Here is a 55,969-nt window from a genome sequence, read left to right as displayed (position 1 = left end):
GGCGGCGTCGCCCTGGCGGGGCGAGCGCCTCGCCGCCCTACGGCGGGACGCTCGGTGGCCACGGTGAGCCTCAGCCCTCCACCCGCTTCTTGGCGCGCCGAGTGCTCCCGGCCTGCTTCGACCTGCGGGCGGCGGGGTCCGGCCCGAGGAGTTGCGACACTCGCTGGAAGGACACCCCCATGACCCGGCCGGCGTCCCGCTGGCTCAGATCCCGGGTGAGGACCTCCGCCGCTCGGCGCATGGCACGGCGCTCCGCCTCCGCGGCCTCCGAGGTGGCCCGCTTCGCGCGCTCCGCCTGCTCCAGGGCCTGCCGCGCCTCCTCCGGCAGTTCCGTTTCGACGGAGACCCCGATGTCCCCGGGATCGGTGCCGAGCATGACGGCGATCGCCTCGCGCGCGGCCTCCTCCGCCTTGTCGAGCCGCTTGGTCTGGCTGAAGACGCCTGGCAGAGCGGGCACTTCCAGCGCCCACCAGTTACCCGCCCGGCGTGCCGTCACACGATAGATCTTCATCGCCACCACCTCTCTCCGAGTTCCGATTCCAGCGCCTTGCAGATGCCCTCTGCCGTGATCTCGTTGATCTCCTTGTGCTTCGGGATGACCACTGCCGGCGCAACTCGAAGGGAATGTCCTTGGCCTTGGCTGCTTTCCTGATCCTGCCGACCAGGGTCTTGTACTTCACGAGTGTATGTCTAGTGACGATAGAACGCTCAAGTCTAGCCCTGCTGGACTATGCACTCGGAAGAGTGGGCGGGGCCCGATGCGGTGGGTGGGGCGAACGCTCGCGACCCGGGCGTCCGGCGTTCCGTCCGGCAGTGGTTCCGGGCGGGTCGCCGCAGAGCGCACTGCCGGGGGGTCTTGGAGAATCGTGCTGTGTGCCAGGGGGTTCCCATGATGTCCGGGCGAACGGGAGGCGGCGTGACCGGCAAGCGGGACGTACGGGTGCGGCGGGTGTACGAGGAGGCGGGGCCGGGCGACGGGGCGCGGGTGCTGGTGGACCGGCTCTGGCCGCGCGGGCTCGCCAAGGAGGCGGCGGAACTGGACGAGTGGTGCAAGGAGGCCGCCCCGTCGAGCGAGCTGCGCCGCTGGTACGGCCACGACCCGGAGCGCTTCGAGGAGTTCGCGGAACGCTACCGGGCGGAGCTCGGCGGGCCGGAGGGGCGGGAGGCCCTGGACCGGCTGCGCGGACTGGCGCGCGGCGACGGCGGGCTGACCTTGCTGACCGCCACGAAGGACGTCGAGCGGAGTGCCGCGCGCGTGCTGGAGCGGGTGCTGGCGGACGGCCGCTGACGGCCCGGCCGGAACCTGCCCCGGCCCGGGCCCGGGTGCCGCTCGGGGTCGCGCCCGGATGCGGGCCGGGTGTCGCCCGGAGGCCCCCGGACGCCGCTCGGACGCCGCCCGGATGCCTCCGAATGCCGTTCAGCCCACGGCCCGCGAAGGGCCCGCCGCGCTATCCCCCCGGAGCGCGTTGACGAAACATACGGTCCAGTGCATACTTATGCCTGTCAGCGCATGCATCGTAAGGAGAATCCCGTGACCGAGCGCGTCGTACTCGCCTACTCGGGCGGCCTTGACACCTCCGTCGCCATCGGCTGGATCGCCGAGGAGACGGGCGCCGAGGTCATCGCCGTCGCCGTGGACGTCGGCCAGGGCGGTGAGGACCTGGACGTCATCCGCAAGCGTGCGCTGGCGTGCGGCGCCGTCGAGGCGGAGGTCGCGGACGCCAAGGAGGAGTTCGCCGACGAGTACTGCCTCCCGGCGATCAAGGCCAACGCCCTCTACATGGACCGCTACCCGCTGGTCTCCGCCCTCTCCCGGCCCACCATCGTCAAGCACCTGGTCGCCGCCGCGAAGAAGCACGGCGCCGGCATCGTCGCCCACGGCTGCACCGGCAAGGGCAACGACCAGGTCCGCTTCGAGGCCGGCATCTCCTCCCTCGCCCCGGAGCTCACCTGCATCGCCCCGGTCCGGGACTACGCCATGACCCGCGACAAGGCCATCGCCTTCTGCGAGGAGAAGAACCTCCCGATCGCGACCACCAAGAAGTCGCCGTACTCCATCGACCAGAACGTCTTCGGGCGCGCCGTGGAGACCGGCTTCCTGGAGGACATCTGGAACGCGCCGATCGAGGACGTCTACGAGTACACCTCCAACCCGGCCGGCCCGCGTGAGGCCGACGAGGTGATCATCACCTTCAAGCAGGGCGTCCCGGTCGCCATCGACGGCAAGCCCGTCACCGTCCTCCAGGCGATCCAGCAGCTCAACGAGCGCGCCGGGGCCCAGGGCGTCGGCCGGATCGACATGGTCGAGGACCGGCTCGTGGGCATCAAGTCCCGGGAGATCTACGAGGCCCCCGGCGCCATCGCGCTGATCACGGCCCACCAGGAGCTGGAGAACGTCACCGTCGAGCGCGAACTGGCCCGCTACAAGCGGCAGGTCGAGCAGCGCTGGAGCGAGCTGGTCTACGACGGCCTGTGGTTCTCCCCGCTCAAGCGCGCGCTGGACGGCTTCATCAACGAGGCCAACGAGCACGTCTCCGGCGACATCCGGATGACCCTGCACGGCGGCCGGGCCGTCGTCACCGGCCGGCGCTCGGAGTCCTCGCTCTACGACTTCAACCTCGCCACCTACGACACCGGCGACACCTTCGACCAGTCGCTCTCCAAGGGCTTCATCGAGCTCTTCGGCATGAGCTCCAAGATCGCCGCCAAGCGGGACCTCGCCCAGTAACCGGCGCACCCCGACGGCCCGTACGGTCCCGTACCGTACGGGCGGGGGCCCGGCCGCGCGGCAGCGCGCGGCGGCACCACAGCAGGACACCACCGCCTCCGCGCCCCGCCCCGGGTCGCGGAGGCGGCCCGTATCACCGGTATGACGGGCACCGCCGCCATGACCGGCACCGAACCGGCGACGACCGGCACATCAGTCTCAGCGCGCACGAGGAGCACCGATGACCAACGGCCAGCAGCAGCCGACCCCGGACGGCGGCGGCGTCCGGCTGTGGGGCGGCCGCTTCGCCTCCGGGCCGGCGGAGGCCCTGGCCCAGCTGTCGGCATCCGTCCACTTCGACTGGCGGCTCGCCCCGTACGACATCGCGGGCTCCCGCGCCCACGCCCGCGTGCTGCGCTCGGCCGGGCTGCTCACCGACGACGAGCTGGCCCGGATGCTGGAAGGGCTGGACCGGCTGGAGGCGGACGTCGCCGACGGCTCGTTCACCGGCACCGTCGCCGACGAGGACGTGCACACCGCCCTGGAGCGCGGCCTGCTGGAGCGGCTCGGCCCCGAGCTGGGCGGCAAGCTGCGGGCCGGCCGGTCCCGCAACGACCAGATCGCGACGCTCTTCCGGATGTACCTGCGGGACCACGCCCGCATCATCGGCGGACTGCTCGCCGAACTCCAGGAGGCCCTCGTCGGGCTGGCCGAGGCGCACCCGGACGTGGCCATGCCCGGCCGCACCCACCTCCAGCACGCCCAGCCCGTCCTCTTCGCGCACCACGTCCTCGCCCACGTCCAGGCGCTCTCGCGGGACGCCGAGCGGCTGCGGCAGTGGGACGACCGCACGGCCGTCTCGCCGTACGGATCGGGCGCGCTGGCCGGCTCCTCGCTCGGCCTGGACCCGGAGGCGGTGGCCGCCGACCTGGGGTTCGAGCACGGCTCCTCGGCCAACTCCATCGACGGCACGGCCTCCCGCGACTTCGTCGCCGAGTTCGCCTTCATCACGGCGATGATCGGCGTCGACCTCTCGCGGATCGCGGAGGAGATCATCATCTGGAACACGAAGGAGTTCTCCTTCGTGACCCTCCACGACGCCTTCTCCACCGGCTCGTCGATCATGCCGCAGAAGAAGAACCCGGATATCGCCGAGCTGGCGCGCGGCAAGTCCGGCCGGCTGATCGGTAACCTCACCGGGCTGCTCGCCACCCTGAAGGCGCTGCCGCTCGCGTACAACCGGGACCTGCAGGAGGACAAGGAGCCCGTCTTCGACTCCTGCGACACCCTGGAGGTCCTGCTCCCTGCCTTCACCGGCATGATGGCGACCCTCACCGTCAACCGGGAGCGGATGGAGGAGCTGGCCCCGGCCGGTTTCTCGCTCGCCACCGACATCGCCGAATGGCTCGTCAAGCGGGGTGTGCCGTTCCGGGTGGCGCACGAGGTGGCGGGCGAGTGCGTCCAGGAGTGCGAGCGGAACGGCATCGAGCTGGACCAGCTCACGGACGAGCAGTTCGCCAAGATCTCCCCGCACCTCGCCCCCGAGGTGCGGAGTGTGCTCAATGTGCCGGGCGCCCTGGCGGCCCGCAACGGCCGCGGCGGTACGGCGCCGGAGGCGGTGGCCGTGCAGCTCGCCGGGGTGAAGGCCGACCTGGCCGTGCAGCAGCAGTGGGCCACGGCGAAGGCGACGGCGGAGGCCATGGCCGAGGCGAGCTCCCCGGAGGGCTGATCCGGGCCGCAGATCCGGGCCGGCCGGTGCCGGCGCTGCCGGAGCGTCCAGCGGCCCGCCGCCCCGCGTTCCCCGGAGTGCCCCGCGTGTCCGCGCGGGGCACTCCGCTCTGTCCGGCGGAGGCACCGGCCGGCCGGTGATGTCGCGTCGCCTCAGCCGGTCCGGTCGGCCTGCCGGGAGCAGAGCAGGAGCGTGTCCGCGAAGGGCACCCGGAAACCGCCGGGCCGAGCGGCCCGCCCCGTGCCGCCGGCGCCCGCCCCCTGTCCCGTACCGGTCCGCGACCCGGCGTCCGGGGCTCCGCTCTCGGCGAGTGCCTGGACGACCCAGCCGGGCACGTCCCGGTCCGCCGTGCAGTCGGTGAACCGCTCGGACCAGGAAGAGGGTTCGGGGGTGTGCTCCACGAAGCCGTCCAGCACCTGCCGCCCGTCCCGCCACACGGCGACCCGGCCCTGGGTCTCACCGCGCTCCTCGAAGACGTGCTCGACGGTGCCGGTGAGGCGGCCCGCCGCGTCGTAGTGGACGGCGATGCCGCTGGGCGGGACGGCCGTCCCCGTGTAGGCGACGCGCGCGACGCGCGAGCCGTCGTCGTGGGCCCGCCAGACCGTCATCGGCGGGACCTCGGGGATGTGCGCGCCGCGCGGGAGGTGCGTGGCGATCAGCCCGCTCTCGATGGCTCGCAGGGTGCGGGCGGCGAGCCGGCGGGCGGCCGGGGAGTGATCCTCGCGGTAGCGCTCCCGGAAGGAGTCGTCGGACTCCAGCAGCCACCGGACGGTCCGCGGGAGGACGGCCGCGGGGGCCGCCGTGCGCGCCGGTGCCGGCGCCCGGTGCCGCGCCTGCGGTGAGGCACCGGCCAGGTGGCGGGTCCGCTGCTCCTCCGCGGCGGCCGGGTGCGCTGCGGGGAGGCCGGTCGCCGTGACGGCGGCCAGCGTGACGACGAGGGCGGCGAGGCGCATCGGGACATCCTCTCGGCCGGGCCGGGGGTGCCGGGCCTGTGGTGGGAGGACCGGCGGAGCGGACCGGCGTATGGGACAGGACGCTAGTCACGCACCGGCCCCGGCGCTCTCCCGGCTGCTCCGATCCGGCGACGTCCCGCTGCTCCGATCGGCGGCGCCCGGCCCGGCCGCCCCGGCGCACCCCGGCGCACCCAGGTGTGTCCGCTGTCGGGCCCGTGCCCCCGGAGCCGCTCCCCGGTCGGGTGATTTTCCGGCGAACCGCCCTGCGTGTCCCTGTACGGGGCTCACAGTCGTGACGGCCGCAACCCGGCGCAACCCGACACAAGGGAGTCATGTCATGCGAAAGCCGCTCATCGCGCTGGCCGCGCTCGCGCTGCTCGCGGTGCCCGTGCACGGCACCGCCTCGGCCGCTCCGGCCGCTCCGGCCGCTTCGTCCGCCCCGGCAGCCGAGAACGCCCCCTGCTACAACTGGTCCGTCAAGTCCCGCGAGGGCTACGCCAACGGGCGGCGCTGCGGATCGAAGGTCCACGGCACGGTCAAGGACACCCGCGCCGACGGCCGCTGCCCGTATGTGCGGGTGAAGACGCAGAAGGGCTGGTACTTCGACGGTCCCTGGGTCGGACCCAAGGGCAAGAGCAAGCACTTCACCATCGACACCCGGGGCGACTTCGCCACCCACTACTACCTGCGGTACATCCACTGCTGACAGCCGGCGGACCGGAGCCCGAGCGCGCATGCGCACGGGAACGGGCGAACGATGGACGGCGGCCCCCGGCGGGCACTTCCGCCGGGGGCCGCCGTCCATCGCGCTGGGCCGGGGTGGTCAGGCCGCCTTCGCCTTGGTGGCGTACATGTCCACGTACTCCTGGCCGGAGAGCCGCATGACCTCGCTCATCACCTCGTCGGTCACCGCCCGCAGCACATAGCGGTCACGGTCCATCCCCTCGTAGCGGGAGAAGTCCAGCGGCGCGCCGAAGCGGACGGTCACCGGCGCGATCCGGGGCATGCCCTTGCCGCCGGGCTGGACCTTGTCGGTGCCGATCATCGCGAACGGGACCACGGGCGCGCCCGTCATCAGCGTGAGCCGGGAGACGCCGGTGCGGCCCCGGTACAGCCGGCCGTCGGGGGAGCGGGTGCCCTCCGGGTAGATCCCGAACGCCTTGCCCTCCTCCAGCAGCCGGCGGCCGGTCATCAGCGCGGCGACGCCGCCGTGTCCGCCGTCGCGGTCCACGGGGATCATGCCGGACGTCCCGAAGAACCAGGCCATCAGCCGGCCCTTGATCCCCTTGCCGGTGACGTACTCGTCCTTGCCGATGAAGAAGACCTGGCGCTTCATGACCAGGGCGAGGAACAGCGAGTCGATGAACGTGACGTGGTTCCCGGCGAGGATGACCGGTCCGGTCGCGGGGACGTTCTCCACCCCCTCGACACGGGGGCGGAACAGGACGCGCACGAGCAATCCGAGAAGCGCTTTGAGCGCAATACGGGACAACGGGCCCTCCGGTCTGGTCCTGGTCGTCGGCCGAGACAGCGCGCGGGAAGTTTCCGCATCGCGGGAGTCTGCAGGTGAGTACGGTACTCGCGAGGCCGCCGGAGACGCACATCGGTCCGGCTCGCGGACGCGGCGCGTCCGAGTGTGTTCGCCCCGTGTTCGGCTTGCGGCCTCCCGTGGGACAGGTATAGCCGCCTACGATCACCCCCGGTTGTCGGGCAGGTTCACAACAAGAAACAGGGGGCCTCATGGAGCAGTCGCCGTCGCAGTCGCGTTCGCAGGCGCGGAGACAGGAGCAGTCGCCGGAGCACGGGCCGGGCCGCCGCGCACTCCTGGGGGCCGCGGCCCTCGGTGCGGGCGCGGCCGTCCTGGGCGCGGCGGGCACGGCGGCCGCGGCGGACACGGCCGGCACGGCGCCGGCCGCCGCCGGCAAGGGCGGCCGGGGCCCGGGCCGGGGCCTGCCGGTGCCCGCCGTCGTCGCGCACCGCGGCGCCAGCGGCTACCGGCCCGAACACACTCTCGGCGCCTATCAGTTCGCCCTCGACATGGGCGCGGACGTCATCGAGCAGGATCTCGTGCCCACCCGTGACGGCCATCTGGTCTGCCGCCACGAGAACGACATCACCGGCACCACCGATGTCGCCGAGCATCCCGAGTTCGCCGCCCGGAAGACCACCAAGACCGTCGACGGCACGGAGCTCACCGGCTGGTTCACCGAGGACTTCACCCTGGCCGAGCTGAAGACCCTGCGCGCGACGGAGCGCATCCCGGCGGTCCGCCCGCACAACACCCTCTACGACGGCCGCTGGGAGGTCCCCTCCTTCGAGGAGGTGCTCCAGTGGGCCGACCGCGAGGGCCGCCGCCGGGGCCGCCCGGTCTGGCTGCACGTCGAGACCAAGCACCCCAGTTACTTCCGGGGGATCGGCCTCGGCCTGGAGGAGCGGCTGGCGAAGCTTCTGCGCCGGTACGGGCGGCACCGGGAGAACGCGCCTCTCTTCCTGCAGTCCTTCGAGCCGACCAGCATGGAGCGGATGAGCCGGCTGGTCTCCACGCCGCGGGTCGTGCTGCTGTGGACCGCCGACGACCGCCCCTGGGACTTCCGGGAGGCCGGTGACCCGCGGACCGTGGCCGATCTCGTCACCCCCGAGGGGCTGGCGTGGATCGCCGGCTTCGCGCAGGGCATCGGCCCGCTCCTCGACCTGGTGATCCCCAAGGGCGCCGACGGAAAGCTGGGCGCCCCCACCGCGCTCGTCGAGGACGCGCACCGCGCCGGGCTCGTCCTGCACCCGTACACGATGCGGAACGAGAACACCTTCCTGCCCGCCGACTTCCGACGCGGGACCGACCCGGCCGCGTACGGGGACGCCTTCGGCGCCTACCGCGCCTACTTCGCGACCGGCATCGACGGGATCTTCACCGACAACCCCGACACCGCCCTCCTCGCGCGCGAGGACTTCCTGCGGGACTGATTCCGGCGGGGCCCGGCTCGCGGCCGGGCCCCGCGTCGGCGGCTCGCGTCAAGCGGCGGCGTCAGGGGCGGCGGCTCCGGCGACACGGACGGGTGAGTTCGGGGGACAGGCGAAACCATCCTGCATCCCCCGGGTGTCCCGGACGGCATGACACTCAGTGACCTGCTTCTCCGGCTGCGTCCGCTGCTCGCCGCCGAGGCGGCGGCCGAGGCCCACGGCACCGCCGTGGAGGCCGCCGACCTCGAACAGGGCGTCTGGCTGCGGCTGCTGGAGCAGTGCAGGGAGGACGGTGCGCCGCCGCGGCCGGAGCCGGAGCCGGCGGTGGCGGTGGCGGAGTGGCTGCGGGACGCCGTCCGCAGCGAGGGGCACGGGGCCCGGCTCCGGGCCCGCCGGGAGGTGCCGTACGCGACGGTGGACGGCGGGGAGCCGGGCGCCGCCGGCCGGGTCCGCGCGGCCGGACCGTCCGGTGTGGAGGAGCGGGTGCTGGCGGCCGAGGAGCGCCGCGAACTGTGGAGCGCGGTGCGCCGGCTGCCCGGCCGGTGCCCCGGGCTGCTGGCCGCGATGCTGTCCCCGTACGACCCGACGTACCGGGAAATCGCAGGCGCGTTGGGTATCTCACAAGGAAGTCTCGGGCCGATTCGTTCCCGGTGCCTGGGATGTCTGCGCAGAATGCTCACGGCGGAGGTTGCGGCTCCCGGACTTCGGGGAAGGGAGCGTTAGCCGACCGGAGCCATGGACGCGGCGAATCCGTTTGCCGTTCCGGTCAGGGCATCCGGCCCGGGCGCCCCACCCTCAGCTCGCGCCCGGGCGATTCGAAAGGGGAGGCGTGCGCGTATGGGCATGAGCGTGACCATCTCTGCGGCGACCGATGAGGACGCCGAGCAGATCCTCAAACTCCAGTACCTCTGCTACCAGCGCGAGGCGGAGCTGTACGGCGACTACGGCATCCAGCCGCTGACCCAGACCCTGGACGACCTCCGTGCCGAACTGGGCCGGAGCGTGGTGCTCGTGGCCCGGCTCGGCACGGAGGTCGTCGGGTCCGTCCGCGGGATGGTGGACGCCGACGGCACCGCGGGCATCGCCAAACTCATCGTCCATCCGCGGATGCAGCGGCACGGCCTCGGCGGGCGGCTGCTCGCCGCGATCGAGACACGGCTGGCCGAGGAGTCGGAGGCCAAGCGTTACCGCCTCCTCACCGGACACCGCAGCGAGGGCAATCTGCGGCTCTACCGGCGCTGCGGCTACGCGCCGGTCGGCACCGAGCAGATCTCGCGCGGGCTGAGCCTGGTGACCCTGGAGAAGGGCGCCGAGGTCGGCAGCCTGGTCGCCAGCGCCTGATCCGGGGCGGCCCTCCGGGGCGGCTCCGCGGGACGGGGCCGGCCGGCACGGTGCACGCCGTGACGGCCGGCCCCGCCGCATGTCCGGGCGTCCGTACCTCATGCTCTCCGTGCAGGGCCCTCTGGTGCGTCCGGCCGTACGCGGTCAGGCGCGGCGCGCGGCGCGCAGCCAGAACAGGGCCGCCACGGGCATCACCAGCGGCAGGAAGAGGTACCCCATGCCGTAGTCGGACCAGACGGTGGCGTCGGGGAAGGCCGAGGGGTCCACCAGGGTCCAGGTGCCGACGGCCAGTACGCCCGTCAGTTCGAGTCCGCAGCAGATCTGCCCGATCCGCCGGGCGCGCTCGCCGCCCCGTACGAGGGAGAAGAGGATGACGGCGTAGACGCAGGCGGCGGCCGCGGAGAGCACGTAGGCGAGCGGGGCCTCGTCGAACTTCATCAGGATCTCGGCGGCGGCGCGCGAGGCGGCGCCGACGGTGAAGACGCCGTAGAGCAGGACGAACAGCCGGCCCGGGCCGGTGCCGAGCCGGAGGCGGCCCCCGGCGGGGGCCGCCGGGGGAGCGGCGGGGCCGGGCCGGGCCGTGGTGTCCGGAGCCGCCGTGCCCGTGGTGCCGGGAGCCGCGGAGCCGGGGGCGCCGGGGACCGTGACGCCCTGCGCCGACACGTCCGAGACCGCCGTGTCCGGGGCTGCCGCGTCCGGGCTCGCCGTGTCCGGGGTCGTCTCAGGCACCGGGGCCGCCTCCCCAGATGTCGTGCAGCCGCACCTCGAGCACGGCCAGGACCAGCGCTCCGGCCGCCACCGTCACCGAGCCCCAGCGGGTCCGCTCGGCCAGGGACAGGAACCCGGCGGCGGGCACGGCCGCGCCCGCGCCCAGCAGATAGGCGAGGAAGATCCCGGTGCCGCCCTCCGGCCGGTCGCCGCCCGCCAAGCGGACGATGCCGACGGCCAGTTGGGCCAGGGCGAGCACGCTCACCACGGCCATCCCGATGAAGTGCCAGTCCTTGGTGGGCTGATCGCGATAGGCCGCGAAGCCGCACCAGGCGGCGAGCGCGAGAGCGGCCGCGGAGACCGCGAGCGTCAGAGCGGTGATCACCGGTACCGCCTCCGGCGGTGGCACGGGCCGCTCTGCGGGCGGCCGGGCGGGTGGAGAGGCATGGCACGACTGTAATGCGCCCGCCCCGGCCCCCCGCGCCCGCCCCCGGACCAGCCGTCACAGCGTGGCATCAGCCACAGCCGGAGGCGGCGCCCGGAGTGCCGGCGGGCCCGTCTGCCCAGTGGCCACGGGGGTTTCCGCTGGTACGGCCGGTCTGCCGTGATGTCCACGATCCGATCGGCGTTGTCCATCATGTGGATAGTTGTGATCGTTCGGCGTCGGTGTCTGTTTAACTGGGGCGCATGACCACGACGAGCAGCCGCATCACCGCGACCGAGGCGATCCAGACGCCCGGTGCTCGCCGCATGTGTCGAATGTGTCGCCCCTGAGGGCCCCTCTCCGCTTCTCGCGCCCCGAAGCGAGCCCCCGTGCCGCCGTGCCGTCCCGGTCCGCCGGGCGCACCGTGCCGCGACGCCCCGCGTCATGACCGCCCCGTCCGGCCGCGCCCGGACGCCCTGGCGGTGACGCGGCCGGGCCGTGCCCCCTCCGGTGGCCGCGGCCCGCCCTGTACCCGTATGTCCCGTGCCGGCGCCCCCGTGTGCCGAGCGCTCGAAAGTGACGGATTCCGCTGTGATCACCACCAAGGACCTGACGAAGGTCTACCGCTCCCGGGACGGCCGGGAGACCACCGCCCTGGACGGTGTCGGCCTGCACGTCCGCGAGGGGGAGGTGTACGGCGTCCTCGGCCGGAGCGGCGCCGGCAAGTCCACCCTCATCCGCTGCGTCAACCTGCTGGAACGGCCCACCTCCGGCACGGTCACCGTCGACGGCCGGGACCTCACCGCGCTCGCCGGGCGCGGCCCCCGCGCCGGCGCGGAACTGCGCCGGGCCCGGACCCGGATCGGCATGGTCTTCCAGCACTTCAACCTGCTCTCCTCGCGCACCGTCCGGGCCAATGTCGAACTGCCGCTGGAGATCCTCGGGCTCTCCGGCCGGGAACGCGAGCGCAAGGCCCTCGACCTGCTCGACCTGGTCGGCCTCGCCGACAAGGCGCGCTCCTACCCGGCGCAGCTCTCCGGCGGCCAGAAGCAGCGCGTCGGCATCGCCCGCGCCCTGGCCGGCGACCCGAAGGTGCTGCTCTCCGACGAGGCGACCTCCGCGCTCGACCCCGAGACCACCCGCTCCGTGCTCCAGCTGCTCCGCGACCTCAACCGGCAGCTCGGGCTGACGATCCTCCTCATCACCCACGAGATGGACGTCGTCAAGGCCGTCTGCGACTCCGCGGCCCTGATGCGCGAGGGCCGGATCACGGAGTCCGGCACCGTGCCGGAACTGCTCGCCACCCCCGGCTCCGAACTGGCCCGGGAGCTCTTCCCGGTGGCCGGCCAGGCGTCCGGCGAGAACCGGACCGTCGTGGACGTCACCTTCCACGGCGAGAGCGCCACCCAGCCGGTGATCTCCCGGCTCGCCCGGACGTACAACGTCGACGTCACCGTCCTGGGCGCCGCGATGGACACCGTCGCCGGCCGCCAGATCGGCCGGATGCGGATCGAACTGCCCGGAGCCTTCGAGGAGAACGTCGTGCCGATCGGATATCTGCGCGAACAGGGACTGGGCATCGAGATCGTGCGCGCCCCGGGCACCCCGGAGGCCGAGGGGACCAGCGGGACCGCCGCCGGGCTGCTGGTGCGCGGAGGTGCCCGGTGACCTGGTCCGAGATGCAGCCGCTGCTGTACGCCGCCACGCTCGACACCCTCTACATGGTCGGCTGGTCCACCGTCTACGCGGTCCTCGGCGGGCTGCCGCTGGGCGTGCTGCTGGTGCTCACCGGTGAGGGGGGCCTGCTGCGCAACGGTCCCGTCAACAAGGTGATCGGCGCCGTCGTCAACGTCGGCCGCTCACTGCCGTTCTTCATCCTCATGATCGCGCTGATCCCGTTCAGCACGCTGGTGGTCGGCACCTCCATCGGCCCCACGGCGGCCGTCGTCCCGCTGGCCGTCAGCGCCGTCCCGTTCTTCGCCCGGCTGGTGGAAACCGCCGTCCGCGAGGTGGACGGCGGGCTCGTCGAGGCCGTGCAGGCGATGGGCGGATCGACCTGGACCGTGGTCCGCAAGGCGCTGCTGCCGCAGGCGCTGCCGTCCCTCGTCGCCGGCCTCACCACCACGGTGATCGCCCTCATCGGCTACTCGGCCATGGCCGGCGCGGTCGGCGGCGGCGGGCTGGGCAACCTCGCCAAGACCTACGGCTACCAGCGGTTCGAGACCGACCTCATGCTCATCACCGTGGTGCTGCTCATCGTCCTGGTCAGCGCCGTGCAGCTGGCCGGCGACCTCGTGGTGCGCGGCCTGGCCCGGCGCGGCCGCTCCGGAGCCGGACCGGTCCGGACGCGGCGGCTCCGCGCGGCGCGCCGCTGACCCCCGCGCCCCGGCGCCACCCCCGGCCGCCCCGCGCGGCCCACCCGAACCCCCGGCCCGCCCCCTTCACACCGGGCGGAGCCGGACCCCGAGCCCGGACCCTTTGCCGGGCGGAACCACCCGCAAGAAAGGCACTCTTCGTGCGTACCCCGCTGAACACCACCCGTCGCAGGCCCACCACCGCCAAGCGCACCGCCGCGAAGTCCGCGACCGCGGTCGCCGCCGCGGCCCTCACCCTGGGCCTCGGCGCCTGCTCGGCCCCCTCCGACGCCGGCAGCGGCTCCGGCGGCGACTCCGCCGCGGACGCCCCGCTCGTCGTCGCCGCCACCCCCACCCCGCACGGCGACATCCTGAACCACGTCAAGGAGGAGCTGGCCGCCGACGCCGGACTCGAGCTGGAGATCAAGGAGTTCGACGACTACGTCCTCCCCAACACCGCCACCGAGAGCGGCGAGGTCGACGCCAACTTCTTCCAGCACAAGCCCTACCTCGACGACTTCAACGAGCAGAAGGGCACCCACATCGTGCCCGTCGTCAACGTCGAGATCGAGCCGCTGGGCCTCTACGCCGAGCAGCTGGACGGGATCAAGGACCTGAAGCCCGGCCACACCGTCGCCCTGCCCGACGACGCCACCAACGAGGGCCGCGCCCTCAAGCTCCTCGCCGACCACGGCGCCATCGAACTCAAGGACGGCACCGGCAGCGACGCCACCCTCGGCGACGTCACCGACGACAAGGGCCTGGAGTTCAAGGAGCTGGAGGCCGCCCAGATCCCCACCCGGCTCGGTGACGTCGACGCCGCCGTGATCAACGGCAATTACGCCATCGGCGCCGGGCTCAAGCCCGCGAAGGACGCGCTCGTCCTGGAGAAGGCCGAGGGCAACCCGTACGCCAACTTCCTCGCCGTGAAGAAGGGCAACGAGGACGACCCGCGCGTCGAGAAGCTCGCCCGGCTCCTCAACTCCGACGAGGTCAAGGCCTTCATCGAAAAGCGGTTCGAGGGCTCCGTGCTCCCCGCCTTCGGAGCCGTCACCTCCTGACCGCGGGTCCCACTCCGGACCGGCCCCCGGACCGGCCCCCGGACCGGCCCCCGGACCGGCCTCCGGGCCCGTCCCCGGGCCGCGGGCCCCGCCACCGCGCGGGGCCCGCGGCCGTCCCGTCCGCCCCCTCCGCACCACCCGGCGCTGCGCCGGACCGCGCCGATGCTGCATGCTGGGCTGTCCAGCGACCCCGGACCCGGAGCGGCCCATGACCCCCACTTTCCCGGACATCACGATCAGCACCGACCGCCTGGTGCTGCGCCCGTTCGAGGAGGGTGACGTGCCCGCCCTCGCGGACATGATGAACGACGAACTCGTCACGGCCTGGACCTCCGCCCCCCACCCGTACACCCTGGACGACGCCCGCGACTGGGCCGGCCGCGCCGCCCCCGCCGAGCGCAGCGAGGGCCGCGGCATCGTCTTCGCCGTCGCCGAGTTCCTCACCCAGCGGCTGGTCGGCTCCGTCCACCTGCGCAACACCAACTGGCGCTGCCGCTCCACCGAGATCGGCTACGTCACCGCGCCCTGGGCCCGCGGCGAGGGCTACGCCAGCGAGGCGGTGCGCGCCGTCGCCCAGTGGCTCTTCCGCCACCAGGGCTTCGAACGGCTCGAACTGCGCACCGCCGCCGACAACACCGCCTCCCAGCAGGTCGCGCAGAAGACCGGCTGCATCAGCGAGGGCGTGCTCCGCAACGCCTGGATAGCCCGCACCCGCACCGAGGACGGCGGCTGGACGGACATCCGCACCGACCTGATCGTCTGGAGCCTGCTCCCCGAGGACCTGGACGACCTCGACGAGGAGACGGCGCAGGGGGACCGGGCCGCGTACGCCGACTGGAACTGACGCGCCCGGCGCCACCCCGCCCCCGGCCGCAAGCGGCGGCCCCGGCGCGCGGTGCCCCGGGCGCACCGGGGTACCCTCACCCTGCCCGCCCACCCCCGCGGGCTCCGCGCGCGACTTTCCCAGGAGACTGACGACGATGGCCGACCGGGTCACGGTGATCGGATGGGACGGCTCACCGCTGACCGCCGCCGCCCGCTCCGCCCTCGGAGCCGCCACCCTCGTCGCCGGCGCGCCGCACCATCTGGCCCTGCCCGAAGTGCCGTCCGCCGCCGAGCGGATCAGGCTCGGCAGCCTCGATCTCGCCGCCCGCCGCATCGTCGGCCACCGCGGCACCGCCGTCGTGCTCGCCGACGGCGACCCCGGCTTCTTCGGCGTCGTCCGCACCCTCCGCGCCCCCGAACACGGCCTGGAGGTCGAGGTGGTGCCCGCCGTCTCGTCCGTCGCCGCCGCCTTCGCGCGCGCCGGCATGGCCTGGGACGACGCGCGGATCGTCACCGCGCACAGCCGGGATCTGCGCCGGGCCGTCAACGTCTGCCGCGCCCACAGCAAGGTCGCCGTGCTCACGGCGCCCGGCGCGGGCCCGGCCGAACTCGCCCTGCTGCTCGGCCCGGTGCACCGCACCTTCGTCATCTGTGAGGAGCTGGGCACCGACCGGGAGCGGGTCACCGTCCTCACCTCGGACAAGGTCGCCGACCACACCTGGCGCGACCCCAACGTCGTGCTGTCCATCGGCGGCTTCACCTCCCCGGTCACCCAGCAGGACGCCTGGCTGGCCGGCGGCGACACCGCCCTGGCCACCGGGCCCCGCGGCTGGGCGCTGCCCGCCCAGGGCTACGGCGGCGTCCTCTCCGAGGCGGAGACCCCGCAGCTCCGGGCCGCCCAACTCGCCCGGCTGGGGCCGCGCGTCGGCGACCTCGTCTGGGACATCGGCTGCGGCAGCGGCGCGGCCGCGGTCGAGGCGGCCCGGCTCGGTGCCGCCGTCATCGCCGTCGACGAGGATCCCGGGGCCCTCGTCGTCGCCGGCGACAACGCCCGCCGCTACGGCGTGCAGATCCAGACCGTGCACGGCACGGCGCCGCACATCCTGGAGGATCTGCCCGAACCGGACACCATCCGGATCGGCGGCGGGGGGGCCGCGGTCGTCGCGGCCTGCGCCGCCCGGCGGCCCGAGCGCATCGTCACGCACGCCAGGACCCGGGACGAGGCGGAGGCCGTCGGCCGCGCTCTCACCGACGGCGGATACGGCGTCGAATGCGCGTTGATCCAGACTGTGGAGTTGGACACGTCGCAGGACTCCGGATGGGCCGAACGCCAGCGTGACGTGGGCTTTTTCCTGTGCGGGCACAGGATCGGCCGGCCGCTCTGAGCTTGTCCACCCGTGCCGTGCGGGACGTCCGCGCCAGGTAGGCTGGCGGACTGTTGTGACGCAGCGACGTTCGGCACTTCGTTCGTCAATACCCGGAACGCACCATGCGTTTCGAGCGCTCGGTACGGAGCTCGGGGGACGTGTGACGTACCGACCGGCGCGGACGCTCGTTCCATCCCATGAGCGGCCTTCGCGTCGCGGTCGGGCGCGCCGGGCGGGCGGGTCGATGGAGCACTATCGATGGGCGAGGGGTACGCATGACTGACACCGGCCGGATCCCGGACGAGGGGCTGCCGGAGAACGCCGGCGGACAGCAGGGGACACCGCACCACGCGGCTCCCGGCGACTCCGCGGGCGACCCCTCGTTCCAGCCGGGTCCCGTGTACCAGTCGGAACCCTCGTACCAGTCGGACCCCTCGTACCACCAGGACTCCTCCTTCCACCAGGATGTCTCCGGCACCGGGTACGCCTACCCCGGCCCCGCGGAGCCGGCGGCCCCCGCCGGCGGCGACGACATGCTGCTCATGCCCGGCGCCCAGGGCGCCTGGAGCGAGCAGCCCGCGTACGACCCGCTGACCGATCCCCTGCCCGACCCCCTGACGGGACCGCTGCCGCAGCCGGAGACCGGACCGGCCGCCCCGTACGCGCCTGCGCCCGGGCCGTACGAGCAGCAGCAGCCCTACGAGCAGCAGCAGCCCTACGAGCAGCAGCAGCCCTACGAGCAGCAACCGCACGGAGAGCAGCCGTTCGGGCAGCTGCCGCGGGAGCAGCAGCCGCAGGAGCGCCGGCCGTACGAGCACCAGCAGCAGCCGTACATCCCGCACCCCGCCTCCGAACAGCCGTTCAGCAAGCAGCCGTTGTCCGGACCGGCCGCCGCCGCACCGCCGCAGACGCCCGTCCGGCGGCCGCTCCACCCGGGTCCCCCGGTCCCCGAGGCGGGCGGCACGACGGGCGGAGTCGTCCGCTCCCTCGCCGACCGGGGCCCCGCGGGCGCTCCCACCCGGCAGTTCCCCGGAATGGCGCCCGCCCCCGCGCGGGCCCGCGTACCGCAGCAGCAGCCACCGGTGGACATCCCGGCGTACGCGCAGCAGCCGTCCGCCACGCTCCCGGGCCCGCAGCTCGGCGAGATCCCGACGCAGCACGGGCCCCGGTCGGCGCGGCCGGCCGGCACGGACGCCCCGTCGAACCCCTCGCCCGCGGCCACCGTCCCCGGGCCGACGACGGCCGCGCCGGCCGAGGCGGGCACCGCCGATGCGGATGCCGGCACCGCTGCCGGTACTGCTGCCGTTCCCGGCGCCGGCGAGGGTGCCTCAGGTGCTGCCGCCCCGCTGCCCCCCGAGGTGGCCCAGTCCGCGGCCGCCGTCCAGCCCGCGCCGTCGGTGCCCGGGGAACCCGGCACGGACGGCGGGCAGGACCCCGCCGCGGCGGACGGAACGGAGACGGCCCCGGCCCCGGCCGCGGACATGCCGGCCGCGGACACGGTAGCCACGGCCCCGGAGACGGCCGTGACCCCGGAGACGGGCGCGGCCGGCGGCGCGGACCGACTCACGCCGCTCGCCGAGGACGCCTCCGAAACGGGGGAGACCGCCCCCGAGGCCGAGCCGGAAGCGCCCGCCGGCAGCGCCGGGCAGCCCGCTCCCGAGCCGGCCGCGGCCGAACTCACCGTCCCCGCCGGACCGGTGCCGGACGGCGGCCCCGGCGGCCCGGAGACCTCTGGGACCCCCGAGCCTCCGGAGGCGGCGGCGGAAGTACCGGGCCCCGGCGCGGGCAGCCCGGACACGGCAGCGGCCGTGTCATCCGCGCCCACCGAGTCCACCGCCTCCGCCGAGGAGGCCCCGCAGCCGGCCGCGAGCCGGGGCCGGCGCGGCCGGCGCCGTGCCGCGCCGGCTTCACCGCAGGACCCGGTGGCCGCGGACGCACCGGCCGGTGCGGAGACCGGGCCCGCCGGGCCGGTCGGTGACGGCAGTTCACCGGAGGCCGCCGAAGGGCCGGACGCCCCCGTGGCGGTCGCCGTGGCCGTCGCCGTCGCCGGGCCCGGTGCCGAAGAGACCGGGGCGGAGGAGCGGCCCGTGAAGATCGCCGCAGGAACGGGCCGGCGGCGCCGGGTGGCCCGCGCCGCCGCAGCCGAGCCCGGGCACGGACAGCCGAAGGACGGTGCCACGGAGGCGGTACAGCCTCTTCCGGAGACCGACCCGGCTCCGGAAGCCGGGGAGACCGCGCCGGCCGCCACTCCGGAAGCGGAGTCGGCCGCCGCGCCGCGGGGCCCGGAGAGCGCGGACGACGCCGCCGCCCCGGCCGACACGGCCGTCGAGTCCGCGACGCAGGCCGCCCAGCCCTCGGACGCCGCACAGGAAGCGGCAGTTGAGACCATCGCGCAGGAAGCGCAGGAAGCGCAGGAAGCGCAGGCCGCACCCGCCGACTGCGGGCCGACTCCGGGGGACACCCCCGGCGCGCAGCCGGCGGACGCCGCGTCGGCAGCCGGCGACGCCTCCGCCACGGCGCCGGCCGATGCCGGATCCGGACCGGCCGCGGGCGAGGCCGCCCTCCCGCCCGGCGGACAGCCGGAGGCCGGCGGAGCCGCCGCTTCCGGCGAGCCGGCTGCCGGACCGGGCACAGGGGCCGAGGCGGAGTCCGGCGCCGGAGCGGATGCCGCTGACGCTCAGGCGGACGGGCCCGACACGGCTCCGTCCGCGCCGGAGGCCAATACGCCCGCCCCGGCCCCGGAGAACGCCGCACCGGACGCCGCCGAGTTGAACGCCGCCCAGCCGGACGCGGCCGAGCCCGGTGCGGTCGAGCCGGATACCGCCGGGTCCGGTACCGCCGAGCCGGAGGCAGCCCAGCCCGGCACCGTCGAGCCGGACGCCGCCCAGCCGGGCGCCGCCGCGCCCGGTGCAGTCGAGCCGGATACCGCCGGGTCCGGTACCGCCGAGCCGGAGGCAGCCCAGCCCGGCACCGTCGAGCCGGACGAAGCCCAGCCCGGGACCGTCGAGTCGAACGCCGCCCAGCCGGACGCCGCCGCGCCCGGTGCCGCCCAGCTCGATGCCGCCGAGCTTGGTACCGAGCTGGACGCCGCCCAGCCCGGTGCCGCCGGGCCGGACGAAGCCCAGCCCGGTACCGCCGCACCGGACGCCGCCGAGCCCGGCACCGCCGAGCTGGACGTTGCCCAGCCCGGTACCGCCGAGCCGGACGCCGCCGAGCCCGGCACCGACGAGTCGAACGCCGCCGAGCCTGGTACCGCCCAGCCGGATGGCGTCGAGCCTCACGCCGTTCAGGCGGACACGACCGGACCGGACATGCCCGGGGCCCGGACGGAAGAACCCGGCGCTGCCGGGAGCCGGGCAGAGCTCGCCGAACCGAGTGCGGCAGAGACCGGCGCCGAGACCGCCGACCCGGCGGCTGCCGGGCCCGATGTGGCCGAACCGACCGCTGCCGATCCCGGGGCCGCCGAGCCGACAGCCGCCGAGCCGGAAGCGGTCGAGCCCGGGGCCGCCGAACAGCCGGTCACCGAACTGCCCGACTCCGAGCCGGAAGCCGCCCCGGCGGGGCCGGCCGCGGACGGCGCCGCCGAACCCGCGCCGGAGGACGGCACGCCCGCGACGGAGCCCGCCTCCGAACCGGCTGTCTCCGGACCGACGGGCGCCGGCTCCTCCGCTCCCGGCTCCTCCGAGCCCGGACCGGCCGCTGCCGCCGCGGAGATGACGACCCCCGGGCCACACCCCGCCACCGCGGAGACCGGCCTCATCACCACCCCTGCCCCCGCCACCGTCCCGTCCCCCGCCGCGACCCCCACCGGAGCCACTCCCATTTCCGACGCCGACCTCGCCCCCGACCCCGGTATCGCCCTCGCCGACCGGCTCCTCTCCGCCCGGTCCGCCCCGCGAGCCGGCGCCCCCGCGTCCGCGCCGGACGCCGACGCAGCGCCGGCGGCGAGCCCCGAGGCAGCCGCGAGCACGGAACGGCCGGACGAGTCCGCTCCGTCCGGCGAGCCGGACCGGTCCGGCGGAACCGCACAGCCCGCGCCCCTCTCCGGCCCTCCGGCCCCCGGCTTCGGCGACGCCGAGCGTGAGGCCGTCCTCCGCGTCATGCGGGAGCGCCGCGACATCCGCAATGGCTTCCGCAAGGACCCCGTGCCGCACGACGTGCTGCTGCGGGTCCTGGAGGCGGCCCACCACGCGCCCAGCGTCGGCCACTCCCAGCCCTGGGACTTCGTGGTCATCCGCTCCGCCGAGACCCGCCGGGCCATGCACGAACTCGCCGTCCGCCAGCGCGAGGCGTACGCCAAGTCGCTGCCCAAGGCACGGGCGAAGCAGTTCAAGGAACTCAAGATCGAGGCGATCCTCGACACCCCCGTCAACATCGTCGTCACGGCCGACCCCACCCGCGGCGGCCGGCACACCCTCGGCCGGCACACCCAGCCGCAGATGGCCCCGTACTCCTCGGCGCTCGCCGTCGAGAACCTCTGGCTCGCCGCGCGCGCCGAGGGCCTCGGCGTCGGCTGGGTGAGCTTCTTCGACGAGCGGGAGATGGTCCGCGTCCTCGGCCTGCCGGAGCACCTGGAGGTCGTCGCGTACCTCTGCGTCGGCTACGTCGACGAGTTCCCGGCCGAACCCGAACTGGCGCAGGCCGGCTGGTCCAAGCGGCGCCCGCTGTCCTGGGTGGTGCACGAGGAGACGTACGGCCGCCGCGCCCTGCCCGGCGAGGAGCCGCACGACCTGCTCGCCGAGACGCTGCAGGGCATCCGCCCGCTGGACGCCAAGGCGCTCGGCGAGGCGTGGGAGCGGCAGAAGCGGATGACGAAGCCGGCCGGCGCCCTCGGCATGCTGGAGATCATCTCCGCCCAGCTCAGCGGGCTCTCCCGGAAGTGCCCGCCGCCGATCCCGGAACCGGCCGTCGTGGCGATCTTCGCCGGGGACCACGGGGTCCACGCCCAGGGCGTCACCCCGTGGCCGCAGGAGGTGACGGCCCAGATGGTCGCCAACTTCCTCGGCGGGGGCGCCGTGTGCAACGCCTTCGCGCGCCAGATCGGTGCCGAGGTCTGTGTGATCGACGTCGGTGTCACCGGCGACCTGCCGGCCACGCCCGGCCTGCTCCCGCGGAAGATCCGGGCCGGCACCGGGGACTTCACCGCCGGGCCCGCCCTGGAGCGTGAGGAGGTGCTGCGCGCGATCGAGGTGGGCATCGAGACCGCCCGCGATCTGGTCGCCGCGGGCAACAAGGCCCTCCTCACCGGTGAGATGGGCATCGCCAACACCACCGTCTCCGCCGCGCTGATCTCCGTCTTCACGGAGAAGGACCCCGCCGAGGTCACCGGCCGCGGCACCGGCATCAGCGACGAGACGCACGCCCGCAAGGTCGAGGTCGTACGGCGCGGACTGGAACTGCACCGGCCGGACCCGGAGGACCCGATCGGCGTGCTCGCCGCGGTCGGCGGCCTGGAGCACGCCGCGCTGGTGGGCCTGATCCTCGGCGGCGCCTCGCTGCGCACCCCGGTCATCCTGGACGGGGTGAGCGCCGGAGCGGCCGCGCTGGCCGCCCGGGCGATCGCCCCCGAGTCGCTCGCCGCCTGTATCGCGGGGCACCGCAGCGCCGAACCCGGCCACGTCGCGGCCCTCACCAAGCTGGGACTGCGGCCGCTGATCGACCTCGATCTGCGGCTCGGCGAGGGCACGGGCGCCCTGCTGGCCCTGCCGGTGGTGCAGAGCGCGGCCCGCGCGATGCACGAAGTGGCCACGTTCGACTCGGCCGGCGTCACGGAGAAGTCCTAGCCGCCCGGCCACGGGCCCGGCTTCCGGCGAGCCCCGGGCGCGGCCGAGCGACCGGCCCGGGAACGGGGCGCGGGACTGCGACGGGCCCGCTGCCCGGTCCGCACACCGGTCCGCACACCGGTCCGCAACCGGTCCGCATCCGCGTGGGCCAGGCCCTCCGGTCGCTGTCCCGCCCGTGGCCGGAGACCGGTACGGTACGCCCGGACCGCGTCCGCTCCGGTCCGGTCAGCCGGCTCGGAGCGGACGCGATCCGGTCCGGACGGCCGGAACCGCCGGGCCGGAACCGCCGGTCCGGTCAGCCGGACCGGAGCGCCCGGTGCCGGACCGCCCGGTGCCGGACCGCCCGGTGCCGGACCGCCCGGTGCCGGACCGCCCGGTCCGGCCCCCACCGCCCGGCCCGGACCCCGAACGGCCGTCCCGCGAAACGCTGTTCGGGACCGCTCGGGACCCGGCCCCCTGGCCGGCCCGCACCCCGCCCGCGCCCACCGATTCGAGAGCCACCGGACCGGAAGGAGTTCCGACCGCCCGCATCCCACGCCCCGCGCCGCAGAACACCGAAGCGCACCCCGGGACCCGCACCGCGGACCGCACCACCCCGCCCCGTCCCATCCCATCCGGTCCGCCCGGAGTGAGCCGCGAAACAGCCCGGTAATCCGCCGCACTCTAGGCTGGACCACGGCGGACCGGCCGCCGGACGCACGGCCGGCGCCCCCGCCCCGCACCACCCCGACCGCCGCTCCAGCGCAGTAGCGGCCCGCAGCCCCCTGCCGCCCCGAGGAGCCGCACCGCCATGACCCGAAACGACGACGCCCGGCCGGAACCCGCGCACACGCCCGCGCCGGAACCCGCGCCGCGATCCGCGCCGGCACCCCTGCCGGAATCCGCGCCGGCCGCCGCCTACCCCGTCGGCCTGCGCCTCGCCGGCCGCCGCGTGGTCGTGCTCGGCGGCGGCCAGGTCGCCCAGCGCCGGCTGCCCGGCCTGGTCGCCGCCGGCGCGGACGTGCTGCTGATCTCGCCGTCCGCCACCCCCTCCGTGGAGGCCATGGCCACGGCCGGCGAGGTCCGCTGGGAGCGCCGCCGCTACCGGCAGGGCGACCTCGACGGCGCCTGGTACGCGCTGATCTCCACCGACGACGCCGGCGCCAACGCCGCCGCCTCCGCCGAGGCCGAGTCCCGCCGGGTGTGGTGCGTTCGCAGCGACGACGCCGGGGCCGCCACCGCCTGGACCCCGGCCACCGGCCGCAGCGAGGGCGTGACCGTCGCCGTGCTCACCGGCCAGGACCCGCGCCGCTCCGCCGCCGTGCGCGACGCCATCGTCGAGGGCCTGCGGGACGGCACCCTCGCCGCGCCCCGCCACCGCGCCCGCACCCCCGGCGTCGCCCTGGTCGGCGGCGGCCCCGGCGACCCGGATCTGATCACCGTCCGCGGCCGCCGGCTCCTCGCCGAGGCGGACGTCGTCATCGCCGACCGGCTCGGACCCCGCGATCTCCTCGACGAACTCCCGCCGCACGTCGAGGTGATCGACGCGGCGAAGATCCCCTACGGCCGGTTCATGGCCCAGGAGGCCATCAACAACGCGTTGATCGAGCACGCCAAGGCGGGCAAGGCGGTGGTCCGCCTCAAGGGCGGCGACCCGTACGTCTTCGGGCGTGGCATGGAGGAGGCCGAGGCACTCGCCGAAGCCGGCATCCCCTGCACCGTCGTTCCCGGCATCTCCAGCTCCATCAGCGTGCCCGCGGCCGCGGGCATCCCCGTCACCCACCGCGGCGTCGCCCATGAGTTCACCGTGGTCAGCGGGCATGTCTCCCCCGACGACCCGCGCTCGCTGGTGGACTGGGCGGCGCTGGCACGGCTGCACGGCACGCTGGTGCTGCTCATGGCCGTCGACAAGATCGGCCCGATCTCCGAGGCGCTGATCGCACACGGCCGCGCGCCCGAGACGCCGGTGGCCGTCGTCCAGGAGGGCACCACGGCCGCCCAGCGCCGGGTGGACGCGACCCTGGCCACGGTGGCGCGACGCGTCACCGACGAGGGCGTACGGCCGCCCGCGGTGATCGTCATCGGCGACGTCGTCACGGTCGGGCGGCGAACCGGGGAGGGGTGACCGCGCCGAGCCCCGAGGGCGAACCCCGCACCGCGGGAGCCGGCTCCGCACGTGACGGAGCATCCCGGCGCCGCGCTCCGGACCCCGACCGCACACCGGCGCCCCGCGCCCTCTCCCCGTACGCCGCGCCCTCCACCCGCCGCCCGCCGCCCGCCGCCCGGCGGACCGGCCTCTGGGCGAGAACACCGGACAAGGCAGTATCACCCTGTGGCTGAACTCATCACCGTCGACGACCCCGGCGACCCCCGGCTGCGCGACTACACGGACCTGACCGACGTCGAACTGCGGCGCCGCAGGGAGCCCGCGGAGGGCCTGTTCATCGCTGAGGGCGAGAAGGTGATCCGGCGGGCCCTCGCCGCCGGCTACCCGATGCGCTCCCTGCTGCTCTCCGCCAAGTGGGCCGAGGCGCTGCGCGACGTCCTCGACGCCGTGGCCGCCCCTGTGTACGTGGTCGACCCCGGCCTCGCCGAGCGCGTGACGGGGTACCACGTCCACCGCGGCGCCCTCGCCTCCCTGCACCGCAAACCCCTGCCCGCGGCGGGGGAGTTGCTGGCGGACGCCCGCCGGGTCGCCGTCGTGGAGGCCGTCAACGACCACACCAACATCGGGGCGGTCTTCCGCAGCGCGGCGGCCCTCGGCATGGACGCCGTGCTGCTCTCCCCGGACTGCGCCGATCCGCTCTACCGGCGGTCGGTGAAGGTCTCCATGGGCGCCGTCTTCTCGGTGCCCTACGCCCGGCTGGACGGCTGGCCGCGCGGGCTGGAGGCGGTGCGCGCCGCCGGATTCGAACTGCTCGCGCTGACTCCCGACGAGCGCGCCGTGACGCTCGACGAGGCGGCACCGCACCGGATGGACAGGGTCGCGCTGATGCTGGGCGCGGAGGGCACCGGACTGTCCCGGCAGGCGCTCGCGGCCGCCGGGACGTGGGTGCGCATCCCGATGGCACACGGCGTGGACTCGCTGAACGTGGGCGCCGCGGCGGCCGTGGCGTTCTACACGGTGGCGGCGGGGCGGCCCACCGGCTGACCGGCGCCACCGGCACCCGGCCCCGGACGGGGCGTCACGGACCGACCGGCCGCCGCCTTGCCGGCCTGCCGGTGATCCTCACCTCCGCGACCCTCGGGCTCGGCGGCGACCGCGACGGCGTCGCCTCGCCGCACCTGCCCCCGACAGGGCACGGCATCCGCCGAGCCCGGGACCGCCCGGCGGCCTCCCCGCCGGCTCGGCCGTTCCGGCCACCGTCCCCCCGGCTCAGTCCATCCGCTCCGGGCCGCTCACGCGGCCGCTCCCGTTCACGTGGCCGCTCGGGTGCGGCCCGCCCGCGTCCGGGCCGCGTCCGGCACCCCCGGTTCCGGCCTCTTCCGTTCCGGCACCGCCCGTTGCCCAGTCCGCGCCGAACGGTGCCGTCGGCCCCGGCAGCCCCCGGGCCGGTCCCTCGCAGCCCTGCGCCGCGGCGATCCCCAGCGCGACCAGCACCGTCACCGTCACGAACACCACCAGCCGCTGCCGCAGCAGCCGCCGGTCCGGGCCGGGCGCGGGCCGGCGCCCCGTGCCGTTCGTCCGGGACGGCGGCCGTGTGCCCGTACGGCGCCCCGTGCGGGACGGGGACGTCCGCCCACCCGGCGCACGCCTGCCCACAGGCCGCGCCCCCGAGCGGGCGCCGCCGCGGGACGGGGCCGGCGCGGACCCGCGCGTCCGCGAGGGGCCCGGCGCCGTGCCGGCCCCGTCCCGCTCCGTGCGCTGCCGCGCGTGTTCGGCCCCGGGCCGCTCACCGTGCTGCCGGCCGCCGGGGCGGTCGGCGGGGAGCCGGGACGGCGCCGGCCGCGCGTCCGGCAGCGGCCCGTGCGTCTCCCGCGCCGCGATCTCCTTCAGGCGCAGCGAGAGCTGGAGGGCCGTCGGCCGCTCCTTGGGGTCCTTGGCCAGACAGGCCCGGATCAGCGGCGCGAGCGCGTCGTGCACCCCGTGCAGCTGCGGCTCCTCGTGCACCACCCGGTAGAGCATGACCTCGGAACTGCCCTGCCCGAAGGGCGAGTCGGCGGTCGCGCAGTAGGCGAGCGTGGCCCCCAGCGCGAACACGTCGGTCGCGGGCGTGACCGCCGCGCCGCGCACCTGCTCGGGCGCCAGGAAGCCCGGGGAGCCGACCGCCGTCCCCACATGGGTCAGGGTGCTGGCGCCGGTCGCCCAGGCGATGCCGAAGTCGATGATCCGCGGGCCTTTGGGGGAGAGCAGGATGTTCGAGGGCTTCAGGTCGCGGTGCACGACGCCCGCCTCGTGGACGGCCAGCAGCCCTTCGGCGAGGGCCGCGCCGACCGCGGCGGTACGGGCCGCCGACAGCGGGCCCTCCTCGACCACCTTGTCGTGCAGCGACGGCCCCGGCACGTACTGGGTGGCGAACCACGGCCGGTCCGCCTCCAGATCGGCCGCCACCAGCCGGGCCGTGCAGCCGCCGCGGATCCGGCGGGCCGCGGACACCTCCCGCGCGAAACGGGACCGGAACTCCTGATCCTCCGCCAGGTCCGGCCGGATCACCTTGAGCGCCACCCGCTGGCCGCGCTTGTCCGAGCCCAGGTACACCACGCCCATACCGCCGGCGCCCAGCCGCCGGTGAATCCTGAACGAACCGACGACACGCGGGTCCTCGCGCCGGAGCCGCATCATCGCCATGTTCCAATCCCCGCTGCCCAGTCGGTCTGACGAGGCACAGCTTACGGATCGGCGAGCCGGAGCGCGCATAGGCCGCGCATACGCCGCCCCGGCGAATTGTCAGTGCCGGGTGGGATCCTGAAGGAGTGGGGGAAGCCGCGCGAACCGCGGTGGCCCGGCACGGATGCGCGATCTCAACGGTCCGTCGCAGAAGGGGGTTTGATCCGGTGAAGGGTGACCGCGTGGAGATAGTCGTGGACGCGGGTGACACGACACGGACGTACGAGATGACGGCCGGCCGGGCCGGCCGCAGGGTGGAGACGGCGGTGCGCCGGGGCGTGGTGGAGGTGAGTGAAGTCACCCGCAACGGCACCCCGGTGCGCACCGCCCGCTTCATGGCCAACCGGGTCCTCGCCCTGGTCGAGCACCCGGCCCCGAGGATCGACGAGTCGGAGCGGGGGGAGTGACGGGCGATGTCCCCTCGGGGAACACCCGCACGACCGGAGGCGGATGTCCACCCACAGGAGTAGCCGGAGGGCCCGGCAGTCATCCTGCGGGAGGCCGGAAGTCGATACGACGGGCTGACGCCCCGTCCCGGCCGCGCCCCTAATGTTGAAGTCAAGCGGCGGGCGGACGCACTCGTCCCCCGAGGTCAACGCCCGCCGCTTCCGGACATGACAGGAGACGGGGCGATGGCGGGCACAGTCGAGCGAACGGTCGGCCGAACGCAGGGGCGCAGGGCGCTCGGTGCGGTCGGGGTTCCGTCCCGGACGCCGTCCGCGGGCACCGCCGGCTCCGGCACCCGTCACCCGCTCGTCGCCACGGCGATGGTGCTGCCCCTGGCGGTACTCCTCACCGTGGTCTTCGGCGGCTGGGAGGCCGTCATGACACAGGCGTCGTCCGTGGCCGGACTGCTGGGGCGCTGACAGCGCACCGGACCCCGGGGAGAGCGGCCCGGGACGGGGAACTCCGGCCTGCAACACCCCGTGGGGACGGGGGTACGGCGGACGGCACGAACGCCCGGACAGCGGGGAGCTGTCCGGGCGTTGTGTTGCCCGGCCCCGGGCGGCAACGGAGCCGAAGGCCCTGCCTGCCGCCCGGGGGCACTTCGTCGGACGAACCGGTTCGGGCGGAAGGGGCCGCCGCGCCGGAGGAGGAAAGCACCGGACCCACCACCCCTCGCGGAGGGCCCGCACAGCGGGATAGGTTGCGCGCGACGGGGCGGTACGCAAGCGGCGCGACCGTGAACACGCGCGGGCTGCGCCGGTCCCGCAAGGGGGCAGGGGACAGGGCATGACCGGGTCACTCGTCGGCGAACTCGCCGGCATCGCCGCACGGGCCGGAGCCCTCTCCACGGCCGGGCCATCACCAGAGTGCGCAGAAAGCCGGGGGCCCGGAGCGTCCACGCCCCCGCACACTACGGTCCCGCGCCCGCGCCCGAGTCGTGGCAGCACCGGCAGCACCGACGGCGGCGGGAGCACCAAGGGCACAACGGACACCACGGGCAGGGGCGGTACCGAGCACACAGGCAGTACCGAGCACATGGGGGAGACCGGCGAGGCCGGCCGGCCCCTGGTCCTCGCCGACCGCCCCGACGGCACCGTGGTCCGGCTCGGCTCCGTCGTCTCCAAGGCCCACCCCGCCGACAGCGACCGCGCGGCCCTGTCCGTACGCCTCCGCGTCGCCGCCCACCCCCTGCTCGACGGCATCCTCCTGGCCCCGCTGCCGGTCCCCGCCCCGCCTCTACGGCCGGGCCGCCCCCAGGCCCCGGCTCGAACCCAGGCCCCGAGCCGAGCCCCGTCCCCGAGCCGAGCCCCGTCCCCGAGCCGAGCCCCGTCCCCGAGCCGAGCCCCGGCTCGGGCCCAAGTTTCACGCCCGGCTCAATCCCTAGCCCCGGCCCAAGCCCCGGCCCCGCCGCCCGTCCTCCTGGCGGAGCTGCGCGACGGCCGCCCCGCCACCCTCTGGCCCCACGGCATCCCGGTGTGCCCGGACGACCCCGACGCCGCTCCCTGGGAGGCGGCGGCGGTCCTGCTCGCCCGGCTGCACGCCGTACCGCCGCGCTCGCTCCCCGGCCCGCTGCCGCCCATGCGCGGCCCCGCCAAGACCGCGCGGGCGCTGCGGCGGCTGCGGGACGTGCCGCCGGGCTCCGCCTCCGCCGCCGTCCTGCGGGCGGCCGGGCGGCTGCCGGCCTGGGCGCGCGGGGAGGAGCCGCCGCCCGGCGCCGGGGACCACACCCTCTGCCACGGCGACTTCCACCTCGGCCAGCTCGTCCGGAGCCCCGCCCCCGGCGGCCCCTGGCTGCTGATCGACGTGGACGACCTGGGTCTCGGCCCGCCCGCCTGGGACCTCGCCCGACCCGCCGCCTGGTACGCCACGGGCCTGCTCGCCCCGGAGGACTGGACCCGCTTCCTCGGCGGGTACCGGTCCGCGGGCGGCGCGGCCCTGCCCGCCGACGGCGACCCCTGGCCGCATCTCGACGTCCCCGCCCGCGCGTTGACCGTCCAGTCGGCGGCCCAGGCGCTGGTGAGGGCCGCGGCCGCGCGCCGGGCGCTCGACGAGCCGGAGGAGGCGCTGGTCGACGCCTGCTCCCGGATGGCCCGGCTCCCGGTGGAACCCCCGGCCGGGACGCGGGCGTCCCCGTAGGGTGAACACACTCATCGGCGGGGGCGGCCCCGGCGGTGCCGACGGACTCGCGAGGAGCTGAGCCGATCATGCAGTGTCCCAAGTGCCACGCACCGATGCACATGTACAACCGCAACGGTGTGCAGATCGAGCAGTGCAGCGGTTGCCGGGGGATCTTCCTCGACTACGGGGAGCTGGAGTCGCTGACCCGGCTGGAGTCGCAGTGGTCGCAGCAGGCTCCGCCGCCCGGCCCGGCGCCGCAGGGCTACCCCGCCGGTCCGGCCCCGGCCGCACCCGCCTGGGGCGCTCAGCATCACGGGGGCCACGGCCACTACGGACACCACCGGCAGAAGAGCTTCGGCCGGATGCTCTTCTCCTCCTGAGCCCCGCGCCCCCGGCCCCCGCACCTCGCGGTGGGACCGGCGGCACACGACCGAGGGCCGGAGCTTCTCGCTCCGGCCCTCGGCCCTTCGGTGTGGACGATACTGGGATTGAACCAGTGACCTCTTCCGTGTCAGGGAAGCGCTCTCCCGCTGAGCTAATCGTCCGGGATACGGCGTGCGCGATACTGGGATTGAACCAGTGACCTCTTCCGTGTCAGGGAAGCGCTCTCCCGCTGAGCTAATCGCGCGGGGCGGCCCGGAGCCGTCCGGGGACGGCGGCCGAGCCGCAGGTGGTGCGAGGTCCCGAAGGACCCGGTGGACGATACTGGGATTGAACCAGTGACCTCTTCCGTGTCAGGGAAGCGCTCTCCCGCTGAGCTAATCGTCCGAGGTGGAGACGGGATTTGAACCCGTGTAGACGGCTTTGCAGGCCGTTGCCTCGCCTCTCGGCCACTCCACCAGGCAGGGACCAGGGATGATCCCCACTTCGAGCGGACGACGAGATTCGAACTCGCGACCCTCACCTTGGCAAGGTGATGCTCTACCAACTGAGCCACGTCCGCACGGTTTCCCCGGATCACTCCGGGTGCCACCCTGTCCCCGGTCCGCTTGCGCGTCCCGGCGACGTGTCGAACTCTAGCGGATTCCCGGGCCAGCTCAAATTCCGTTTGCCCAGCGTGCTGCGCCCGTCACCGGCGGGCGAGTGCCGGGCGGCCCGCCGGCCATAGAATCGCACCCGTGTCCGACCTCGTCCCTCTGGCCCGCTTCGGCGGACTCGTCGCCGCTGACCTGCGCGACGTCACCGGCGATCCCGCGGCCCTGGAGTCCAGTGGCTTCTGGGCCGTGGTGGCCGGCTTCGAGGGGCGGCTCGTCTGCGCGCGGTTCGGCGACGTACGGCCCGCGCGGCCCCAGGCTCCCGCCCCGGGAGCCTGGCGCGGCCCCGCCCCCGGGGAGTGGACCTCCTCCCTGGACCGGGACGGCTACCTTGCCGGCGTCCGCCGCATCCGGGAGCACATCGCCGCGGGCGAGGTCTACCAGGCCAACCTCTGCCGGGTGCTCTCCGCGCCGCTGCCCGACCCCGCCACGGCCGACATCGACGCCCTGACGGCGCTGCTGGCCCGCGGCAACCCGGCCCCGTACGCGGGCACCGTCCGGCTGCCCGCGCACGGCGTGGAGATCGCCACCGCCTCGCCCGAGCTCTTCCTGCGGCGCAGCGGCCGCACCGTGGAGTCGGGGCCGATCAAGGGCACCGGCCGCACCGCCGCCGATCTGCTGGAGAAGGACCACGCCGAGAACGTGATGATCGTGGACCTGGTCCGCAACGACCTCGGCCGGGTCTGCGCCACCGGCTCGGTGACCGTCCCGGAGCTGTGCGCCGTCGAGGAGCACCCGGGGCTGGTGCACCTGGTCTCCACGGTGCGCGGCGAACTGGCCGGCGGCACGGGCTGGCCCGAACTCCTGGACGGCACCTTCCCGCCCGGCTCCGTCACCGGTGCGCCCAAGTCCAGCGCGCTGCGGATCATCGAGGCGCTGGAGACGGCGCCCCGCGGCCCGTACTGCGGCGGTATCGGCTGGGTCGACGCGGACCGCGGCACCGGCGAACTGGCCGTCGGCATCCGCACCTTCTGGATCGACCGCGAGGCCCCCGGCGGCACGCGGCTGCGCTTCGGCACCGGCGCGGGCATCACCTGGGGCTCCGACCCCGAGCGCGAATGGGCCGAGACCGAACTCAAGGCGTCCCGGCTCCTCGCGATAGCGTCGGAGCGTCCGGAGCCGCCGGAGCCACCGGAGCGTCCGGGGCGACCGGAGGCAGCGGGACAGCCGCAGGCCGCGGAGCACACCGCGGCCCGGGGAACGCGAGGAGAGACACCGTGAAGATCTGGCTGGGCGGGAAACTGCGGGACGCGGACGACGCGCGCGTCTCCGTGCTCGACCACGGACTCACCGTCGGCGACGGCGTGTTCGAGACCCTCAAGGCCCAGGACGGCCGGGCCTTCGCCGTCAGCCGCCATCTCGACCGGCTGGCCGTCTCCGCCCGCGGCCTCGGCCTGCCGGAGCCCGACCGCGATGAGGTACGGCACGCCTGCGAGGCCGTGCTGGCCGCCAACCCCCTGCCCTACGGCCGGCTGCGGATCACCTACACCGGCGGGCTCTCCCCGCTCGGCTCCGACCGCGGCACCGCCCGGCCGACCCTGGTGGTCGCCCTGGGCGAGGCCAAGCCCTCGCCGGACACCACGGCCGTCATCACCGTGGACTGGGTCCGCAACGAACGCGGCGCCCTGACCGGCCTCAAGACCACCTCGTACGCGGAGAACGTCCTGGCGCTGGCCCGCGCCCGTGAACAGGGCGCCTCCGAGGCCCTGTTCGGCAACACCGTGGGGCAGCTCTGCGAAGGCACCGGCTCCAACGTCTTCGTGGTCCTCGACGGCGTTCCGCACACCCCGCCGCTCACCTCCGGCTGCCTCCCCGGCATCACCCGCGCCCTGACCGTCGAGTGGACCGGCGCCCGGGAGACCGAGCTGCCGATGGACGTCCTGGACCGGGCCGAGGAGATCTTCCTGACCTCCACGCTGCGCGACGTCCAGGCCGTGCACCGGGTCGGCGACCGGACGCTGCCCGGCGCCCCCGGACCGGTCACGGCCAAGGCGATGCGGATCTTCGCGGAACGCTCGGCGGCCGACCCCGACCCGTCCTGACCCGGCCCGCCCCCGACCCGGCCGCCCGACGCCACCCCGGACCGGGCGGGGCGGAGCCGGCGGGAAGCCCGGTTCCGCACGACGGGTGACGCCGGGCGTCCGCGCCCGGTACAACATCGTGATGACGACAACTCTGCGGCCCACGGGGCCGGAACGGCGCGACCGCGACGGTGCGCGGGCCCGCGGCTACGAGGTCTGCGTCAACAGCCGCCCCGTGGGCACCGTCGGCCTCACGGCGGACGCCCGGTCCGGCCCCGCCGTGGGCCGTATCGAAGGACTGCGGATCGCCGTGCCCGACCGGCGGCGCGGGCGCGGCACCGTGGCCGTCCTGGCCGCCGAGGAAGTGCTGCGCGGCTGGGGCTGCGCCCGGGCGGAGATCGCCGTACCCGAGGCCTCGGGGGCGGCCCTGCGGATGGCGGAGGCCCTGGGGTACACCGAGTTCGCCCGGAATCTGCGCAAGCGGGTCCCCGGCGACCCGCCGCCCCTCCCGGCGGGAAGCGAGAGCCGCCCCATGAACGCCACCGAGTTCACCGCCTGGCGGCGGCAGGCCGAGGAGAGCTACGCGCGCTTCTGGACCGGGCGCGGCATCCCGGCGGAACAGGCCCGCGCCAAGGCCCGGGCCGACCACGCGCGGCTGCTGCCGGACGGGGTCCGCACCTCCGGGACCCGGCTGCGGATCCTCGCCCACGAGGGCGCGGACACCGGCGTGCTCTGGCTCGGGCTGGGCGAGCGCGCACCGGAGGGAGTCGACGCCCACGTCTACGAGGTAGAGGTGGCGGAGGAGTTCCGGGGACGCGGCCACGGCCGGTCCCTGATGCTCGTGGCCGAACACGAGTGCCGGGCGGCCGGCGCGGAGACCGTCGGTCTGCGCGTCTTCACGGACAACACCCCGGCCGTGCGCCTCTACGCCTCCCTGGGCTACGAGACGGCCCTCCGCCTCCTCGCCAAGCCCCTGCTCTGACCAGCCCGGCCGCGGGCCGTGCGGTGGCCGCGCCCCGCGGCCGGGTTCCGCCTCCGCCGGGGAGAAGCGGTGCGGGCCGTGCGGTGGGCGGTTCCCCGTGGGGCGCACCCCCGGCGCACGGCCGACGGGCGGCTGCCGGCACCCGGTACGAGCCCGTGCCGTCACGGCCGGTCGCGGTGGCCTCCGGCCGGGCCCGGAATTCCCGCCCGGGCCGCGCCGGCGCGGCCGGCCCGGCCCCGGCGCGGGCGGCGGGTCAGGAGCGGCTCCCGCCCTCCGCGAGCAGCCGGTCCGCGATCGCCTCGACGCGCTCCCGCAGTCCCTCCTGGCTGCGGCTCCCGTCGAGCCGCTCGCCGCCGATCACATACGTCGGCGTGCCGGTCACCCCGATCGCCTTCCCCTCCGCCTGGTCGGCGTCCACGATCAGCATGTGCCGGCCGTCGACCAGGGCGGTGTCCATCTCCTCGGCGTCCAGGCCGAGTTCGCGGGCGACCTCCACGAGCACCGGCTCACCGCGCCGCCCCAGCTCCTCGGCGCGCTCCAGGACGGCCTCGGCGTAGCGCCGGCCCTCGCCCTGGGCGGCCGCCTCCTCGGCGGCCTGGGCCGCGGCGTGGGAGTGCCGGTGCTTGTCCAGCGGGAAGTGGCGCAGCCGGGTCTCGAGGGCGTCGCCGTAGCGGGCGCGCAGGGCGCGGAGGTCCGCCAGGGCGGTGCGGCAGTCGGGGCACTGCAGTTCGCACCAGACGTCGAGGACGACGGTGGTTCCGGTGGTGGTGTCACTCATGGCCTCAAGTCTTCCAGCCCGTCCGGGCGGCCACGACCGGCACCTGAGGATGACGCGGACCCCGGAAAGTCCCCGACCCCGGCCCCGCGGCATGGCCCCTGCGCCCGGCCGGGTGCAGGATGGAAGAGGAACACGGAACGAACGGACGCAGGAACGCACGGGGGATGGGAGTGGCCATGTCCGCGATCGTCGGTGGGGGACCGCCATGCTGACCACGACCGTCTGCGTCGCGCTGTCCGCGGCCGGCCTGGCCGTCGCCCTGCTCACCGCCTACCGGAAGCGTTTCCTGGCCGCGACCAGGATCGCCGCCCTCGCCCTGATCCCCGTCGGCCTGGCGATGGCCGGGCTGGCCGATCTGGCCGGTGACGTCGCCGCGGCCACGGCCGACTGGGCCGCCGGTCTGGTGCTGAAGCCGTCCGTCTGGGCCGGGTTCGCGGTCCTGGCGGTCTCCGCGGTGCTGCTGGTCGTCACCCGGATCGTGGGCAGGCGCCGCGGCTCGTCCCGTGCGGAACGCCGGGCGGCCTCCGGCGGGGAGCGGCGGGGCGCGGTGGCGCCGGGCGCGTCGACGCCGTCCCTGGGCCCCGGACGCCCGCCGGGCCGGGAGGAACCGTCCGGCAAGAGCGGCAAGAGCGGCAAGAGCGGCAAGCGGGGCGGCGGGGACACCGGGCTGGAGGACTTCGAGGACATCGAGGCGATTCTGAAGAAGCACGGAATCTAGAAAGTAGAGCCGAGAACATTTGAACTCCGGGTGAATTCCGGCGTCTTGGCGTTGTGCGTGGCCGCGCGTGCGTCATCATCTGCCCGAGATGAAAGACGACCTTGCCCTTCGGGCCACCGAACCACCCCTGACCTGCGCAGAGCCGAGCCCCCGGAGCCCCGTTCCGCTCGCCGCCGAACCCGCCGAACCCGTCGAATCCGCCGCGCCCGTCGTGCCCGCCGCGCCCTCCGAGAGCCGCGGCTGCCTCTACGCGCTCTCCCAGCCGCCGCTGATGCTCTTCCTCACCGTCATCGGCTCCCTGCTGCTCTTCGGCGCCGTCTACGACCTCTTCGGTCTCCACCGGTGGTGAGGCCCCGGTTCCGGCCCGCGCCCGCCGTCCCGGGAGCCCGCCGGGCTCACTGTTCCGCGGCCTCCCGGCGCCGGGCCCGGTAGGCGGCCACGTGCAGCCGGTTGCCGCAGGTGCGGCTGTCGCAGTAGCGGCGCGAGCGGTTGCGGGAGAGGTCGACGAAGGCCCGGCGGCAGTCCGGGGCCTCGCAGCGCCGCAGCCGCTCCCGCTCGCCGGCCACGACGAGGAAGGCGAGGGCCATGCCCCCGTCGGCGGCGAGGTGGTCCGCTATTGAGGAGCCCGGCGCGAAGTAGTGGATGTGCCAGTCGTAGCCGTCGTGGTCGGTCAGCCGGGGCGTGGTGCCGGCGGCCGCCACCATGGCGTTGAGCAGGCGTGCGGCCTCCGCGGTGCCTCCGGCGGCGAAGACCTCCGCGAAGCGGGCGCGGACGTCCCGTACGGCGGCGAGGTCCTCCGCGCCGAGGGTGCCCACGTCGCTGATGTCGTGGCGGCGGACGAAGCGGTGGAGGTCCGCGAGGTCCTGGAGGGCGTCGGGCTCGTCGCCCTCCCCCGAGGTGTTCACGAGATCGATGACGCTGTCGAGCGCGCACCGGGTGTCGTGGTTGATCAGCACGGATCGCTCCCTGGCCGGTGGTCGGCGGCTTCCTCTTCGGATGCCGGCCGACTCTAGCGGCTCGCCGGGCGCGACGGCGCCCTCCACCGCGGAGCCACCGTGGTGGAGGGCGCTGTCGTTCGCGGTCCTGCGCTGGTCCGGGCCCGAGCCGTCGCCCCGAGTCGGACGGCTTGAGCGGTGAGCGGTTGCGTTGCTGCGGGTGGCTGACCCGCGATTCCTGCCTCCTCAGCTCTCCGCGAGGATGTGGGAGAGTTCGGTGTCGAGGTCGAAGTGCCGGTGTTCGGTGCCGGGCGGCACCGCGGCGTCCGTCCGCTTGAGGAAGGATTCCAGCGCCCGCGCCGGGGCTTCGAGCAGTGCTTCGCCCTCCGGTGAGCTCAGGGCGATGCAGACGACCCCCTGCCCGTGGCTGCGGGATGGCCACACCCGGACGTCGCCGGTGCCGGTGGGCCGGTGCAGCCCCTCGGCGAGGAGGTCGCGGGCGAACACCCACTCGACGGTTTCCTCGGCTCCGGTGTGGAAGGTGGCGTGCACGGCGTAGGGATCGGCCGTGTCATACCGCAGGCCCGCCGGGACAGGCAGGGAGGATTCGCTCGACACAACGAGGCGCAGGTGCAGCTCGCAGCTGACCGTGGTGTTCATAAGCGCCATGGCCTTTCGCTCAGTGTGCGCTCGGGGATTCGCACGTCGGCGAAATCGACATGCCACCGAGGGTCCGGTTGTAAACCCCTCTGACCCTTTTACGGGCCTTTGCGTAACCCGTATGGAGGAGTCTTCGGTCATACTCACGACCGTTCCGGCCGCGCCGGGGTGTCCGGTAGGTTTGATCCATGGATGCGGAGAGTGACGGGCGCCGGGGGGTCGTCGGTCCGGCGCCGGCCGGTGCCGCGGCCGCCGAGGTGCGGAGCGGGGCCCGGAGTGCGACGGTGGTCGGGACGAGAACGGAGCCGGGGCCGGAGGCGGAAGTGGAGTCTGATCCGGAGGGCGGGGGCGAGCACCGGCTCGGCTCTCGGGCCCCGCGCTTCATCCGGGCCTCCCGGCCGCTCCATCTGAGCTGGCAGGTCGGGGTGTTCCTGGTCGGCCTCGCGGTCGTGGCCGCCGGGGCCGCCATGCTCGTTCTGCCCGGGCCCGGCTGGGTCGTGATATTCGCCGGTATGGCGATCTGGGCGACCGAGTTCGTCTGGGCCCAGCTGGTGCTGCGGTGGACGAAGCGGAAGGTCAAGGAGGCCGCCAAGAAGGCGCTCGACCCCAGGGTGCGGCGGCGGAACATCATCCTGACGATCACCGGCGGTGTGATCGCCGCGGCCGGCTGCGGCTACTACGTCTGGGAGTTCGGCTTCCGGATGCCGTGGGACGTGGCCTGGTAGCGACAGCGGTCCTGAGCAGGCCCCGGCGTGCGGTAATGTTGGGCCCGCGCCCGGGCGATTAGCTCAGCGGGAGAGCGCTTCGTTCACACCGAAGAGGTCACTGGTTCGAACCCAGTATCGCCCACCACCGGCCGCGGGCCGGGGAGACGGACAGTCTCCCCGGCCCGCGGTCTTTTGCGTGGGTTCGGGGCCGCGAGCCCGGTCCCGTGCGCCCGGTTCACGGACCGCGGCAGGTTGGCCGGTATGCCGGGCAACAATTCAAGGGAGCCCCTGGTCTTACCGGTTGCAGAGGTACAGACAACTACTGGGGGGTAGTCATGCGACGACTGAGCGGCACACTGGCCGCGCTGATACTGGCCTTCGCCGGTCTGGCGGCGACCACGACACCGGCCGCGGGTGCGGGGCCGGCACCGGCACGGGCACCGGCCGGGGAATGCTCCGTGACCTGGGGGAGCGGGGTCAAGGCAGAGTGGGACTCCGACTACAAGCCGCTGGTGAACATCAGGAGCGGACGGCACGACTGCTACGACCGTCTGGTCTTCGACATCGACGGTACGGCCGCCGACCGGATCGGCTACTACGTCCGCTACGTCAGCCAACTGCGCCAGGACGGATCCGGTGATCTGATTCCGGTCAAGGGCGGCGCGATCCTGGAGGTCGTGGCCTTCGCGCCCGCTTACGACCCGGAGACGATGGAGCCGACCCTCCCGGGCGTGAGGCTGAACGTCGACGGATACCGGACCTTCCGGGACGTCGTGGTCGCGGGCAGCTTCGAGGGCCAGACCCAGGTGGGGCTGGGCGTCCGCGCCCGGCTGCCGTTCCGGGTCTTCCAGACGGCCGACCACCTGGTGGTCGACGTGGCGCACACCTGGTGAACCGGCCACCGGCCCGCCGCCCGCGCAGCCGGGCGGCGGGCCGGACACGCCTGCGGGCGAGGCCGCCCGCCCCCTTCTTCCCCCTTGTTCTGCCCTGCCTGCGTTCGCCCGCACCCGAATCATCATCTGGTTCTGACGTAATGCTCATTGACTGTGTCAACACCTGTTAGCCTACCGCGCAGTTGACGACACTGTGTGCGGTGGACGCGCGCCGTGCTCCCTGCTCCGTGGAAGGAGCGGGAGCGATTCGGCGTGCCGGGACAAGCCGCCGGTGAACGGAGAGCCGGTGAAGCGGCGGTGCGCATCGCGCATCACGCGTCCCGGCGCGGCTCCGCCCGGCCGAGCTCCCTCCGCGCGAAAAGAACCATCAGGGGGGACCGATGACACACCTTCATGCCGGACGGAACGCACGGCGGGGACAGCGGATCCACGGACGGCCGGGGGCGGGACGTTTCGCGGGCAGGGCGGAGCGGATAGCCGGCCGTGCCGTGACGCGCGGGAGATCCGCTGTCCTCGGCGTGCTGGCCGTCGCTCTGCTCGGCGCGTGCGGGGGAGGAGATCCGCAGGCGGAGCCGAGGAAGACAGTCACCGCGACGGCCACCACGACCGTGACGGCCCAGCCGGAGCGGATGTCCTCCCAGAAGGGAACGACGCTCGGGAAGGCGCGCAAGGCGGCGGAGGCCGCCGGGTACACCGCGTCCGCGCACAACGCCAGCAAGGGTGACGCCGAGCCGTCCGGAAGCTGGAAGGTCTGCTTCGAGGACATCGGCTACGGCACGGTCGACTACGGAGCCGTCGAAGAGGGTGCCCTCTGCCCGAAGAAGGACGGCGGCCCGCTGACGTGGCCCAAGACCCCCGACGTCACCGGCACGGTCTACGCCAAGGCCGTTACGGCGCTGACCAAGGCCGGGCTGGACGAGGACGACATCAGTGCCGGCTCGGCGTACAGGGACGTCACCGTCACCGCGGACGACGCGGAGAGCGACCCGGACGACTACACGGTCTGCTTCCAGTCCCCCAAGGCCGGCAGCGACATCAAGCCGGGCACCAAGGCCGAACTCACGCTCGTCGAGGGCGACTCCTGCCCCTCCGCGAAGGGCACCTACAAGGACCGGAAGAACGACCCCGACTACACCCCGCCGGCCCCCGCCCGCGACAGCGGCACCGGCAGCTCGTCCGGCGGAGGTTCCGGGAGCGGCTCCGGTGGCTCGGGCGGTTCCGGTGACACCGGGCAGTGGAACGGCCAGTGCGAACTGATGTCCCCGGCGGGCAACTGCTACCGGGCCGGCCAGTTCTGCGCCAACAAGCACCTCGGCCTGCAGACGCACGACGCGGGCGGACGGATCATCTACTGCAAGGAGCGCGCCGACGGGCAGCGCTGGAACTACTCGTAACCGGTCACGGCCGGCGTGAACGGCCGAGGCGTACCGCCGGCCCCGCTGGGGGAATCCGCCGGTACGCCTCGGCGCCGCTCAGCGCGCGGCCGCGTACCGCACGAACCGCGCCCAGCCGTCCCGGCCGACGCGGAAGTGCGGGAGCGTCATGTCCTTGGAGTCCCGGACGTGGACTGTTCGTTCCGTGATGGCGACCTCGACGCAACTGTCGCCCTGTGCCGTGCTGTAGCTGGACTTGAACCAGTTGAGGCCGGTCGTGCTGCTCATAGGGCTCCTCGCATCCGCTGCAACAGACCCACGGAATCCCCGGGGGAGAGGGCCTGCGAACGCAGTCTCGCATAGCGCATGTGCAGCCTGCTGACCGCTTTCGGGACAGAGATCAGGCGGCCGTTCTCCTGCCCTTCCGAGTAGGCGCGCCAGCTTCCGTCAGGAGTCTCCAGCAGTTGCAGCGGGCCGGCCAGGCAGGCGTGGTATTCGCAGGCCGCCGGCATGATCTGGAGGGTGACGTTCCTCGGCGCGACCGCCGCGAGAACATGGTCGAGCATCCCCCGGGTGATCTCCGGCCCTCCGATACGGCGCTGGAACACGGCCTCGTCGACGATGAAGTCGAAGGCGGTCGTCAGACGTTCCGCGAGCAGTCGCTGTCGCTCCCGCCGGACCCGGATCGTGGCTTCCACAGCCTCGTCGGACATGGGTGGCAGCTCGTTCTCGCAGAGCGCCCGCATATACGCCTCCGACTGCAACAACCCCGGCACCACCCGGCATTCGTACGTCCACAGGCTCACCGCGTCCCGCTCCAGCCGTGCCCACCGCCGGAACCACAACGCGAGTCCCGGTTCGCCACGGGTCAGGTGCTGGGCGGCTTTGCGCAGGGCGCCGGTGTTGCCCAACGCCTCATCGGCTCGTTCGACGAACGCGGGGTCGGGCATGCGGCGGCCCAACTCGACGGACTCGACCGTGTGTTTGGAGAAGTTGACGCGCTTGCCGAAGTCGGTCCGGCTGAGCCCGGCGTGCTGGCGCAGGGCTTGGACGACGGCGCCGAAGGTGCGCAGACTGTCCGACGGGCCGGGCTCCCGCTGGAAGCAGCCGCCGACACCGCCACCGTCCGCGGTTCCCGTCATCTCGTCGTTCTCGGTGGTCTCCGTGGTCTCGGTGGTCATGCGCGGCCCCCTCATGTGCTTGACGTGCGAACTCCCCGCAGGGCAACCCGTCCAGCGTGACGCCGGTCTCCGGACGCTGTCCACTGAAAGTGCCCGTACGATCACTTTGCGTACGGGTCCGGTCGCTCGGGAGCGTCCGTGAACGCCCGCCGTTGGAGGCGCCGCCGTCGCGGCGGACCGCCGGGGAGGCGCACGTCACACGCGGTCGTGTCACACCGCGCCCGGCTGTTCCGTCCGAGAGGTGTAGTCACCAACGACGAACAGGAGTTGCAACCGTGGAAGCTCGCCTGAACCCCTTCGGCAGCCCGGTCGCCGGCACCTTCCTGAAGCACCTCGCCGCGGCGGGGCGGGTGCTCGGGGAATCGACGCTGCCGCCCGCGACGCGCGAACTGGTGCTGCTCCGTGCCAGTCAGATCAACGGCTGCGCCGGATGCATCGACATGCACACCAAGGAAGCCCTGGCCGCCGGTGAGACCTCCACCCGTCTGCATCTGGTCGCGGCCTGGCGGGAGGCCACGCTGTTCACCGAGGCCGAACGCGCCGCGCTGGAGCTGGCCGAACAGGGCACCCGTATCGCCGACGCGGCCGGCGGTGTCCCGGACGACGTCTGGGCGAACGCCGCCAAGCACTACGACGAGGAGCAGCTCACGGTCCTGGTGTCCTTCATCGCCCTCATCAACGCCTTCAACCGTCTCAACGTCATCACCCAGCAGCCCACCGCCGGCGACTACCGGCCGGGGCAGCACGGATAGCGGGACCGTCCGGCCGGGCCGCCGCCTCGCGCACGGGGGCGGCACGCGCCCCGGGTCCCCTCACCGGGACCCGGGGCGCCGGTGACGGAAACGGGCGGGCGGCGGCCGATGAGTTTTCCCGTGACCGGCGGTCAGAGATCATGGTTGGTGCGCCGCGGCCACAAGGGCGGCGGAAACCCGCGCCGGCCGAGCCTGCCGAGAACCGGACACGAGACACCGAGGAACTGAGATGCGCACCCTGATCAGCACGGCCTTCATGTCACTCGACGGCGTCGTGGAAGCCCCGGGCGGCGAGCCCGGCTACCGCAACTCCGGGTGGACCTTCAAGGACGTCGAGTTTCTCCCCGAGGCGTACGACATCAAGGACCGTGAGCAGAGGGAAGCCACCGCGATGCTGCTGGGCCGCGTCAGCTACCAGGCGTTCAGCCCGGTGTGGCCCGCCATGGAGGACTTCGCGGACTACAAGGCGATGCCGAAGTACGTCGTGTCCACCACCCTCGGCGAGGACGACCTGGTGGCGGACTGGGGCGAGACGACGATCCTGCGCTCGCTCGACGAGGTCGCCGCGCTGAAGAAGACCGAGGGCGGCCCGATCATCGTCCACGGCAGCGCCTCCCTGAACCGGGCCCTCTCGGACGCCGGCCTCGTCGACCGCTACCACCTGCTCGTCTTCCCGCTCCTGCTCGGCGCGGGCAAGCGGCTTTTCAGCGCCACGGACAAGGACGCGCAGAAGCTGAAACTGGTCGAGCACGCCGCCTATGCCAACGGCCTGCAGCTGAACGTGTTCGACGTCGTCCGCTGACAGGGCTTCCGGGGCTCCCGTCGCTGACCGGCCCGGGTCGCTCAGACGGTCACGACGGTCACCGCGCTGTCGAGCCCTTTGAAGTCGTCCGGGTTGCGGGTGAACAACGGCAAGCCGTGGACGGAGGCGATCGCGGCGATCATCAGGTCCAGTCTGCGGGGACGGGGATTGCGGTTGGCCGCGAGCGTGAGGGACACCAGCGTGCCGTAGCGCGCCGCGGCGTCGGCGTCGAAGGGCAGGGGGTCGAAGTCGGCGGCGGCTGCCCCCAGCTTCTCCATCCTCGCGGCCCTGGCCACGGGGTTCTGGGCCACCGCCACCCCCTGCTGCAATTCGGCCATGGTGATGGCGGTGAGCTCGGGAGCGGCGGGCAGGGCGGCGGGATCGAGCAGACCCAGGTCGATGTACACGCAGGTATCCAGGACCCCGGAGGGGAAGCGGTCAGCCACGGCCGCGCTGCCACGGGTCCTCGTCGACGCGCTCTTCGGAGCCGAAGAACTCGTCTCCTTCCCTGCGCATCTCCGCGTAGTCGACGCGGGGGAGCCCGCGATGCCGCTCCACGAGCTCCTCGGCGCTCAGCCTGCGCCTGCGGCGGATGGGGCGCAGTTCGGCGACCTCCGTACCGTTCCGTGTGATGTGGTAAACATCGCCGGCCTCGACCGCGTCCATGACGGCCGCGGAGTTGTTGCGGAACTCGCGCTGGGTGATCGTCTTCATGCGACCAGTGTAGCCCGGCGTGTCTCGCCGGGCTACGGTCCTTTCTTGGGCGGGCGCCCGCCCTGGTGGCTCCTCTCGTCCCACTGTGCCGGCGGCCCTCGCGGCGCGCTCGGGACCTCCGGGCCGGGGGCTCGCCACCTGCGCGGCCGCGACCACGGTGAACCACCGTCGGCCCGCCGCGCCGAGGGACGGGACGGGACCGTGGACAGGGGCCCCGGACGGGAGGGCGGCGGGCCGGCTCAGATGATCGTGCCGACGTCCCGGGTGGTGATCGCGTCCATCGCCCGTTCGGCCACGGCGGCGATCGTCATCGACGGGTTGCACGCGCCCGTGGTGCCCGGGATGAGGGCGCCGTCGAGGACGTACAGGCCGCGCTGGCCCCGCACCCGGCCCTCGAGGTCGCACACGGTGCCCATCGCGGCGCCGCCGAGCGGGTGCCAGGTGCTGTTGACGAGGTTGTTGGTGTCCGTGAGGACGCCGAGTCCCCGGGAGAGCGCCGAGACCCGCCGCTGGATCTGCCGGTGGCTGCCGGCGTCGCCGTTCCGGGGCCAGTGGAGCGATACCGAGTCGGTGAGCGCGTTGTAGCGGAACCGGCCGCGGTCCGGGCTGACGCCGAATCCGACCAGCATGGTCGTCCTCGCGTTGACGCCCAGGGGCGGGAGGGAGGCCTGGATGACGGTGTTCGCTGTCGCCGGGTCGTCCCAGTCCTTGCTGCCGTAGATCACCGGGCCGCCCTGTTCGGCGCCGAAGTCCTCCTGGAGACTGGTCCAGGCGTAGATCCGGTCGCCGTTCGTCCCCCATCCCTCGCCGAGCCCGTCGGGCAGATCGGGGATGTCGCCGAGGGCGCCGGCGCGGACGAGCAGCTTGCTGGTGTTCAGGCTGCCGGCCGCCATGACCAGGGCCCGGGTGGTGAGGATCTTCTGCTCCAGCACCCGGCCCGCGTCGTCGGTGCGGTCGGCGTGCACCTCCCAGCGCCCGTCCTTGGCACGGACGACGCGGGTGACGTTGTGGTGCGTCGCGACGGTGACCCTGCCCGTCGCCTCCGCCTGCCGCAGGTACGTCACGTCGACCGAGTGCTTGCCGCCGTTGTTGACGCCGAGCGCGCAGTCGCCGTTCGTGTAGGACGGCTTCATCTCGCCGCGCAGCTCGGCCAGGGCGTAGTCCCAGTCGATCGGCATCGGGATCTTCTCCAGGCCGTAGCCCGCTTTCCGCACGCGTTCGGCGAACAGCCTTGCGGCGTAGTAGTTCGGGGTGCGGATCAGTTCGTCCGGCGCCGTCGCGACCTTCAGCATCCGCGCGACCCGTGGATAGTGGACCCGGTCCATGCGCCGGTAGTCGAGCTGCTCCGGCAGCCAGGTGGTGAACACCGCCTCCGACGGCTGCAGCGTCATCCCCTGGTACACGAGCGAGCCGCCGCCGACCCCGGAGGCGCAGACACCCAGCATGTTCTCGCCGAGCACCGGTTCGAGCAGCCCGACGTACGGGGCGAAGTCCAGCGGGGCTCCCAGCAGTCGCGCCAGTGGCCGGACCGCCGCCGGCACGGTGCCGTACCACAGCGTCCGCTTGTCCAGCCGCGCCATGGTCGGGAACGTGTCCGCGTCCGGCCCCGTCGGCCAGCGGCGCCCGCGCTCCAGCACGGTCACGGGGACGCCGGCCCGCGCCAGCCGGAGCGCCGTCACGCCCCCTCCGAATCCCGAGCCGATGACGACGGCCCGGTGCTCCTCCCGGGTGAGCCGCACGCGGGCCGGTGCGGCCGCGGCGGCGGGAGACGTGAGCAGGCTCGCCGCTCCGATTCCCGCGGCTCCGGTGAGGAAGGCGCGCCTGGTGGTGGGCATGGGCAGCTCCTGTGGGGGGTGAGGGTGGGGGTGGTGGGAGAAGGTTCTCCGGCGCCGCCAGGGGCGGTGAGGTCGCGTCAGGGCTGGAAGGGCATGGTCCGGCAGTTCGAGGTGGTGGCCTCGCCGGAGAGGCGGTCGGTCAGCCAGGAGACGGCGTCGCCCTGGTCGGTGAGGAGCGGCACCAGGTGGTTGGTGAGCAGCCCGTCGCCGAGGTTCGGCAGGGCGACGGCCTTGTAGGTGACGTCGGCGCCCTTCCGGCACCAGTCGACGGCGAGTTGACGGGCCTGTGCGTGGGGGACGATGTCGTCCTGGATGCCGGTCACCAGGCGCACGGGGCCGGCCGGCTTCAGCGTGCCGATGCGCTGGGCGTCGAGCATGGCCCGCATCCTCGGTTCGCCGCGGACGATGTCGCCGACGGACTCGCCGTTGCTGGTCCATGCCGTGCTCTTGGCGAAGGCGTAGCCGAAGATCGCGTCGCCGACGCACATCGTGGACAGGTCGGCCAGCGCGGCCCTGCCGGCGTCGTTGAGGTAGCGGTCCGCGATGTCGCCCAGCCCGGGGTCGGTCTGGAGGAAACCGTTCAGCGACCAGCCCAGGGCGCCGGCCAGGGCACTGCCGTCGATCCCCTCCATGACCTCGGTCAGATCGGCCGGAGGCGCGCCGGAGTAGGTGCCGGACAGGGGGATCTCCGGGGCGTAGGACGGCTGGAGTTCGGCGGCTGACGCGGCCGCGCCGCCGCCCTGGCTGTAGCCGTAGAGGCCGACGCGCGACGCGGAGGTGACCGACGCCCCGGGCACGGCGCGCGCCGCGCGGACGGCGTCCAGCAGGGCGTGCCCGCCGTCGAGACGGTTCACGTACGTGTGGAGGCGGTCGGTCGCGCCCAGCCCGGCGTAGTCGGTGACCACCACCGCGGCGCCCGAGGCCAGGAGCCGGTAGACGGAGAGGTCCTCGTAACCCACGGACACGGTACGGCCGTTCAGCATGATGGGGTGCTGGAGGGCCATCGAGGCCGCGCACTGGTCGCCCTGGCCCATGGTGCCGGGGGCCACGGCCACCAGCGGACGCGGGCCCTCGCCCTTCCAGGCCGCCGTGGGTTCGATGTAGGCGCCCGTCACCGCGACCGGGCTGCCGCCCGCGTCGGTGGACTTGTACATCAGCCGCGTCGCCCGGCCGGGGAGCGGGCCGTCGAGGCCCGGCAGGCTCAGGCTCAGGGCCAGGGGGAGGGGCTCGGTCCGGACCAGGGCACCGTTGGCCTCGGGGAGGGACTCGGGCGGCTGGTAGAAGGCGGGGATGGTGACGCCGCGGGAGACCACGGGGTCCGAGCCGGTGACTGCCGCGGCGGGGAGCGTCTGGACGCCGAGGCAGGCGAGGGCCGCGAGTGCGGTGACCAGCAGACGGCCGCGGGCAGGCGGTGTGGTGCGGCCGCGGCGTGCGGGGGACGCGGCGCGGCCGGGGCCGGCGTGCGCGGAGTCCGCGCGTTCGGTGGCGGGGTGTTCGGTGGCGGGGTGTTCGGTGGCGGGGTGTGCGGCGCCGGGGTGTGCGGCGGAAGCGGGATTCGGCTGGTCGCTGGTGGGTCGGTCCATGGTGGGCGCTCCCCGTTCGTGTGGGTGTGGGTGTTTCTCGCGCGGCGTGGGACGGCGCGGGCTGTGGCGCCGCCCGCCACCTGCCGTCCGTGGCGGCCGGGCCGTACGCGCAGGCCGCCGGGGCGCCCCGGCGCTCGCTGGTGGCGGCTCCGCCGCCCGGACGTCACCGGCTCCGACCGGCCAAGTCCGGTACGGCGCCCTGGCGTCCACCGCGGGTGTTACCCGCGGTCACATCGGGAGAGTAGAGGTAGGTGTCACTCAGTGACAAGATGCCCGCACGTGCCATTTCGCGGCGGGTGGCTATGCTGCCGGGGACCGAACACACGCACGGGGCAGGGACGGTGGGGCACGGTGCGGGACGCGGCACCCGTGAACCGGGCGGAGACGGCCGGGTCGGCCACGTCGGCCGAGCGGGCGGGACCGGCCGAGTCGGCGGGGCCGGCCGCGTCCGACGCGCCGACGGCCAAACCGTCGCTGACCGAACGCCGCAAGGCGGCCCTCCGCCTCGACATCGCCCGCGAGGCCGTCCGCCTGTTCACCTCACAGGGCGTCACGGGCACCACGGGCGAGCAGATAGCCCGGGCCGTGGGCATTTCGCCCCGCACGCTGTGGCGGCACTTCCCCACCAAGGAGAGCTGCGTCCGCCCGCTGCTGACGGCGGGCCTCGACGCCGCCACGGACCGGCTGCGCCACTGGCCGCCGGACACGGGCCTGCTGAACTTCCTCACCGGCGCCTGCCGGCAGGGAACGCTCCCGCACGTCGACCCCGCCGTCCTCGACCTGATCCGCATGACCCGGACCGAGCCCGCGCTCCGCGCCGTCTGGCTGCAGGCGCACGACGACGCGCTACCCGTCCTCGCCGAACTGCTCGCCGGGCGGTCCGGCGCGAGCCCCGACGACCTGCGGGTCAAGGTGCACGCAGCCACCGTCAACGGCGCGCTGCGCGCGGCGGCGGAGGACTTCGCCCTCCGCTTCGGCGACGACGCCGGCGCCGCGGGCGACGAACTGGCCGCATGCCTGCACGCAGCCCTCCGCGCGGCGGCGGAGGGACTGCCGTACTGACGGCCCGGCGCGGCCGGTGCCCCCAACTCGTCGGCCCGCCGGGTGCGGGAACCGATGGGCTCGCTTCGCGGCGCGCTGTTCACCGATCGCCTAGTGCAGTGCCGGGCAGGAGACCAGGTGCTCCTCGTGGGCAGGCCACCCCCCCGGACTCTCCGGACCGTCTTGGCGGCGATGTCGGAGAGGCCGGCGCCGGATGTGCCGAAGCGTCGGTCCGGAGCGGATTCAAGCCGGTCAAAGGTTGCCGGCCGGACTGTCTCGAAGCGCTTGCTGCCGCCGAACTGCAACCCGAAGGGCGCGTCCCGCGAGCGGATTTGGCCCGCGCCCGGTGTCTCTGACACACGCTGTGGTCACGAAGCCCGCCGTCTCCGCCACAAGCGGTTCGCCGACGTCCACACGAGACCGGCCAGGGCGGCCACGAACGCCAGGGAGAACACGGCCACGGTGGGATTCACCCACACCGGGACCAGGTCGTAGCCGGCGTTGCACTTGTTGCTCAGCGGGAAGAGGCGGGACCAGTCGTCCAGGTGCGCCCTGCGGTACGTCTCGTCGTACGGCTGGTGGTGCCAGTACTGGCAGGCCTCTTCGGTGTCCAGTCCGCCGGAGAAGAGTCCCCGGAACCAGGCGATCAGCGTGATGACGAGGGACACCCAGGCGGCGTGGGCGAACCAGCCGGGCCTCCGCCAGTCGTCGGCGTGCAGGCCCCGGGCGAGCCGCCACACGCTCCACGCGGTGATGAGGAGCGGGATCATTAATGACATTGCGTCGCGTACTCCCGGGTCGGTCGCGCCCGCGCCCAACCGGACGGCCGCGCGTCTACGCAAATCTGTTCGGACCCGCGAGCTTCTCACTGCCGCCGGGCAGGGAGTCGCGCGGGCGGGGCGACGGCTGGGTGGTCCTGGAGGCGGCCCGTGGGGAGCGGCCGCGGGGAAGCGGCCCGGTGCGAGTGCGCCGACCGTGATACCGGTTCGGGCGTTCTCGGTCAGTCCGTGGCCTGTTTGCGTCTCCGGGGTCGTCCGTGTGTCGGCCGGTGCGGAGATGGGGAGTTCTCTGGCGACCTCTGCCGGCCGGCAGAAGGGATCAGGCGCTCATCGGGAACCGGGCGTGCGGTCCGTCACCCCGCCCGGGGGGTCTGTGCGCGAGCGGTTCCGACCGGGAGGGCGAGGGGCGACGGACGCCCTCTCCGCCGGCCGAGGCCGTGGCTCGTCTGCCGGCGCACTTGTCACCCGCGTCACCCGCCGTACGGCTCGCGGGCCCTCAGCGACGTCCCAGGAAGTCCCGGTCGCAGCGGCCGCCGGGCGGCAGCCGCAGAGACCACAGAGAGAGGACGCTCAATGTACGACTTCGTCATCGTGGGTGCGGGATCGGCCGGGTGCGTGCTCGCCGCGCGCCTCAGCGAGGACCCGGACACGCGCGTACTGCTGCTGGAGGCCGGCGGGCCCGATGACGCACAGGAGATCCACGTCCCGGCGGCCTTCGCCAAGCTCTTCCGCACCAAGTACGACTGGGACTACACGACCGAGCCCGAACCGGGCCTCGGCGACCGCCGCCGCTATCTGCCGCGCGGACGGATGCTCGGCGGCTCGTCGTCGATGAACGCGATGATCTACATCCGCGGCAACCGGCGGGATTACGACGGCTGGGCCGCCGGAGGGGCCGAGGGCTGGGCGTGGGAGGACGTCCTGCCGCACTTCCTCCGCTCCGAGGACCACCACGCCGGCCCGTCGGAGTGGCACGGCGCGGGCGGACCCCTGCCCGTCAACCAGGGTCGCTCGCGCCACCCGCTGACCGACGCGTTCCTCGCGGCGGCACAGGAGGCCGGCCATCCGTACAACCCCGACTTCAACGGCCCCGAGCAGGACGGCGTCGGCACCTACGAACTCACCCAGCGGGGCGGCCTGCGGTGCAGCACCGCCGCCGCCTATCTGCGCCCCGCCCTGGACCGGCCCAACCTGGAGGTCCGCACCGGCGTCCAGTGCAACCGGGTCCTCTTCGACGGCGACCGGGCCACCGGCGTCGAGATCGACCACGGCGGCGCCACCGAGGAACTGCGGTGCGCGCGGGAGGTCGTCCTCTGCGCCGGCGCCTACAACTCGCCGCAGATTCTCATGCTCTCCGGCATCGGCCCCGCCGACGAACTCGCCGCTCACGGCATCATCCCCCGGACCGATCTGCCCGTCGGCGAGAACCTCCAGGACCACCCCCACCTGGCCGTCGTCCACCTCACCGACACCGAGTCCCTGCTGAGCGCCGAGAGCCCGGAGAACGTGACACTGCTGGAGACCGAGGGACGCGGCCCGCTGACCTCCAACGCCGGCGAGGGCGGCGGCTTCTTCCGCACCACCGGCGGCCTCGACGCCCCGGACGTGCAACTCCACGTCGTGCCCGCGCTGTACCACCAGGAGGGCCTGGGCACGCTCACCGACCACGGCTACCACATCGGCGCCGCGCTGCTCGCCCCCACCAGCAGGGGCCGGGTCGAGCTGCGCTCGGCCATGCCCAGCGCGAAGCCCCGCATCCTGCACAACTACCTCGCCACGGAGGAGGACCGGGCGACGGCGGTCCGCGCGCTGCGCCTGGTCATGGACATCGCCGGCCGCCCCGCGATGCGGGCGCACCACCGGGCGGACTTCCTGGCCCCCGACCCCGGCTGCGGTGACGACGACCTCCTCGCCTACGCGCGGCGCGAGCTGCAGACGCTCTACCACCCCGCCGGCACCTGCCCGATCGGGCCGGTCGTCGATCCGGAACTGCGCGTGCACGGGGTGACGGGGCTGCGGGTGGCCGACGCGTCCGTCATGCCGTCGGTCGTGCGCGGCAACACCAACGCCCCGACGATCATGATCGCCGAGCGGGCGGCGGACCTGATCCGGGGGACGGCGGTCCGGGGCGGTGCGGCCGGGGAGGCCGATACGACTGATACGGCGGTGCGGGTGGTCCGTCCGGTTTCCCAGGCGGAACACGTCGAGCCCGTCGGCGCCGTCGGGGCCGCTTCCGGCGGCCCGGGTGATGCGGGCGCTCCCGCCCGGTCCGGGAGCGGGACTTCCGTGCCGCTGACCGATCCGGCGTGACACCACCGCTCCGTCCCGGTGCCCGGACGCGGCCTGTCCGGGTGCCGGGTCCCCGTATCCGGACCTCTCCTCGCCTTCTGTCGAGAGCCTGCACGGCACGAACGGGCTTGCGAGGGCTCACGGTCCGGATGGCGCTGACCGGGCGGATCACGGCGGGCCTGCCCGCGTGGGCCGCTTGGATCGTCCCGCACCGCAGCCCGGTGGCGGATGGGGCTCCGGGCGCGGAAGCGGGCCGCGTCGGCGAGCGTGAACCGTGAAGCGGTGTGTCCGGCCGAGCGGGCCGGCTCGGTCTCTTCACGGTCCGCTCACGGCCGGGAAGCGGACCCCCGGTCGTGGAGTTCGGCGGTGGTGAGCAGGCGTATCTGGGCGTCTGTCCATCGGGCCGGGGCCTCCTCCATGCCCGCCAGCGCCTCAAGGAACCGGCGCACCGCGAAGGCGCAGGCGGTCAGGCCGGTGCGGGCGAGGTCGTCGGCGGAACGGGTCAGGGCCGCGCGCGTGGGGCCGGTGAGATGACGCAGCCCCAGATGGGCCGCGTCGGCCAGGGCGGCCAGAGCGGAGCCGAGCGCGTCGGCCACCGGGTCCGGTGGGGGAGAGCCGGGGAGGGGCGGCAGGTTCGCGGGCTCGCCGGGTGACAGGTGGGGGACGGTGATGCCGGTGCCGGTGCCGGTGCCGGTGCCGGTGCCGGTGCCGGTTCCGTTGATGCCTGCGCCCGCGCCGGTGTTGCTGCCGTTGCCTGTGCGGCCGTCCGGGCCGCCGCGGCCGTCCGGGACGGCGACGGCGTACGGGGTGATCCGGAGCCGGCCGCCGTCGCGGTGCAGGGCACCGGCCACGTGGCGGGGGCCGCTCGCCAGGGCGGCGGCGAGGGCGTCCAGCGCGGCTGGGGCCAAGGGTTCGTGCGGGGCGGAGATCAGGGCCGGGTTGCCCGCCGCGTCGAGGACGGTCGCTTCCAGGCGCTGCGCGGCCGGGTCGTACCCGATGTCCGTCACCTCGGAGATCTCGACGACGCGCACCGTCTCCGCCTCCACCCGGGGCCGGACGAGCCGGGGCGGACGGCCGTCCCACTCCGCGGCGTGCGCGGCCAGATCGCGTACCAGCAGCGTGCTCGGCAGCTCCGAGAAGGCCGTGGGGCCGAGCGGGGTGACCGTGGTGACGGCCAGCCGGCCGCGGGTCAGGGTGAGGGCGCGGCTCGCCGTGCGCCGCGCCGTCTCGCTGACGACACTGCCCGCGGCCAGGGAGGCCAGCGTCGTACCGAGGACACGGCGAGTGCCCCAGGGGCGGTCGGAGGGCTGCCACGTTTTGTGCAGGACGACCACCACGCCCGCGTCGGCATGCGCGAAGTAGGTCCGCGTCAACGGGTGTTCGGGCGTGCCGGAGAGACGGCAGCCGAGGGCGGTGAGGCGGACCCGCCGCAGGGGCGTCTCCGCCGCCTCGCGCTCTCCGAGCACACCCGGGGTGGTGCCGGCGGCGCGGTGGCGTGCGTGGAGCTCGGCGAGGAGCGCGGCGTGGCGCAGCGAGTCGTGCGCGGCGTCCCGCGCGGTGTGCGCGGCCAGTTGGTCCGCGAGTTCGGCGGTGACGGCGGCGAGCCAGTGCAGGGAGGCGGACGCCAGGGACGTCGCGGTACGGCGGAGCGTGGCGGCGAGCACGGGACCCGCGTGGGCCGCGCCGTCGAGGAGGAGGCCGTCGGCCAGGTCGAGGGCAGTGCGGAGGGAGCGGGCGGTCGGGGAGGCCGTCGCCGCGGGGGAACTCCCGGTGGCGGTCATCCGCGTGCCTGCGGGGACCGCGAGGGGCTCGCCCGGGGAGAGGGCTCCGGGCATGCCTGCGGGCGCGGCTGGGGTCGTGGCCGGGTTCGTGGCTTCGGTTGTGCCTGCCATGGTGACTTCGGTCATGCCTGCGGGCGCGGTTCCGGGCGCGGTGGTGGCTGCCCCGGTCCCGGGTGCACCGGACGGGTGGGTGCCGGGGCCCGGTGGGCCGGCCGCGGCGGGGCGGGAGCGATCGGCCGTTGGCGCGGATGCCGGCGCGGACGGACGAGCGGGCGTATGCGCGGACGTGTGTGCGGTCGTCGGCGCGGACGTGCGAGCCGCCGGGCCGGCGACTGTGGCGCCGCGCCGGGGTCCGTCCGAGGGGCCGGCGGTGCCCGCGGCGGCGGGAGACGTGGCGGAAGGCTCCGGCATGGCGGCGCCGGAGTGCGGGGCAGGAGGCTCCGGCATGGTGGTTCCGGAGGGGCCGGCGGCCCCGGGAGCCGAGGAGGCGCCGCGGCGGGCGGTGCCGCGGGAGCCGGAGGAGATGCGCACCTCCACGGGGCCGTCGCCGACGCCGGACTCGTCCGCCGCGCGGAACGCCCATACGGCGAGGGCGACCATCTCGCCCCGTACCGCCGCCGAGGCGTCGGTGAGGGCGTAGCCGATCTCGCCGGGTACCGGGAACCGGACGGTGCACGTGGGCAGTTCCGCCCACGGCCCGGCGGGAGCGGGGGACGGGCCGCGTCCGTTGGCCGCGTCCGGGGTCGTGGGCCCGGGCGGGACGGGGACCGCGCGGTGGATCCGGGCGGTGTAGCCGCGGCGGGCCGTGCGGCGGGCTGCCGTGACCGCCCGGGTGCCGACGGCCGCCGTTAGCGTCTCGTCGTCGAAAGCGCCCGGCGACCAGTCCGCCGGTGGGGTCGGTGGGGTCGGCAGATGCGGCGACGCGGGGCGGGTGGACGAGGCGGACGTGGCCGGCACGGGGCCTGTTCCGGCCGGCGCCGGCGCGGGGCCGCCCGGGGCACCGGGGGCGAGGGTGGAACCGGTATGACCGCGGGCGGGGGACGACGCGCCGGTCACGCCACCGGAACCAGCGGCACCTCCGGGCCGGGAGTGCCCGAGCGCGGGATCGGTGGCGCCGGGTCCGGGGGCGGGACCGGTGTGGCCAGGGGCGGAGCCGGTGCGGCCGGGGGCGGAGCCGGTGTGGCCGGAGGCGGGATCGGTGGTGCCTGTGGCGGGTCCGGTGGCGCCTGTGGTGGGGCGGCCGGCCGGGGCAGCGGTGCCGGATGCGAGGGAGCCCGACTCGGCGGCGGGCACGGACGGAGCGTGTGGTGCGGCTCCGGCGTTGGGCACGGATGGAGCGTGGGGCGCGGTTTCGGCGTGCGGCACGGCGGGTGCGGAGGCCACGTGCTGGTACGCGAGGACCAGGCCGATGAGATGGCGGCACACGCCGGTGGCGCCGCAATCGCAGGAGCCGTTGTCCAGGCCCGCGCCCGGCGGGAGTTCGGCCACCGCGGCGCCGGTGTACTCGGCCCGCACCCGGCCGTCCTGCCCCAGCGTGAGGGCCGGGGCCCGGCCGGCGTCGATGTCCTTGCTCGCCCGCTTGACCAGGCCGCGGTTGGTGAGGGCGGCGAGGGTGTCGGGGGTCAGCGCCAGCAGGTCGGCGCGGATCCTCCCGGCCGGTGCCGGTGCCGGTGCCGGTGCAGCTGTCGCTGTCGGTGCTGGTGCCGGTCCTGTCGTCGCTTCCACCATGTCCCCGTCCATCGCCGTTTCCGCTGTCTTCTCCGCCGTCTCCGCCATTGCCACCGCTGCCGCCTGCAGTGCTGCCGTGGTTATCTCGTCACGGCTGTCGTCGGGGCCGACCGTCACCGGCCCAGCCGCTCCGCCACGAACTCGGCGAGCTGTCCCGGGGTCATGGCGCCCATGTGGGCGCCCTCCCGGGCGAGACGGCCCGCCAGCTCCCGGTCGTAGGACGGATTGGCCTCCTCGTCCAGGGCGGCCAGACCGAGCACCGTCGTGCCCTGCTGGACGAGTTGCCGCACCGTGTGGATCAGCCGGTACGGGTCGCCGCCCTCGTAGAAGTCGCTGATGACGGCGAAGACGCAGCGGCGGGGGTTGTCGACGAGGCCGGCGCCGTAGTCCACGGCCCGCGCGATGTCGGTGCCGCCCCCGAGTTGCACCCGCATCAGCAGCTCCACCGGGTCGGACACATCGGCGGTGAGGTCGACGACCGAGGAGTCGAAGGCCACGAGGTGGGTCTTCAGCCCGGGCAGGTTCCACAGGCAGGCGGCGGTGACGGCGGAGTGGATGACCGACCCGGCCATGGATCCCGACTGGTCCACCAGCAGCACGAGTTGCCACTGCCGGAGTCGGCGGCGGGTGCGGGAGTGGAAGGAGGGACGCTCGATGATCAGGCGTTTGTGCTCGGGCTGGTAGTGGGCGAGGTTGGTGCGCACCGTCGTCCGGAAGTCGAAGTCGCGGGCGACGGCCAGCCGGGAGGGGCGGCGGTCGCGGCTGCCGGTGAACGCGCGTCGCACCTCCGGACGGAGACGGTCCATCAGCTGCCGGACGACCTGCTCGACGATGCGCCGGGCCGCCCCGAGCACGGCCGGGTTCATCAGGTGCTTGGTGCGCAGGACGGCGCGGAGCAGGGCCGGGCTCGGTTCGACGCGCTCCAGCACGGCCGGGTCGGTGACGATCTCCTCGATGCCGTAGCGCTCGACGGCGTCCCGCTCCAGCCGCTCGATGGTCTCCCTGGGGAAGAGACGGTGCACGTCGTCCAGCCAGTCGACGGCCGTGACGGCGCTGGGGCCGTCGCCGCCCCGGCGGTCGGCGGGGGAGGGCCGGCGAATGCCGCGCCGGGCCAGTTCCGGGTCGCGGCCGTACAGCCAGTCGAGGGCGGCGTCGCGGGCGGCGGCCTCCGAGCCGAGCGGCCCGGTGCAGCGCTCGGCGGGTGATCCGAGGATCAGCCGCCACCGCTCCAGGGCGGGGTCGGGAGCGGTCACTGGTCGGTTCCCTTCGTGTCGGCCTCGGTGGCTGTGCCGGTGTCGGTGCCGGTGACTGTGCCGGTGCTGTGTGCGGTGCCCTTCCCGGCCCCGGTCCCGGTCCCGGTCCCGGTCCGGGGGGCGCTCGCGGCCGGGGTTTCGCCGGCGGTCCCGGCTCCGTTCACGGCGTGCTGTGCGGCTGCCTTCCCGGCCCGGCCGACGACGGCGCCCGGGTCGTCCGGGGCCTGTCCGTCCGGGGCCTCCGGTCCGGCCGGAGCTCCGGCCGGCCGGCCCGCGGCCGCGGGCCCGGGGCGGTTTCCGGCCCCGCTTCCGTCCGCCACGTGCCGCGGCGGCCCCGGTGGGATTCCCGGCCCGGGTTTCCGCGCCGGTCCGGGTTCCCACGCCGTCCCCGGCCCCGGCTCCGGCCCCGGCCCCTGTCCCGGCTCCGGCCCCGGCCCCGGCCTCTGTCCCGGCTCCGTTTCCGGCTCGGGAGGCCCGCCGAGCCCGTACCGGGTCAGCAGGGTGTTCACCCGCTCCTCCAGTGCCCGGGCGGCGGCGAGCACCATCGG

General features: G+C 74.6%; 50 protein-coding genes and 6 tRNA genes (1 of these 56 only partly in view). 32 read left to right on the top strand and 24 right to left on the bottom strand.

The window, feature by feature from the left end; all coding sequences use genetic code 11:
* Positions 1-70: 70 nt before the first annotated feature.
* Entirely contained in the window at positions 71-511 is a 441-nt protein-coding gene (locus IF83_RS0101030; protein WP_051722327.1) for a hypothetical protein, read from the bottom strand.
* Positions 512-892: 381 nt separating this feature from the next.
* On the opposite strand from IF83_RS0101030, the gene IF83_RS0101020 reads away from it, so the two are divergent.
* From IF83_RS0101020 to argH, 3 genes are all read left to right on the top strand, one after another.
* Positions 893-1,288: a DUF488 domain-containing protein gene (locus tag IF83_RS0101020; protein ID WP_037678254.1), complete on the top strand. Its 396-nt coding sequence runs from the start codon at positions 893-895 to the stop codon at positions 1,286-1,288.
* Between the two features lie 243 nt (positions 1,289-1,531).
* Entirely contained in the window at positions 1,532-2,728 is a 1,197-nt protein-coding gene (locus tag IF83_RS0101015) for an argininosuccinate synthase (protein ID WP_030542061.1), read from the top strand.
* 220 nt (positions 2,729-2,948) lie between these two features.
* The gene (gene argH, locus IF83_RS0101010) at positions 2,949-4,436 is read left to right on the top strand and encodes an argininosuccinate lyase (protein ID WP_030542060.1); all 1,488 of its coding nucleotides are present in this window, start codon (positions 2,949-2,951) and stop codon (positions 4,434-4,436) included.
* Positions 4,437-4,588: 152 nt separating this feature from the next.
* On the opposite strand, the gene IF83_RS0101005 is transcribed toward argH, so the two are convergent.
* On the bottom strand, positions 4,589-5,389 hold the full coding sequence (locus IF83_RS0101005) for an RNA-binding protein (protein ID WP_030542059.1): 801 nt from the start codon (positions 5,387-5,389) through the stop codon (positions 4,589-4,591).
* 337 nt (positions 5,390-5,726) lie between these two features.
* On the opposite strand from IF83_RS0101005, the gene IF83_RS0101000 reads away from it, so the two are divergent.
* On the top strand, positions 5,727-6,095 hold the full coding sequence (locus IF83_RS0101000; protein ID WP_030542058.1) for a hypothetical protein: 369 nt from the start codon (positions 5,727-5,729) through the stop codon (positions 6,093-6,095).
* 117 nt (positions 6,096-6,212) lie between these two features.
* On the opposite strand, the gene IF83_RS0100995 is transcribed toward IF83_RS0101000, so the two are convergent.
* Positions 6,213-6,881 carry a lysophospholipid acyltransferase family protein gene (locus tag IF83_RS0100995; protein ID WP_030542057.1) on the bottom strand — a complete coding sequence of 223 codons (669 nt, stop codon included), beginning with the start codon at positions 6,879-6,881 and terminating at the stop codon, positions 6,213-6,215.
* Between the two features lie 248 nt (positions 6,882-7,129).
* On the opposite strand from IF83_RS0100995, the gene IF83_RS0100990 reads away from it, so the two are divergent.
* The 3 genes from IF83_RS0100990 to IF83_RS0100980 all read left to right on the top strand — a co-directional run bounded on the left by IF83_RS0100990 (position 7,130) and on the right by IF83_RS0100980 (position 9,688).
* Positions 7,130-8,350, top strand: coding sequence for a glycerophosphodiester phosphodiesterase (locus tag IF83_RS0100990; protein WP_078843048.1), 1,221 nt, complete (start codon positions 7,130-7,132; stop codon positions 8,348-8,350).
* A 147-nt stretch (positions 8,351-8,497) separates the two neighbouring features.
* Positions 8,498-9,070 carry a sigma-70 RNA polymerase sigma factor region 4 domain-containing protein gene (locus IF83_RS34225; protein ID WP_030542055.1) on the top strand — a complete coding sequence of 191 codons (573 nt, stop codon included), beginning with the start codon at positions 8,498-8,500 and terminating at the stop codon, positions 9,068-9,070.
* A gap of 90 nt (positions 9,071-9,160) precedes the next feature.
* Positions 9,161-9,688, top strand: a complete 528-nt coding sequence (locus IF83_RS0100980; RefSeq protein ID WP_279617206.1) for a GNAT family N-acetyltransferase — start codon at positions 9,161-9,163, stop codon at positions 9,686-9,688.
* A 144-nt stretch (positions 9,689-9,832) separates the two neighbouring features.
* Here the strand turns inward: IF83_RS0100980 and IF83_RS0100975 are convergent, their stop codons facing one another.
* The gene (locus IF83_RS0100975; protein ID WP_394297295.1) at positions 9,833-10,351 is read right to left on the bottom strand and encodes a hypothetical protein; all 519 of its coding nucleotides are present in this window, start codon (positions 10,349-10,351) and stop codon (positions 9,833-9,835) included.
* 58 nt (positions 10,352-10,409) lie between these two features.
* A complete protein-coding gene (locus IF83_RS0100970; protein WP_030542052.1) occupies positions 10,410-10,781 on the bottom strand; it encodes a hypothetical protein in 372 nt (123 codons plus the stop codon).
* A 630-nt stretch (positions 10,782-11,411) separates the two neighbouring features.
* Between IF83_RS0100970 and IF83_RS0100965 the strand changes: the two genes are divergently transcribed.
* The 8 genes from IF83_RS0100965 (at position 11,412) to IF83_RS0100930 (ending at position 25,340) form a co-directional block, all read left to right on the top strand.
* The gene (locus IF83_RS0100965) at positions 11,412-12,488 is read left to right on the top strand and encodes a methionine ABC transporter ATP-binding protein (RefSeq protein ID WP_030542051.1); all 1,077 of its coding nucleotides are present in this window, start codon (positions 11,412-11,414) and stop codon (positions 12,486-12,488) included.
* Entirely contained in the window at positions 12,485-13,195 is a 711-nt protein-coding gene (locus IF83_RS0100960) for a methionine ABC transporter permease (protein ID WP_030542050.1), read from the top strand. The genes IF83_RS0100965 and IF83_RS0100960 overlap by 4 nt, the downstream gene beginning before the upstream one ends.
* A 152-nt stretch (positions 13,196-13,347) precedes the next feature.
* Positions 13,348-14,235 carry a MetQ/NlpA family ABC transporter substrate-binding protein gene (locus IF83_RS0100955; RefSeq protein ID WP_030542049.1) on the top strand — a complete coding sequence of 296 codons (888 nt, stop codon included), beginning with the start codon at positions 13,348-13,350 and terminating at the stop codon, positions 14,233-14,235.
* Positions 14,236-14,443: 208 nt separating this feature from the next.
* Positions 14,444-15,079 carry a GNAT family N-acetyltransferase gene (locus IF83_RS0100950; protein ID WP_030542048.1) on the top strand — a complete coding sequence of 212 codons (636 nt, stop codon included), beginning with the start codon at positions 14,444-14,446 and terminating at the stop codon, positions 15,077-15,079.
* A 136-nt stretch (positions 15,080-15,215) separates the two neighbouring features.
* Complete coding sequence (cbiE, locus tag IF83_RS0100945) at positions 15,216-16,445, top strand: precorrin-6y C5,15-methyltransferase (decarboxylating) subunit CbiE (RefSeq protein WP_030542047.1); 1,230 nt, start codon at positions 15,216-15,218, stop codon at positions 16,443-16,445.
* A 257-nt stretch (positions 16,446-16,702) separates the two neighbouring features.
* Positions 16,703-22,210 (top strand): nicotinate-nucleotide--dimethylbenzimidazole phosphoribosyltransferase, encoded by a 5,508-nt coding sequence (gene cobT, locus IF83_RS0100940; RefSeq protein ID WP_030542046.1) that lies wholly within the window; start codon positions 16,703-16,705, stop codon positions 22,208-22,210.
* A 790-nt stretch (positions 22,211-23,000) separates the two neighbouring features.
* Positions 23,001-24,314: a uroporphyrinogen-III C-methyltransferase gene (gene cobA / locus IF83_RS0100935; RefSeq protein ID WP_078843046.1), complete on the top strand. Its 1,314-nt coding sequence runs from the start codon at positions 23,001-23,003 to the stop codon at positions 24,312-24,314.
* A gap of 207 nt (positions 24,315-24,521) precedes the next feature.
* The gene (locus IF83_RS0100930; protein WP_030542044.1) at positions 24,522-25,340 is read left to right on the top strand and encodes a TrmH family RNA methyltransferase; all 819 of its coding nucleotides are present in this window, start codon (positions 24,522-24,524) and stop codon (positions 25,338-25,340) included.
* A gap of 225 nt (positions 25,341-25,565) precedes the next feature.
* Here the strand turns inward: IF83_RS0100930 and IF83_RS0100925 are convergent, their stop codons facing one another.
* Positions 25,566-26,978 (bottom strand): serine/threonine protein kinase, encoded by a 1,413-nt coding sequence (locus tag IF83_RS0100925; protein ID WP_078843045.1) that lies wholly within the window; start codon positions 26,976-26,978, stop codon positions 25,566-25,568.
* A 206-nt stretch (positions 26,979-27,184) separates the two neighbouring features.
* Here IF83_RS0100925 and IF83_RS0100920 point away from each other — a divergent pair, with 206 nt between their 5' ends.
* The 4 genes from IF83_RS0100920 to IF83_RS0100905 all read left to right on the top strand — a co-directional run bounded on the left by IF83_RS0100920 (position 27,185) and on the right by IF83_RS0100905 (position 29,962).
* Positions 27,185-27,424: a hypothetical protein gene (locus IF83_RS0100920; protein WP_030542042.1), complete on the top strand. Its 240-nt coding sequence runs from the start codon at positions 27,185-27,187 to the stop codon at positions 27,422-27,424.
* A 225-nt stretch (positions 27,425-27,649) separates the two neighbouring features.
* The gene (locus tag IF83_RS0100915; protein ID WP_030542041.1) at positions 27,650-27,883 is read left to right on the top strand and encodes a hypothetical protein; all 234 of its coding nucleotides are present in this window, start codon (positions 27,650-27,652) and stop codon (positions 27,881-27,883) included.
* A gap of 616 nt (positions 27,884-28,499) precedes the next feature.
* Positions 28,500-29,600 (top strand): phosphotransferase family protein, encoded by a 1,101-nt coding sequence (locus IF83_RS29680; protein ID WP_037678119.1) that lies wholly within the window; start codon positions 28,500-28,502, stop codon positions 29,598-29,600.
* A gap of 68 nt (positions 29,601-29,668) precedes the next feature.
* Positions 29,669-29,962 (top strand): TFIIB-type zinc ribbon-containing protein, encoded by a 294-nt coding sequence (locus IF83_RS0100905; RefSeq protein WP_030542039.1) that lies wholly within the window; start codon positions 29,669-29,671, stop codon positions 29,960-29,962.
* A gap of 93 nt (positions 29,963-30,055) precedes the next feature.
* Here IF83_RS0100905 and IF83_RS0100900 read toward each other — a convergent pair.
* The 5 genes from IF83_RS0100900 to IF83_RS0100880 all read right to left on the bottom strand — a co-directional run bounded on the left by IF83_RS0100900 (position 30,056) and on the right by IF83_RS0100880 (position 30,525).
* Positions 30,056-30,127, bottom strand: a tRNA-Val gene (locus IF83_RS0100900).
* Between the two features lie 11 nt (positions 30,128-30,138).
* Positions 30,139-30,210 (bottom strand) — tRNA-Val (locus tag IF83_RS0100895).
* A 68-nt stretch (positions 30,211-30,278) separates the two neighbouring features.
* Positions 30,279-30,350, bottom strand: a tRNA-Val gene (locus IF83_RS0100890).
* Position 30,351: 1 nt separating this feature from the next.
* Positions 30,352-30,422 (bottom strand) — tRNA-Cys (locus IF83_RS0100885).
* 30 nt (positions 30,423-30,452) lie between these two features.
* Positions 30,453-30,525 (bottom strand) — tRNA-Gly (locus IF83_RS0100880).
* Positions 30,526-30,700: 175 nt separating this feature from the next.
* Here IF83_RS0100880 and IF83_RS0100875 point away from each other — a divergent pair.
* The 3 genes from IF83_RS0100875 (at position 30,701) to IF83_RS0100865 (ending at position 33,619) form a co-directional block, all read left to right on the top strand.
* Positions 30,701-31,837, top strand: a complete 1,137-nt coding sequence (locus tag IF83_RS0100875) for a chorismate-binding protein (protein WP_051722326.1) — start codon at positions 30,701-30,703, stop codon at positions 31,835-31,837.
* A complete protein-coding gene (locus IF83_RS0100870) occupies positions 31,834-32,658 on the top strand; it encodes an aminotransferase class IV (RefSeq protein WP_030542037.1) in 825 nt (274 codons plus the stop codon). Before IF83_RS0100875 ends, IF83_RS0100870 begins: the two co-directional genes overlap by 4 nt.
* 121 nt (positions 32,659-32,779) lie before the next feature.
* On the top strand, positions 32,780-33,619 hold the full coding sequence (locus IF83_RS0100865; RefSeq protein WP_030542036.1) for a GNAT family N-acetyltransferase: 840 nt from the start codon (positions 32,780-32,782) through the stop codon (positions 33,617-33,619).
* Between the two features lie 253 nt (positions 33,620-33,872).
* Here the strand turns inward: IF83_RS0100865 and IF83_RS0100860 are convergent, their stop codons facing one another.
* Entirely contained in the window at positions 33,873-34,397 is a 525-nt protein-coding gene (locus IF83_RS0100860; protein WP_030542035.1) for a DsbA family protein, read from the bottom strand.
* 205 nt (positions 34,398-34,602) lie between these two features.
* Between IF83_RS0100860 and IF83_RS0100855 the strand changes: the two genes are divergently transcribed.
* Entirely contained in the window at positions 34,603-35,115 is a 513-nt protein-coding gene (locus IF83_RS0100855) for a hypothetical protein (RefSeq protein WP_030542034.1), read from the top strand.
* 88 nt (positions 35,116-35,203) lie between these two features.
* Positions 35,204-35,464 (top strand): hypothetical protein, encoded by a 261-nt coding sequence (locus tag IF83_RS29675; protein ID WP_158710962.1) that lies wholly within the window; start codon positions 35,204-35,206, stop codon positions 35,462-35,464.
* 46 nt (positions 35,465-35,510) lie between these two features.
* On the opposite strand, the gene IF83_RS0100845 is transcribed toward IF83_RS29675, so the two are convergent.
* Both IF83_RS0100845 and IF83_RS0100840 read right to left on the bottom strand, forming a co-directional pair.
* Complete coding sequence (locus IF83_RS0100845) at positions 35,511-36,071, bottom strand: CGNR zinc finger domain-containing protein (protein WP_030542033.1); 561 nt, start codon at positions 36,069-36,071, stop codon at positions 35,511-35,513.
* Positions 36,072-36,296: 225 nt separating this feature from the next.
* Positions 36,297-36,710, bottom strand: a complete 414-nt coding sequence (locus tag IF83_RS0100840; protein ID WP_003959770.1) for an SsgA family sporulation/cell division regulator — start codon at positions 36,708-36,710, stop codon at positions 36,297-36,299.
* Positions 36,711-37,033: 323 nt separating this feature from the next.
* Between IF83_RS0100840 and IF83_RS0100835 the strand changes: the two genes are divergently transcribed.
* The 4 genes from IF83_RS0100835 to IF83_RS0100820 all read left to right on the top strand — a co-directional run bounded on the left by IF83_RS0100835 (position 37,034) and on the right by IF83_RS0100820 (position 39,704).
* Positions 37,034-37,435: a TIGR02611 family protein gene (locus IF83_RS0100835; protein WP_051722363.1), complete on the top strand. Its 402-nt coding sequence runs from the start codon at positions 37,034-37,036 to the stop codon at positions 37,433-37,435.
* A 52-nt stretch (positions 37,436-37,487) separates the two neighbouring features.
* A tRNA-Val gene (locus IF83_RS0100830) sits at positions 37,488-37,562 on the top strand.
* Between the two features lie 190 nt (positions 37,563-37,752).
* Entirely contained in the window at positions 37,753-38,310 is a 558-nt protein-coding gene (locus IF83_RS0100825) for an AMIN-like domain-containing (lipo)protein (protein WP_030542031.1), read from the top strand.
* Positions 38,311-38,798: 488 nt separating this feature from the next.
* Complete coding sequence (locus tag IF83_RS0100820; RefSeq protein ID WP_158710961.1) at positions 38,799-39,704, top strand: PASTA domain-containing protein; 906 nt, start codon at positions 38,799-38,801, stop codon at positions 39,702-39,704.
* 78 nt (positions 39,705-39,782) lie between these two features.
* Here the strand turns inward: IF83_RS0100820 and IF83_RS0100815 are convergent, their stop codons facing one another.
* On the bottom strand, positions 39,783-39,971 hold the full coding sequence (locus tag IF83_RS0100815; RefSeq protein ID WP_030542029.1) for a DUF397 domain-containing protein: 189 nt from the start codon (positions 39,969-39,971) through the stop codon (positions 39,783-39,785).
* The gene (locus IF83_RS0100810; protein WP_107046673.1) at positions 39,968-40,864 is read right to left on the bottom strand and encodes a helix-turn-helix domain-containing protein; all 897 of its coding nucleotides are present in this window, start codon (positions 40,862-40,864) and stop codon (positions 39,968-39,970) included. The genes IF83_RS0100815 and IF83_RS0100810 overlap by 4 nt, the downstream gene beginning before the upstream one ends.
* A gap of 275 nt (positions 40,865-41,139) precedes the next feature.
* Between IF83_RS0100810 and IF83_RS0100805 the strand changes: the two genes are divergently transcribed.
* Both IF83_RS0100805 and IF83_RS0100800 read left to right on the top strand, forming a co-directional pair.
* The gene (locus tag IF83_RS0100805; protein ID WP_030542027.1) at positions 41,140-41,616 is read left to right on the top strand and encodes a carboxymuconolactone decarboxylase family protein; all 477 of its coding nucleotides are present in this window, start codon (positions 41,140-41,142) and stop codon (positions 41,614-41,616) included.
* A 229-nt stretch (positions 41,617-41,845) separates the two neighbouring features.
* On the top strand, positions 41,846-42,418 hold the full coding sequence (locus IF83_RS0100800) for a dihydrofolate reductase family protein (RefSeq protein ID WP_030542026.1): 573 nt from the start codon (positions 41,846-41,848) through the stop codon (positions 42,416-42,418).
* Between the two features lie 41 nt (positions 42,419-42,459).
* Here the strand turns inward: IF83_RS0100800 and IF83_RS0100795 are convergent, their stop codons facing one another.
* From IF83_RS0100795 to IF83_RS0100780, 4 genes are all read right to left on the bottom strand, one after another.
* Positions 42,460-42,825 carry a type II toxin-antitoxin system VapC family toxin gene (locus IF83_RS0100795; protein ID WP_394297292.1) on the bottom strand — a complete coding sequence of 122 codons (366 nt, stop codon included), beginning with the start codon at positions 42,823-42,825 and terminating at the stop codon, positions 42,460-42,462.
* A 31-nt stretch (positions 42,826-42,856) separates the two neighbouring features.
* Positions 42,857-43,132 (bottom strand): type II toxin-antitoxin system Phd/YefM family antitoxin, encoded by a 276-nt coding sequence (locus tag IF83_RS0100790; RefSeq protein WP_030542024.1) that lies wholly within the window; start codon positions 43,130-43,132, stop codon positions 42,857-42,859.
* Between the two features lie 239 nt (positions 43,133-43,371).
* Entirely contained in the window at positions 43,372-44,967 is a 1,596-nt protein-coding gene (locus IF83_RS0100785; protein ID WP_030542023.1) for a GMC oxidoreductase, read from the bottom strand.
* A 77-nt stretch (positions 44,968-45,044) separates the two neighbouring features.
* The gene (locus IF83_RS0100780) at positions 45,045-46,550 is read right to left on the bottom strand and encodes a lipase family protein (protein ID WP_078843041.1); all 1,506 of its coding nucleotides are present in this window, start codon (positions 46,548-46,550) and stop codon (positions 45,045-45,047) included.
* 474 nt (positions 46,551-47,024) lie between these two features.
* On the opposite strand from IF83_RS0100780, the gene IF83_RS0100775 reads away from it, so the two are divergent.
* Positions 47,025-47,612, top strand: a complete 588-nt coding sequence (locus IF83_RS0100775; protein WP_030542021.1) for a TetR/AcrR family transcriptional regulator — start codon at positions 47,025-47,027, stop codon at positions 47,610-47,612.
* Between the two features lie 347 nt (positions 47,613-47,959).
* Here IF83_RS0100775 and IF83_RS0100770 read toward each other — a convergent pair whose 3' ends face one another.
* Positions 47,960-48,361: a hypothetical protein gene (locus IF83_RS0100770; protein WP_051722324.1), complete on the bottom strand. Its 402-nt coding sequence runs from the start codon at positions 48,359-48,361 to the stop codon at positions 47,960-47,962.
* Positions 48,362-48,943: 582 nt separating this feature from the next.
* On the opposite strand from IF83_RS0100770, the gene IF83_RS0100765 reads away from it, so the two are divergent.
* The gene (locus IF83_RS0100765; protein ID WP_078843040.1) at positions 48,944-50,680 is read left to right on the top strand and encodes a GMC family oxidoreductase; all 1,737 of its coding nucleotides are present in this window, start codon (positions 48,944-48,946) and stop codon (positions 50,678-50,680) included.
* A gap of 305 nt (positions 50,681-50,985) precedes the next feature.
* Here IF83_RS0100765 and IF83_RS33540 read toward each other — a convergent pair whose 3' ends face one another.
* The 3 genes in view from IF83_RS33540 to IF83_RS34440 are tightly spaced (each overlapping or abutting the next) and all read right to left on the bottom strand, a layout consistent with a single transcriptional unit that may run on beyond the window.
* A complete protein-coding gene (locus IF83_RS33540) occupies positions 50,986-54,285 on the bottom strand; it encodes a hypothetical protein (RefSeq protein WP_051722323.1) in 3,300 nt (1,099 codons plus the stop codon).
* The gene (locus IF83_RS0100755) at positions 54,282-55,421 is read right to left on the bottom strand and encodes a VWA domain-containing protein (RefSeq protein WP_030542017.1); all 1,140 of its coding nucleotides are present in this window, start codon (positions 55,419-55,421) and stop codon (positions 54,282-54,284) included. Before IF83_RS0100755 ends, IF83_RS33540 begins: the two co-directional genes overlap by 4 nt.
* A protein-coding gene (locus IF83_RS34440; protein WP_244176741.1) for a DUF5682 family protein crosses the window boundary here: on the bottom strand, positions 55,418-55,969 show its 3' end. 2,754 nt of this gene lie beyond the right edge of the window; the window shows 552 of its 3,306 coding nt (coding positions 2,755-3,306); the start codon falls outside the window, past its right edge; the stop codon is at positions 55,418-55,420. Before IF83_RS34440 ends, IF83_RS0100755 begins: the two co-directional genes overlap by 4 nt.

Source organism: Streptomyces albus subsp. albus, assembly GCF_000719865.1.
In the GTDB taxonomy this organism is placed as follows: domain Bacteria; phylum Actinomycetota; class Actinomycetes; order Streptomycetales; family Streptomycetaceae; genus Streptomyces; species Streptomyces albus_E.
This window is presented reverse-complemented; position numbering and strand designations above follow the sequence as displayed.

What these genes read in the sequence shown, in the direction of transcription:
- cobT (WP_030542046.1), top strand. Translation starts at nt 16,703, where the DNA reads ATGACTGACACCGGCCGGATCCCGGACGAGGGGCTGCCGGAGAACGCC.
- IF83_RS0100815 (WP_030542029.1), bottom strand. Translation starts at nt 39,971, where the DNA reads ATGAGCAGCACGACCGGCCTCAACTGGTTCAAGTCCAGCTACAGCACG.
- IF83_RS0101030 (WP_051722327.1), bottom strand. Translation starts at nt 511, where the DNA reads ATGAAGATCTATCGTGTGACGGCACGCCGGGCGGGTAACTGGTGGGCG.
- IF83_RS0100925 (WP_078843045.1), bottom strand. Translation starts at nt 26,978, where the DNA reads ATGGCGATGATGCGGCTCCGGCGCGAGGACCCGCGTGTCGTCGGTTCG.
- IF83_RS0100825 (WP_030542031.1), top strand. Translation starts at nt 37,753, where the DNA reads ATGCGACGACTGAGCGGCACACTGGCCGCGCTGATACTGGCCTTCGCC.
- IF83_RS0100855 (WP_030542034.1), top strand. Translation starts at nt 34,603, where the DNA reads ATGCTGACCACGACCGTCTGCGTCGCGCTGTCCGCGGCCGGCCTGGCC.
- cbiE (WP_030542047.1), top strand. Translation starts at nt 15,216, where the DNA reads ATGGCCGACCGGGTCACGGTGATCGGATGGGACGGCTCACCGCTGACC.
- IF83_RS0100905 (WP_030542039.1), top strand. Translation starts at nt 29,669, where the DNA reads ATGCAGTGTCCCAAGTGCCACGCACCGATGCACATGTACAACCGCAAC.
- IF83_RS0100765 (WP_078843040.1), top strand. Translation starts at nt 48,944, where the DNA reads ATGTACGACTTCGTCATCGTGGGTGCGGGATCGGCCGGGTGCGTGCTC.
- IF83_RS29675 (WP_158710962.1), top strand. Translation starts at nt 35,204, where the DNA reads ATGAAAGACGACCTTGCCCTTCGGGCCACCGAACCACCCCTGACCTGC.
- IF83_RS0100800 (WP_030542026.1), top strand. Translation starts at nt 41,846, where the DNA reads ATGCGCACCCTGATCAGCACGGCCTTCATGTCACTCGACGGCGTCGTG.
- IF83_RS34225 (WP_030542055.1), top strand. Translation starts at nt 8,498, where the DNA reads ATGACACTCAGTGACCTGCTTCTCCGGCTGCGTCCGCTGCTCGCCGCC.
- cobA (WP_078843046.1), top strand. Translation starts at nt 23,001, where the DNA reads ATGACCCGAAACGACGACGCCCGGCCGGAACCCGCGCACACGCCCGCG.
- IF83_RS0100915 (WP_030542041.1), top strand. Translation starts at nt 27,650, where the DNA reads ATGGCGGGCACAGTCGAGCGAACGGTCGGCCGAACGCAGGGGCGCAGG.
- argH (WP_030542060.1), top strand. Translation starts at nt 2,949, where the DNA reads ATGACCAACGGCCAGCAGCAGCCGACCCCGGACGGCGGCGGCGTCCGG.
- IF83_RS0100790 (WP_030542024.1), bottom strand. Translation starts at nt 43,132, where the DNA reads ATGAAGACGATCACCCAGCGCGAGTTCCGCAACAACTCCGCGGCCGTC.
- IF83_RS0100810 (WP_107046673.1), bottom strand. Translation starts at nt 40,864, where the DNA reads ATGACCACCGAGACCACGGAGACCACCGAGAACGACGAGATGACGGGA.
- IF83_RS0100865 (WP_030542036.1), top strand. Translation starts at nt 32,780, where the DNA reads ATGACGACAACTCTGCGGCCCACGGGGCCGGAACGGCGCGACCGCGAC.
- IF83_RS0101020 (WP_037678254.1), top strand. Translation starts at nt 893, where the DNA reads ATGTCCGGGCGAACGGGAGGCGGCGTGACCGGCAAGCGGGACGTACGG.
- IF83_RS29680 (WP_037678119.1), top strand. Translation starts at nt 28,500, where the DNA reads ATGGGGGAGACCGGCGAGGCCGGCCGGCCCCTGGTCCTCGCCGACCGC.
- IF83_RS0100990 (WP_078843048.1), top strand. Translation starts at nt 7,130, where the DNA reads ATGGAGCAGTCGCCGTCGCAGTCGCGTTCGCAGGCGCGGAGACAGGAG.
- IF83_RS0100860 (WP_030542035.1), bottom strand. Translation starts at nt 34,397, where the DNA reads ATGAGTGACACCACCACCGGAACCACCGTCGTCCTCGACGTCTGGTGC.
- IF83_RS0100785 (WP_030542023.1), bottom strand. Translation starts at nt 44,967, where the DNA reads ATGCCCACCACCAGGCGCGCCTTCCTCACCGGAGCCGCGGGAATCGGA.
- IF83_RS0100950 (WP_030542048.1), top strand. Translation starts at nt 14,444, where the DNA reads ATGACCCCCACTTTCCCGGACATCACGATCAGCACCGACCGCCTGGTG.
- IF83_RS0101005 (WP_030542059.1), bottom strand. Translation starts at nt 5,389, where the DNA reads ATGCGCCTCGCCGCCCTCGTCGTCACGCTGGCCGCCGTCACGGCGACC.
- IF83_RS0100770 (WP_051722324.1), bottom strand. Translation starts at nt 48,361, where the DNA reads ATGATCCCGCTCCTCATCACCGCGTGGAGCGTGTGGCGGCTCGCCCGG.
- IF83_RS0100840 (WP_003959770.1), bottom strand. Translation starts at nt 36,710, where the DNA reads ATGAACACCACGGTCAGCTGCGAGCTGCACCTGCGCCTCGTTGTGTCG.
- IF83_RS0100780 (WP_078843041.1), bottom strand. Translation starts at nt 46,550, where the DNA reads ATGGACCGACCCACCAGCGACCAGCCGAATCCCGCTTCCGCCGCACAC.
- IF83_RS0101000 (WP_030542058.1), top strand. Translation starts at nt 5,727, where the DNA reads ATGCGAAAGCCGCTCATCGCGCTGGCCGCGCTCGCGCTGCTCGCGGTG.